The sequence below is a fragment of the Antrihabitans spumae genome (assembly GCF_043944905.1).
In the GTDB taxonomy this organism is placed as follows: Bacteria; Actinomycetota; Actinomycetes; order Mycobacteriales; family Mycobacteriaceae; genus Antrihabitans; species Antrihabitans spumae.
The window spans coordinates 1-57,671 of record NZ_JBIMSN010000043.1; the positions used below are offsets into that span (position 1 = coordinate 1).

Genomic DNA, 57,671 nt, shown 5'->3' on the forward strand with positions numbered 1-57,671 from the left:
GTCTACGAAATCCACCTGACCAGCATAGGTCCACTTAAGCAGATAAGCAGTACATACATTCGACCACCGACAGGTTTTGAGTGCCGCCCCAACCGACCCGTGGGTCGCGCCGAAAGAAGGAGGATCGCGAGCAACCAAGTACACCGGCGCGATCGTCACCCAAAGGCGCTACGGTGCTGCGTCGACCAAATGCGGACTGGCATACGCGGCCGCAGGTGGGCACAGGTACTTGATGGAGGCACCAGCAACCACCTCCATCGTGCGGAAGTCGTCCGGTCGAGTGTTGGGAAGCATCGCGCTGCTGAGATCACCGCGATGCGAGTAGATCGCATCGCAAATCAGATGACCTTTGATTACCAGCGCATTGTCGTCGATACCACCTCGGTCGACACCGGATCTGTTGATCGAGTCTATAAATGCAGGCACGTTCTCTGTCAGAGAATCGATCTGACCTTGCACCCACGGGTCGACGTCTGGTGGTGACGCAGGCGCTGCGCTGCTCAACGCAACTGCACTGATTGCCACGGTGATTGAAATTCCAGCAGCAGCAACGAACCGAATCGGTATGCCCATCAGATCCCCCCTCAACCGATGTCCCCCGACATCACCGACCCGTACTGGGTCAGCCACCTAGAACGATAGCGGCCGCCCCGTTGCTGAGGAAGTATCGAAGCCGAACAGCTCCAGTGAACGCAACCCCGTGAACACAGCGGCGATCTGGGACTCCCCGACAACCTACTTCGGCAGAATCCCGGTGAGGTTGACGTTTTTGATCTGGGTTTCCTTGTCGGACTGCACCTGACAGAGCAGCGTGACGGCAACCATCGAGGCGTCGACCTGCGTACCGGCCGGCTCGTTGTCGCTGCCGGTGTATTCCTTCAGGAACTTGGTGATCGTCTGGCGCTGCTTGTTCTGGTCCTGCGTCGCCCATTCGTTGCAGGTGGTGTCACCGCCGTCGTTGAGTGCTACTTCGACGTCGGAACACCCGGAAAGGCATGCGGCAGCAATAGCAGCAACCGCAAAGCCCTGAGCCGAACGCTTCATCCCAGCCACCTATCTGTGCGTAGAAATCCAAACCTACTGCAGAGACTCGCCGAAACCTTCCGTTACGTCGGTCCACACGGTCCGACCTTCCGACCAGCGGTCGACGTGTTCCTGATCGGCATCGCCCTCGGTCAGGACGACGACGGTCAAGTCCTCCAATCCATCCGGATCGGCGGACGCGAGGGCGACCGGAGGCAAGAAGGCGTGCGTCACCCATTCGTCGGCAAGCAGGTCGGCAAGACCGTCGGCATCGTTCGGGTCACCGATCACGGCAACTGCTCCGGATGTGGACGCGAGCAGGAACTCGACCAATGCACCGGGTCCGGCAGGCGGACCGACCAGCAACGTTCGCGACTCGTAGGTCACCTCGTACTTTTCACGTGCCCGTGATGCGAGCGATGCCAGTTCACCATGGCTGACAACCGTTCCAGCAGCATCGGTTCCGTCGACCACTGCCGCGGGGTGGACCGCAAGCAATGGCCGCAAGCGGTCCGCGTAGGAGACCGGATGCCCGGCGGCAGCGGCAACCTGCTCAGCCACCGCCGCATCGTCGATGACGAACCACTCGACCGAATCCGGCAGACCCGACCGAAGCGAACTGTCCGTCAGTCCGACGAGAGCGCCGGACGCACCGAGAACGGTTGCGAGTGCGTCCGCCGGACGTTGCGGATCGATCTGCAAGAATGCCGCACCCGTCTTCGCGATAGCCCACAGCGCTGTCACCGAATCAACCGACCTCGGCAATGCAACCGCTGCAACCGTTTCCGGTCCGAAACCACGCTCGATCAAGACACGAGCCAACTTCGACGAATCCTCGTCCAGCTCCTGGTACGAGATCTCGCGACCGTCCACCGCGAGTGCAGGTGCTTCCGGATCCTCTTCCACGATCTCGGCAAGCAGATGCGGCAGCGTCTGCGACGACAACTGCGCGCTGACATCGGGTGCCTGCTGAGCAGCCGAACCCGTGTCGCCGAGGATCGCGTTGCGTTCTGCTTCGCCGATGATCTCGACGTCGCCGACCAACCCGCTCGGATCCGCAACGAGTTCGTCGAGCACGAGCACGAGGCGAGCAGAAAGCGCATCGCCATCAGCTCGCGTGAACCTGCTCCCCTGATACTTCAGGGTCAGCTCGATCGTCGTGTCAGCGGTGACCAGCAACGTCAACGGATAGTGCGTCGCATCGCTGACGCCGACTCCGGTGACCGTCATGCCGTCGATCGAACTTGCCTGTGTCAGAGCATCTTTGTCGATCGGGTACGACTCGAACACCATCAACGTGTCGAACAGGACGCCGACTCCGGCTGCCCGCTGAATATCCGGTAGCCCGATGTAGTGGTGATCGAGCAGATCCGCCTGCTCACCCTGAACCCGCTGCAGCAGATCGCTGATCGAGACGTTCTCGTCGAGTTGTACGCGGATCGGGATCGTGTTGATGAACAACCCGACCATCGATTCGACGCCCGTCAGTTCGGCCGGTCGACCCGACACCGTCGCACCGAAAACGATGTCTTCACGACCGGTCATCCGGCCGAGCAGGATCGCCCATGCCGTCTGCACCAACGTGTTGACGGTGACGCCGACCGATGCGCCGAGCGCAGCAAGTTTCGCCGTCTTCTCTTCCGACAGTTCGGTGATGACCTTGCCGATCTCGGCATAGGTCTCCGCGCCACGAGCCGGCGCGGCGAGCAGCGTCGGCTCCGAGACACCGGCGAGCGCCTGCGCCCACGCCTGCAGCGAATCGTCCTTGTTGCGCGCCTCGAGCCAGGCGAGGAAGTTGCGGTACGGCGCAACCCGCGGCAACGCCGACGGATCACCCTGCAGCGCATACAACATCAGCAGATCACGCATCAGCAGCGGCATCGACCAACCGTCGAGCACGATGTGGTGGCTTGTGATCGCAAGGTGGTACGTCTGCGCCTCGGTCTTGACCAACGTGAACCGCATCAGCGGTGCAGCTGCCATGTCAAAATGCGTTGCCTGGTCCTGTGCCAGCAAACGGCGCAGCTCAGGCATCCGATCCTCGTCCGACAGCTTCGTCAGATCCAGCTCGCGCCAAGGCAATTCGACCTTATCGAGGACGACCTGCATCGATTCGCCACTTGCGTCGGTGACGAACGCGCTACGCAGGTTCGGGTAGCGATCGACGATTGCCTGTGCGGCAGTACGCAATCGAACGTTGTCAACCGTCCCGTTGAGGTCCAGCACCGCCTGCATCGTGTAGACGTCGACTGTCGACGCCGTCATCATCGCGTGGAACAACAGACCCGACTGCAACGGCGAGAGCGGCCACACGTCGCCGAGAGACGGGTACTGCTGCTCCCAGACCTCGATATCGGTCTGCGCAACGTCGACCAAAGGCAGATCCGACGGAGTCAGTCCACCGGCCTCGGTCCGACCGGCGTGCGTCGAAAGCGCCTCCAGCGCAGCGGTCCACAGATCTGCGAACTCGTGCACGTCCGCGCGCGAGATCAGTCCAGCGGGGAACGCGAAGCCCGCACCCAACCGCGGACCGTCCGGCCCGTCGCTGACGATGGCGTTGATGTCGATGACGCCGTTCGCAGGCATGTCGGCATCCATGTCGACCGACAGCTCACCGAGATCACCCGATGGGGCCCACCCGATATCGCGCAGTTCGGCAGGCACTTCGCCTGCGGACACGCGACCGAGGTAGTTGAAGCTGATCTGCCCGCCTGCAAGCTCCTTCAGCTGATGCGAGGTCGACTCGTTCAGGTACCGCAGCAGGCCGTAGCCGATGCCCTTGTCCGGCACCGAAAGCAACTGCTCCTTGACTGCCTTGACGGCGGTTCCAGCGGCAACTCCGCCTGCGAAGGCATCGGTGATGTCGATACCGGCGAGATCGAGGCGAACCGGGTAGGCGCTGGTGAACCAGCCGACTGTCCGCGACAGATCAGCACCGGGCACGACGCCTTCTTCACGACCGTGCGCTTCGAGCTTGATCAGCGCGGAACCCGTTGCGACGCCACGCGTTGCGCGCCACTTCTCGACGGCCATCGCGAGTGCGGTGAGAAGTCCGTCGTTGACGCCACCGCGGTACAGCGTCGGCAGTTCGGTGAGCAGCGACTGGGTCGCCGCCGTCGACAGCTGCACCTGCACCCGCTCGACGGTCGAGAACGTGTCCACCGTCGGATCGAAGGCACGATCGCCGAACAGCGGATCGTCGACGCCACCGACCGAGCGCCAGAAGGCGAGCTCGGCAACACGTTTCGGCGTTTGTGCCTCGTCGTGCAGCGCATGCGCCCAGCGGCGCATCGAGGTGCCGTTGACCGGCAGCACAACATTCTGGCCGGCATTCAGCTGCGACCATGCCACGGCGAAGTCCGGGATCAGGATGCGCCACGACACACCGTCGACGACGAAGTGATGCGCGGCGATGACCAGAATGCCGCTGCGCTCGGACCCGAAGTCCAACCACACGAACCGCATCATCGAGCCGGCGACCGGATCGAGACGACGCATCGCAGCGTCGAGTTCGGTCGTCGCAAGTTCGGTCAGCACGGCCTCGTCGATATCTGCCGGGAAGCTGACCCGATGGATCAGTCCGTCGACGTCGACCGACCCACGTTCGAGGGCCTCGAACGTCCAGCCGTCGTTTTCGAGCGTCAGCTGCGACCGGAGCACGTCGTGGTGATCGAACACGGCCGCAATAGTTTTCACCAGGGTTGCGCGGTCGATGTCACGCGGCAATCCGAGCGCCATCGACTGGGAGAACCTGTCGAACGAGCCGGAGCCACCAAGGATCGACGCCATGATCGGCGTCAGCGGGATGTCGCCGACACCGCCGCCTTCGAGTTCGACCAACTGTGTGGGCGCATCGTTCGCGTCGTGGCGCTTTGCCACCTCCGCGAGACCGGCAACCGTGCGCTGCTCGAACACGTCGCGCGGCGAGAACACCACGCCACGGGCCTTCGCACGCGACACAAGCTGGATCGACAGAATCGAGTCGCCACCGAGTGCGAAGAACGAGTCGTCGACACCGATCTGATCGACACCGAGCACATTGGCGAACACCTCGGCGATGATCGCCTCGACGTCCGATACGGGCGCCCGGAAATCACGCGGTGCCAGTACAGGTTCCGGCAGCGCCTTGCGATCCAGCTTGCCGACCGGGGTCAGCGGAATCTCGTCGAGGACGACGATCGCCGACGGCACCATATGCGACGGCAGCGCCTGTGCGGCGAACTCGGTGAGTGCGTCGGTGTCGATCGAATGTCCTGGCACCGGCAGTACGTAGGCGACGAGAATCGTTGCACCGGCTGCGGTTTCGCGACCGATGGTGATCGCGAAGTCCACGTTCGGATCCGCCGCGAGCACTGCGTCGATCTCACCGAGTTCGATGCGGTAACCGCGGACCTTCACCTGGAAGTCGCTGCGGCCGACGTATTCGAGCTCGAACGGACGCTCCGCAGTGGCATCGACAGCCACGTTCGGCGCCCACCGCACGACATCGCCGGTGCGGTACATACGAGCGCCTGGTTCGCCGTACGGGTTCGGGATGAACCGGTCGGCGGTCAGGTCCGGACGGTTGTGGTAGCCACGAGCCAACGCTCCACCCGCGAGGTACAGCTCACCTGCGACACCCGGCGGCACGGGATTGAGCCTGCCGTCGAGAACAAGCGCGGACATGCCGTGCACCGGAGTACCGATGGTGACCGGACGGCCGACTTCGAGCTGCGCGAACGAGGAGATGATCGTCGTCTCGGTGGGTCCGTAGCCGTTGAAGTACTTACGCCCCGGCTGCCACCTTGCGAGCAGTTCCGGCGTGGTGACGTCACCACCGACGGAGACGACCTCGAAGTCGGACAACCCCGCCGGGTCGACCGTGCCGAGGACAGCTGGAGTGATGATCGCGTTGGTGACACGTTCGGTTCGCAGCAGTTCGGCGAGGTCCGGCCCACCGATGATGGACGCGGGCACGATCACCAGCGTCGCGCCGATGTAGAACGTCGCAAGCCATTCGAGCACCGACGGGTCGAAGCTCGGCGAGCAGATGTGCAGGAACCTCGACTCGGAGGTGAGGCCGTACAACTCGGTCGCGAACTCCACCACTCCACCGAGACCGGCGTGGGTGACGGTGACGCCCTTGGGCAGACCCGTCGATCCCGAGGTGTAGATGACGTAGGCGGGATGGTTGCTCCGCAAGGGGCGCAACCGATCCAGATCCGAGACTGGATCAGCGGATTGCGCGTCACACAGTGCCGTCGTCGCAGGATCGTCGAGAACCAGCCAGTCGAGAGCACTCGGCAGTCTGTCGACGAAACCGCTTCCGGTCAGGCCGGTCACCGCGCCCGAGTCGGTGATCATGTGCAGCACACGATCCTGCGGGTAACTAGGGTCGACAGGTACGTGTGCGCCGCCGGCCTTGGTGACCGCCCACACCGCAGCGACCATCTCGTAGGACCGTGGGAAGGCAAGAGCAACAAGCTCTTCCGGACCGACGCCACGATCGATCAGCACTCGAGCCAACCTCGACGAGTACTCGTCGAGTTCGCGATAGGTGATCGAGCGCCCCTCGTAGCGGATGGCGACACCGTTCGGATTCACCTGTGCGCCTCGCGCGAGTGCGTCCGGCACGAGGTCGCGCACCATTACGTCGTCGGCGTGCACATCGGTGAGTCGGTCGAACTCGTCCGGGTCGAGAATTGTGATGTCACCGACCGGCAAAGCGGGTGCGGTGGCGAAGGATTCGAGAATCCTTACCAGTCGCTGCATCAGTGTGTCAGCAGCGTCGGAGGTGAACAGATCCTCGAAGTACTCGAGCCACATGTGGACCGTCGCGCCGGAGGTGATGCCGAGAGTGAGTGGGTAGTGGGTGTTGTCGTTGGAGCTGACACCGGTCACCGACATGTCGTCGATCGACTGTGCCTGTTGCGCCAGACCGGCCTCGTCGACCGGGTAGGACTCGAACACCGTCAAGGTGTCGAACAGTGCCCCGACACCGGCGATGCGCTGAATGTCGTTGAGGCCGAGGTAATGATGGGCGAGCAGATCTGCCTGCTCTCCCTGCAGCCGCGACAGGAACTGCTCGGTCGTCTCTTCCTCGATCAACTGCACGCGGATCGGCAGTGTGTTGATGAACAGCCCGACCATCGATTCGACGCCCGCAAGGTCGGCAGGCCTGCCGGACACGGTCGCACCGAACACGACGTCGTCGCGAGCGGTCATGCGGCCGAGCAGAATTCCCCACGCCGCTTGAATCAGCGTGTTCATCGTGACGCCCAACCGCGCGCCGAGTGCGGTCAATGTCGCGGTCGTCTCTTCGCTGAGATCGGCGACGACCTCGGCGGAGCGCGTGGAGATCTCTTGGCCCGGGTCGGCAGCAGCAAGGAGTGTCGGCTCCTCGAAGCCTGCCAACGCCTTTCGCCACTGTTCGCGCGACGCATCGGCATCCTGATCGCCGAGCCAGGCGAGGAAGCTGCGGTACGGCCGGACCCGCGGCAACACCGAGGCGTCGCCCCGAGTTGCATAGAGCACCAGCAGGTCCTTCATCAGCAGCGGTAGGGACCAACCGTCGAGCAGTACGTGGTGGTTGGTCAGCACCAACTTGTACGACGTGCCACCCGTACGGACCAGCGTGAACCGCACCAGCGGTGCAGTCGAGAGGTCGAAGTGCTTGGCCTGGTCGTCGGCCAGCATCCGGGCAAGGCGGTCCTGCACCTCGGCATGGCGACCACCGCGGACGTCGGTTTCACGCCACGCCACGTCGACGTGATCGAGAACGATCTGGACCGAATTGCCATCGTCGCCCTGCACGAAGACGGTGCGCAGGTTGTCGTAGCGATCCAGCACGCCCTGTGCGGCCGACCCCAGGCGTGCCGAGTCGACATCACCTTCGAGGCTCAGCACAACCTGCATCGTGTAGATGTCGAGCGATGCGTCGGCAAGCATGGCGTGGAACAGCAGGCCGTTCTGCAGCGGCGACAGCGACCAGATGTCCGAGACCGCGTGGTAACGCGATTCCCAGGCATCGATGTCGTGCTGTCCGACGTGCACGAGTGGCACGTCGGACGGAGTGAGTCCGCCTGCTGCCGGATCGTCGACGTGAGTCGCGAGCGCGGTCAGCGCCGTGATCCACAGGTCCGCCAGCTCCTGCACGGCTTCACGAGACACGGCGCCTGTCGGGAAGGCGAAGGACGCGTTGAGCGTCGCACCCGCCGCACCATCGGCGACGATCGCATTGATGTCGACCGTCTTGTTCGCGGGTTGGTCCGCATCACCGGGTGCTTCGATGTCGGCCAGGTCGGCGGCAGGCAGCCAGCCGAGGGCGCCGAGACCTTCAGGCACCTCGCCGGTGGACATACGGCCGAGATAGTTGAAGCTGAACTGCCCGGTTTCGGCCGAAAGCTGCTGTGCAGTGTCGGCATTCAGGTACCGCAGCATGCCGTAGCCCATGCCCTTGTCAGGCACGGCGAGCAACTGCTCCTTGACTGCCTTGATGGCAGCACCGGCGGCGGGGCCGCCTGCGAGCGCGCCGTCGAGATCGATTCCGGCAACGTCGAGGCGGACGGGGAAGACACTGGTGAACCAGCCGACCGTGCGCGACAGATCTGCGCCGGGCACAAGTTCTTCTTCGCGGCCGTGGCCTTCCAACTGCAGCAGCGTCGACGATTCGAACACGCCACGCTCGCGACGCCATTTCGCGACTGCAAGTGCGAGGGCAGTGAGCAGCCCGTCGTTCACGCCGCCGTGGAAACGCTCGGGGACCGAGGTCAGCAGCTTGGCGGTCACGTCGGCGGGCACCGAGATCTCGAGCCGTTCAACGGTCGCCAGCACGTCGACCGCGGGGTCGAACGCGCGCTCACCCAGCGTGGGATCGGGACCGTCGAGGATCGAATGCCATACGGGCAGTTCGTCGATCCGTGCGGCCGAACGCGCTTCGTCGGCAAGCGCATGTGCCCAGCGCCGCACCGAGGTCACCGGTGCGGTCAGTTCCGCGGTTGCACCCGCGGCGAGCTGACTCCACACAGTGACGAAGTCCGGCACCAGGATCCGCCACGACACACCGTCGACGACGACGTGGTGGGCAACGATCAGCAAACGCGAACCGGCCTCTGGCGTGACGAGCCAGACGAACTGCAACATCACACCGTTGTCGGGATCGAGTCGTCCAAGTGCCGAATCGAGAGCAGCAGACGCTTCGGCGACGACCGCAGGATCGTCTGTTGCGCCGGACAATTCGACGCGGGTAAGCAAGCTCCCGACGTCGACGCTGCCCGCCGGCAGGATCTCGAGACCTCTCCCCTGCTCGTCGTCGATCAAACGCGAACGCAGCACGTCGTGACGATCCACAACCGCGCTGATCGTCGCTTCGATGCCCGCGCGATCGATGTCCTCGGGCAGGTCGAGCAGCATCGTCTGCGCGAAACGTGAGTAACCACCGCCACGTTCGACCATCAGGTGACCGAACGGCAGCAACGGCGAGCGACCGATACCGCCACCTGGCAGCTCGGCGAGAACGGCAGCCGTCTCGGCACCGCCTGCGACAGCAACCTCGGCAAGCCCGGCAACGGTCTTGTGCTCGAACACGTCTCGCGGGGAGAACACAACCCCACGAGCACGCGCACGCGATACCAGCTGGATCGACAGAATCGAGTCGCCACCGAGTGCGAAGAACGAGTCGTCGACGCCGACCTGCGCCACACCGAGAACCTCGGCGAACACTGCGGCAATGACCTCTTCGGTCGCGTTGTCGGCGGCACGGAACTGCTGATCGCTTTCGAACACCGGCGCGGGCAACGCTTTCCGGTCGAGCTTGCCGCTGATGTTCAACGGGAATTCGTCGAGCACCAGGATCGCCGACGGCACCATGTATTCCGGCAACCTCGCACCGAGCGACGTTGTCAGCGCGTCGATGTCGACCGCTGCTCCCGGAGCAGGAACGACGTAGCCGACGAGCACTTCACCCGCGGCAGAATCGTTGCGCACCAACACGACCGACTGCGCGATGCGGTCGTCGGCAAGCAACGCTGCCTCGATTTCGCCGAGCTCGATACGGAGACCGCGCAACTTCACCTGGAAGTCGGTGCGCCCGACGTACTCGAGCTCGCCTCTGCGGTTCCACCACACGAGGTCGCCGGTGCGGTACATCCGCTCACCGGCAGCGCTCAGTGGGTTCGCGACGAAGCGGTCTGCGGTCAGGTCAGGACGGGCGACGTAGCCGCGCGCCAACTGCGTTCCGGCAAGGTACAACTCGCCTGCAACGCCGACCGGCACCGGACGTAGCCGCGAATCCAGCACGAGCACCTTGGTGTTCCACACCGGCACACCGATCGGGACGGTGCTCGAATCGGCTTCCGTCACTTCGTGATAGGTGACGTCGACGGCGGCTTCGGTCGGGCCGTACAGGTTGTGCAGTCGAGTCGACGGAAGTGCCGCGCGCATTCGCGCGGCGGTCTGCACGGGCAGGGCTTCACCCGAGGCGAACACCTGCCGCAGCGTGATCGAGTGCGACGCACCTGGGTACGCGACGAACACGGCAAGCATCGACGGCACGAAGTGCGCGGTGGTGACCGCGTTGGCCGCGATTACCTCGACCAGGTATTCGGGATCACGATGTCCGTCCGGTCGGGCCACAACCAGGGTGGCGCCGATCTGCAACGGCCAGAACAGCTCCCACACGGACACGTCGAACGTGACCGGTGTCTTCTGCAGGACGACGTCGGCCTTGCTCAGCTCGTAGGTGTCCTGCATCCACAGCAGTCGGTTCACGATCGAACCGTGCGAAACGGCGACACCCTTCGGCCTACCGGTCGAGCCGGAGGTGAAGATGACGTAGGCCGTGTTGTTCGGCTGCACCGGTGCGCGACGATCGGCGTCGGTGACCGCATCGGTCGAGTGCGAGCTCAGATCGACGGTGTCGAGTTCCAGCACAGCATCCGCAAAAGCGACATCGGGAATCGCAATATCGTCGCGTGCGGTTGTGAGCACCCTTACAGCCGATGCGGTCTCGAGGATGTGCGCGATTCGATCCGCAGGATGATCCGGGTCGACGGGCACGTACGCACCGCCTGCGGTCAGCACCGCGTAGATACCGACCATCATGTCGATCGATCGGCGCATCGCAACGGCAACAAGTGCTTCCGGTCCGACACCCTCGGCGATCAGCAGTCGGGCAACCTGATTCACGCGTGCAGCGAACTCTGCGTAGGTGAGTTTCTCGTCCTCGAACACGAGCGCAGTCGCCTTCGGGGTCGCGGCGACCTGCGCTTCGAACAGCGAGACCAGGTTCGCTGTCGGGTCGACGAAGTGATCGGTTGCGTTCCACCGCTCGACGACGCGTGCCCGCTCGACCTCGTCGATGATCGGCGCATCGCCGACCGCGAGGCCCGGTTCGCGAGCCATCGTCTCGAGGATTCGGACGAACCGCCGACCGAACACTGCGATTGTGTTCGCGTCGAACAAGTCCGTCGCGTAGGCCAACTCGACTGCCATGCCTGCAGGTGCGCCGTCGGCGTCGAGTTTCTCGGCGAGGGTCACCTGAATGTCGAACTTCGCTGTCCGAACATCGAAGTCGACCGCGGCGACCTCGAGGTCCGGCAGTTCGAAGGTCGTCGGCCCCAGGTTCTGGAAGGTGAGCATGACCTGGAACAGCGGGTGGCGCGCCTGCGACCGCTCGGGATTGAGTGCCTCGACCAACCGCTCGAACGGAACGTCCGCGTGACCGAAGGCCGACAGGTCGATCTCCCGAACGCGCCGCAACAGCGTGTCGAACGATTCGCCCGCCTCGATCTCGGTCCGCAGCACGAGAGAATTGACGAACATGCCGATCAGATCGTCGAGTGCCGCTTCACCGCGACCGGCCACAGGTGTGCCGATAGCGATGTCGGAGGTGCCGGACAGTCGTGCAAGCAGCACGGCGAGACCGGTGTGGACGACCATGAACAGGGTCGAATTCTGTGTGCGCGCAAGCTCGTTGAGCGAGGCGGTGAGCGTGGCGTCGACCTCGAACGTGTGCGCAGCACCGTCGTACGACGCGATCGCCGGACGTGGGCGGTCGCTCGGCAGGTCGAGCTGAGCCGGCAGCGCATCCAATGCCGTACGCCAGTAGGCGAACTGCTGGGCAATCACCGATTCCGGATCGTCCTCGGAGCCGAGCACGTCTCGCTGCCACAGTGCGAAGTCCGCGTACTGCACCTCTAGCGGTGCCCAGCCCGGCGCATCTCCCGCTGTGCGGGCCGAGTAGGCAATCATGACGTCCCGTGTCAGCGGACCCATCGAGAATCCGTCGGACGCGATGTGATGGACGACGACGACGAGCACGTGGTCGCGCTCCGAGATCTGCAGCAGCGCCGCGCGCAGTGGAACCTCGACCGTGGTGTCGAAACCGGTCGCGATGATTGCCGCGACTCGTTCGGCGATGGCCGTCTCGGTCACGGGTTCCGGAATGAGCTGCGGAACAGCCCCGGCCACAGGCACACTCACCTGATAGCCGGTGCCGTCGACCTCGGGGTAGATCGTGTGCAGCACCTCGTGACGACCCACAACGTCGCCGACAGCTGCCTGCAACGCTTCGAGATTCAGCGCACCGGTCAAACGAATCACGGCAGGGATGTTGTTGACACCCGACTCCGTATCGAAGCGGTTGAGGAACCACATCCGTTGCTGCGCAAGGGACAGCGGGACCCGCTCGGGCCGCGGCTGTGCGGTGAGCGCCTTGCGGCCGCCGACACCTGCATGTTGCTCGACCCGTGCAGCCAGCGCTTCGACGGTCGGCGCCTCGAAAAGCGACCGAACCGAAACCCGGGTGTCAAGTGCGTTGCCCAGCCGCGCGGCGACCTGAGTCGCCAGCAGCGAGTTGCCACCGAGTTCGAAGAAGTTGTCGTCCAAACCGACCCGAGCAGCACCCAGCAGTTCGGCGAAGATGCCGGCGACGATTTCCTCGATCGGCGTTGCCGTTGCGCGGAACGCCTTCGCCTCGAAGACCGGAGCAGGCAACGCCTTTCGATCCAACTTGCCGTTCGCGTTGAGCGGCAGTGAGTCGAGCACCATGATCGCAGCGGGCACCATGTACGAGGGCAACTCGGAGGCGACGGTCGTGCGCAGTGCTGCCGCGTCGACGTCCGTGTTTCCAGCCGGTACGACGTAGCCGACGAGCTGGGTTCCCGTGCGTGCATCCTCGTGTGCGACGACGACAGCCTGCGCAACCGAGACCTGTGCGGCGAGAACGGATTCGATCTCACCGAGCTCGATGCGGAAGCCGCGGACCTTCACCTGGAAGTCGGTACGGCCGACGTATTCGAGGGTGCCGTCGGCTCGCCACGACACGAGGTCGCCGGTGCGGTACATCCGCGATCCGCTGTGGCCGAACGGATTCGACACGAAACGGTCGGCGGTCAGATCGGCCCGGCCGTGGTAGCCGGTCGCCAACTGATCGCCCGCGAGATAGAGCTCACCCGCAACGCCCGCCGGAACCGGATGCAACCTGGCGTCGAGCACGTACACCTGGACGTTCCATTCGGGAACACCGATCGGCACGGCAGCGGCGACTACCTCGGTCACCAAGTGCGATGTGACGGACACAGCGGCTTCGGTCGGGCCGTACAGGTTGTACAGATCGCCGGCATTTGTTGCCTTGTAGCGCTTGGCAGTTGCGGCTGGCAACGCTTCACCGATGGCGAGCACACGTCGCAACGACGTCGTCAGGTGTCCGTCGGATTCCACCAGCAACGCTTCGAGCATCGACGGCACCGAATGCAGTGTCGTCACAGCTTCGTCGCGCATCAGCTGGTTGAGGTACGCCGGATCGCGATGACCGTCCGCGCTCGCGATAACGAGTCGCGAACCGGAAACCAACGCGGACCAGAACTCCCACACCGATAGGTCGAACGTCGCGGCCGTTTTGAGCAGCACCGCGTCGTCGGCGCCGAGCTCGAATTCCGCACGTTTCCAGACCAACTGGTTGACGATCGCGCCATGGCTCACCGAGACGCCCTTGGGGCGACCGGTGGAGCCCGACGTGAAGATCACGTAGGCGGTATTGGCGGGCAGCAGAGCACCGAGGCGTTCACTGTCGCGAATAGGAGCGTCATCGAGATCGGACAGGTCGACGACGTCGATCCGGACGATAGCTGCGACTCGGTCGGTGGTGAATTCGTCACGCGCCGTGGTGAGTACACAGATCGGTGCGGCAGTCTCGAGGATGTAGTCGGTGCGGTCGGCAGGCTGGTCGGGATCGACCGGTACGTAGGCGCCGCCCGCCTTCGCGACGGCATACATACCGACGACCAGATCGACCGATCGGCGCATCGCAAGTGCAACACGGTCCTCGGGTGTGACACCGGAGTCGATCAGGTATCGCGCGAGCCGGTTGACCCGAGAGTCGAACTGCGCGTAGGTAAGACGCTCGCCCTCGAAGACGACCGCTGTCGCGTCGGGCGTCGCCGCGACCTGGGCGTCGAACAACGACACCAACGTCGCCGGATCGACGTCGTGCTCGGTTGCGTTGCGAGCATCGAGCAGTGCAGCGCGCTCGGTGCTGTCGAGCAGATCGATGTCACCGATCACCGAGGTCGGGTCGGTCGTGATCGCGGTCAGGATGCGCACGAACCGATCGGCAAAACTTTGAACCGTCGACTCGTCGAAAAGATCGACAGCGTAGGTGATTTCGGCTGCGATCTCGCCGGGCGTGCCGTCTGCCGCTCGCTGGTCGGCGAGGGTGAACTGCACGTCGGTCTTGGCGAGTTGGGTGTCGAAGTCGACGACGCTGACATCGAGGCCGGGTAGGCGCAGCGCCGAGTCTGCGAGGTTCTGGAACGACAGTCCGACCTGGAAGAGCGGATTGCGGGCCGTCGATCGGACCGGGTTGAGCACCTCCACGAGCCGCTCGAACGGCACGTCGGCGTTGGCGAATGCTTCGAGGTCGTGTTCGCGAACGCGGGCCAGCAGGTCGGCGAACGTGTGGGAGCCCTCCACACGTGTGCGGAACACCAAGGTGTTGACGAACATGCCGATCAGGTCGTCGAGCGCCTGTTCGCCGCGTCCCGCGATCGGCGTACCGACCGCGATGTCGTCGGTGCCCGACAGACGAGCCAGCAGTACGGACAGTGCCGAGTGCATCACCATAAACAGCGATGCGTTGTTCCCGCGAGCAAGCGCGAGCAACTGCTGGTGGACGTCGGCGTCGATGGTGAACCGAAGAGCTCCACCGCGGAACGACTGCACAGCAGGCCGCGGCCGGTCTGTCGGCAGCTCCAGCTGATCCGGCATACCGGACAACGCGTCGACCCAGTACGCAACCTGCTCGGCAGCAAGCGAATCCGGGTCACCTTCGACACCGAGCACGTCGCGCTGCCACAGCGCGTAGTCGGCGTACTGCACCGGCAGCGGCGCCCAGTTCGGTACGTCACCGTTGGTCCGCGCGGCGTAGGCAACCATGATGTCGCGGGTCAGCGGTCCCATCGATGCACCGTCGGCGCAGACGTGGTGAACGACCATCGTCAGTACGTAGTCGCGCGTCGGTGAGCCTTCGATCTCCAGCAGCGCAACATGCAGCGGAACCTCGGCGGTCACGTCGAACGTCGTCGACGCGATCTCGAATACCCGAGTGGGTAGCTGCGCTTCGGTGACAGCTTCCGGCACCAGCGAACGAACTACCTCGGCCGCGGGGAGGATCCGCTGGTAAGGACCGTCGAGAGAGTCGGGGTAGACCGTCCGCAGCGATTCGTGGCGTTCGATCAGGTCGCGCACGGCAGCTTCGAGTGCAGCGATGTCGAGGTCGCCGGTCATTCGAACGGCAACAGGAATGTTGTCGACGGCAGACTCGGTGTCGAACTGGTTCAGGAACCAATACCGTTGCTGCGCAGGCGACAACGGCAGGCGCTCGGGACGTGCGCCTGCAATCAGCGCAGGGCGGCGACGACCGCTGCCGGTGTGCTGCGCTATGCGAGCAACGAGACCTGCGACGGTGGAGGCTTCGAACATTTCACGAACACCGACAGGTGTATCGAGCGCTGCGCTGAGGCGGGACACAACCTGCGTCGCGATGAGCGAGTTGCCACCGAGTTCGAAGAAGTCGTCGTCCAGACCGACTCGGTCAGCTCCGAGTACCTCCGCGAACGTGTTCGCGACGATTTCCTCGATCGGGGTTGTCGGAGCACGGAACACCTTCGCCGCGAAGGTCGGCGCGGGCAACAGCTTTCGATCGAGCTTGCCACTGGCGTTGAGCGGAAGGTCGTCGAGTACGACGAACGCCGACGGCACCATGTACGCGGGCAGGACCGTGGTCAGTTCGGTCCGCAGGACTTCCGTATTCACAGCGGAGGTGTTCGTGGCAGCTCCGACGACGTAGGCCACCAACTGGTCGCCAAGGTGCGCGTCGCCGCGCACCACGACGACGGCCTGCGCGACGGATTCCTGTGCCGTCAAAGCAGCTTCGATTTCGCCGAGTTCGATGCGCAGACCACGCAACTTCACCTGGAAATCGGTACGACCGATGTATTCCAACTCACCATCGGCACGCCACGTGACAAGGTCACCCGTCCGATACATCCGCTCACCCGGACCACCGAACGGATTGGCAACAAACCGATCCGCCGACAAATCCGGACGACCGACATACCCACGAGCCAACTGCACACCCGCCAGATACAACTCACCCGCAACACCCACCGGCACCGGACGCAACCGCGAATCCAACACCAACACAGCCGTGTTGAACACCGGCGCACCGATCGGCACCGCCACCGTGTCCGCGTCCAAGACCTCGTGGAACGTCACGTCCACCGCAGCCTCGGTCGGACCGTACAGATTGTGCAACCGAGCACCGGTCAACGCACGCAACCGATGAGCAGTCTTCGCAGGCAACGCCTCACCCGACGCGAACACCTGCTGCAGCGAGGTGCAGTTGTCGACGCCTGGCGCTGCGACGAATACCGCAAGCATCGAGGGCACGAAGTGTGCCGTCGTCACCGAATGTTCGACGATCACATCGCGCAGGTACGCGGGATCGCGGTGACCGTCAGGACGCGCAACCACCAACCGCGCACCAACCTGCAACGGCCAGAAGAACTCCCACACCGACACATCGAACGTCGCAGGCGTCTTCTGCAACACCACATCCGCCGAACCCAACCCATACGCAGACTGCATCCACACCAAACGGTTCACGATCGCGCCATGCGAAACCGCAACACCCTTCGGCCGACCCGTCGAACCCGACGTAAAGATCACATACGCCGTATTCGACGCCACCAACGCCGCCGACCGCTCCCCAGCACCAACCGGCGCCGCCGAGAAACCATCGAGATCCAGGTCGTCTATCCGCACCGCGCCGGCAACGTCGATCTCGTCACCCGAGGTCGTCAACACACAGACCGGTCGCGCAGTCTCGAGAATGTACTGCGTGCGCTCCGCAGGATGATCCGGATCCAACGGCACATACGCACCACCGGCAACCGTCACCGCGTACATACCGACAACCAGATCCACCGACCGCCGCATACCCAACGCAACGAACGACTCCGGACCCACACCCACCGAGATCAAATACCGCGCAAGCCTATTGACCCGCGCAGCGAACTCCGCGTAGGTCAGATCCACACCCTCGAACGACAACGCCACAGCCGACGCGTGCTCGACAACAGCAGCCTCGAACATCGACACCAACGTCGCCGACGAATCAACCTCGTACGCAGTCGAATTCCACTCTTCGACAACCAGCTTGCGCTCGGTATCGGAGAGGATGTCCAGTTCGCCGACCGCAGTGTTCTGGTCAGCGAGCGCGCCTTCGAGGAGCCGCACGAACCGATCCGCGAAACTTGCCACTGTCGACGCGTCGAAAAGATCCGTGGCGTACACGAAGTTCGTTGTGGCGCCGACCGGTTCGCCGTTGTCGTCGAACTTCTCGACGACCTCGACCGCTAGGTCGAACTTTGCGACCTGTGCGTCGAATTCGACGCCACTGACCCGCAGGCCAGGCAACTCGAGCTCTGTCTGGCCGGTGTTCTGGAAGGTGAGCATGACCTGGAACAGCGGATGCCGCGCCTGGGAGCGGGCAGGATTGAGTATCTCGACGAGACGCTCGAAGGGCAGGTCGGCGTGACCGAAGGCGCCGATGTCCGTTTCGCGAACGGCGGCAAGCAGTTCCGCGAAGGTGCGACCGCCGTCGACGGCGGTCCGCAGCACGAGTGTGTTGACGAACATGCCGATCACATCGTCGAGCGCTTGCTCGCCACGGCCCGCAACAGGTGTACCGATCGCGATGTCGTCCTGTCCCGACAGTCGGGCGAGAACAACTGCGAGCGCACCGTGGACGACCATAAACGGCGTCACACCGCGTTCGCGCGCAACTCGACGTAGCCGGGTGTGCAACTCTTCGCCGATCTCGAACGTATGCGTCGCACCGACGTAGCTCGCGGCGACAGGTCGCGGTCGATCGGACGGCAGTTCGAGTTGATCGGGCAGGCCTGCCAGACCGTCGGTCCAGTACTGCGCCTGTTGCGAGATCAGGGAACTCGGGTCCGACTCGGAACCGAGCACGTCGCGCTGCCACAGCGCGAAGTCCGCGTACTGCACCGGAAGCGGTGTCCACGTGGGCATTTCACCGGACACACGCGAGGCGTACGCAACCATGACGTCGCGAGCCAGTGGTCCCATCGACCAGGCGTCGCCCGAGATGTGGTGCACGACAACGACAAGGACGTGCTCGGCGGTGGGCACCGTCGAACCGTTGGACGCCGTTGTCTCGACGCGGAATACCCGCGCGCGAACCGGCACCTCTGCGGCAACGTCGAATCCGGTGCCGATGATCGACGTGACTGCGCCGAGCAGGTCGGCTTGCGCCACTGTGATCGGAGTCAGGTCGGGTACTACCTGGACGGCCGGCAGCACAACCTGGGCAGGCATGCCGTCGTAGTCGGGGTAGACGGTGCGCAGCGACTCGTGCCGATCGATGACGTCGGCGACAGCTGCCTGTAGCGCGACCACATCCAGAGCACCGGTCAGGCGGATCGCCACCGGGATGTTGTTGACTGCGGACTCGGGCTCGAACCGGTTGAGGAACCACATCCGTTGCTGTGCAAGCGACAGCGGGATTCGGTCGGGCCGGACCCGCGGCGCGAGTTCGGCTCTGGCACCGACACCCGCGTGTGATTCGACCCGCGCGGCGAGCCCTGCGACGGTCGTTGCCTCGAACAGCGTGCGCACTGCGACACGGGCGTCGAGTGCGGCGCCGAGTCGTGCGACAACCTGCGTCGCAATCAGCGAGTTGCCGCCGAGAGCGAAGAAGTCGTCGTCGCGACCGACCTGTGCGATGCCGAGCACGTCGGCGAACACCGCTGCCACGATTTCTTCGACGGGCGTGGTCGGAGCGCGGAACGAGCGTGCTTCGAAGACCGGTTCCGGCAACGCCTTTCGATCGAGCTTGCCGGAGGTGTTCAGCGGGAACTCGTCGAGGACGACGATCGCCGACGGCACCATGTACGACGGCAGGAGTTGGGTCAGCTCGGCCGTCAACTGGCCAGGCTCTGGCGCGGAGCCTGGTGTCGGCACGATGTAGCCGACGAGCTGATCACCCGTCGCGGTCGACATGACAACAGCTGCAGACTGATTCACCTGCGACGACGTCAGCAGAGCCGTCTCGATCTCGCCGAGTTCGATGCGCTGGCCACGGAACTTCACCTGGAAGTCGGTGCGACCGATGTATTCGAGCACGCCGTCCGCACGCCACGTGACGAGGTCACCGGTGCGGTACATACGAGCGGTTCCACTCACGCCCGCGAACGGGTTGGCAACGAACCGGTCGGCAGTCAGATCCGGCCGCGACACGTAGCCGCGGGCGAGCTGCGCACCACTGAGGTAGAGCTCGCCGGGAACTCCGTCCGGCACCGGATGCAGTCGGGAGTCGAGTACGAAGACCTGCGAGTTCCACTCGGGAACACCGATGGGCACCGATTGCCCGGTCTCCCCCGCGGCGGGCCAGTAGGTGATCGACACGGCGGCCTCGGTCGGGCCGTACAGGTTGTGCAGCCCGGCAGAGCTCACGCGGGCAAACGACGCAACCGTCTCCGGCGGCAGTGCCTCGCCGATGACGAACACGTGCCGAAGGGTGGTCAGCGACTCCGCGGACACATGTGCGGCGAAGACGGACAGCATCGACGGAACGAAGTCGGTGATCGTAATACGCTGCGCAGCAATCGTATCTGCGACATAGGCGGGATCGCGGTGACCGTCGTTCGTCGCGACAACCAGCGTCGCGCCGACACGCAGCGGCATGAAGTAGCCCCACAGCGAGACGTCGAACGTCGTCGCGGTCTTTTGCAGGTACGCGTCCGTTGCGTCGAGTTGGTACTCGGACTGCATCCATTCGAGCTGGTTCACGATTGCGGCATGGCTGACCGCGACGCCCTTCGGCCGACCGGTCGAACCCGACGTGAAGATGGCGTATGCGGGATGGTCCGCCCGCACGGTGCCGACACGCTCGTCGTCGGTGACGGGCTCGGTCGAAACACCCTCGGTGGCAACGGTATCGATTGCGATGAGCGGCACCGATCCGGCGCCGTCGAACGCGTCACGTGAGGTCGTCAGGACACACACCGGCTGTGCGGTATCGAGGATGTGAGCGATGCGCTCCGCCGGATGATCCGGATCCAACGGCACCCACGCTCCGCCTGCACGCACGATGGCGTACATACCTGCGACCAGGTCGATCGAGCGCCGAATCGCCAGTCCTACCAACGACTCCGGGCCGACACCCTGCGCGATCAAGATACGGGCGAGCTGGGAAACACGGGCGTCGAATTCGGCGTAGGTCACCGATTCGCCCTCGAAGACAACCGCAGGAGCATCCGGTGTCGCGCGTACCTGCGCGTCGAAACCGTCGAGCAGAAGCACGTTCTCGACTGCGTGCGCTGTCGCGTTGCGCTCGCGCAACAGGACTCCGTGCTCCACCTGGTCGAGCACGGCGATGTCGCCGACTCGAACTGCGGGATCGGAAACCACACCGTCGAGCACCCGCACGAACCGCTCGGCGATGCCCGCAACCGACGACTCGTCGAACAGGTCCAGGGCATAGATGATTTCGGTGATCATCCCGGCAGGCTCGCCGTTGGCGTCGACCGTCTCTGTGAGAATCACCTGCAGATCGAAGTTCGACACCTTGCTGGTCAGTTCGATACCACTGACACTGAGACCCGGCAGCTCGAGCGCCCGCTGGCCCGCGTTCTGGAACGACAGCAGCACCTGGAACAACGGGTGCCGAGCCTGCGAACGAGCCGGATTGAGTACCTCGACAAGTCGTTCGAACGGCACGTCCGCGTGACCGAACGCCGCGAGATCGGTTTCGCGTACGGACGTGAGCACGTCGGTGAACGGTGCCGCGGAGTCGATCTGCGACCGCAAGACCAGTGTGTTGACGAACATGCCGATCAGATCGTCGAGCGCACGTTCGCCACGACCCGCGACCGGCGTTCCGATGGCGATGTCACCGGTACCCGACAGCCGCGCCAACAACACCGCGAGCGCGGCGTGCGTCACCATGAACAACGTCGCGTTGCGTTCCCGCGCAAGTTCGGCCAGGTGCCGGTGGGTCTCGGCGGGAATGTCGAAGGTGTAGGTCTCACCTCGACCGGTTGCCACGGCGGGCCGGGCACGATCGGCAGGTAGATCGAGTTGATCCGGGACGCCGCGCAATGCCTGCGTCCAGTACTCGACCTGACGGGCGATCAACGACTCCGGGTCGTCTTCGAAGCCGAGGACGTCGCGCTGCCACAGCGTGCAGTCCGCGTATTGCACTGCCAGCGGTGTCCAGGCAGGCTCGCCGCCGTCGACACGAGCGGAGTAGGCGGTCATGACATCGCGGGTGAGCGGTCCCATGGAGAAGCCGTCTGCCGAGATGTGATGCACGACAAGGGCAAGCACATGTTCGGTCGGACTGATCTCGAACAGCCTGGCACGGAAGGGGACCTCTGCCGATACGTCGAATCCGGTGAGGACCAACTCTGCGATTCGGCTGGGCAGCTCGGCTTCCGACGCCTCGATCGGGGACAGATCCGGGATGACCCGAGCCGTCGGAACGGTGACCTGATAAGGCGTTCCGTCGACCTCCGGGTACAGCGTCCGCAACGACTCGTGGCGAGCAAGCACATCGGCGACCGCGATCTGCAGCGCCTGTCGATCCAGCAGTCCCGACAGTCGAACCGCGACCGGAATGTTGTTGACTGCCGATGCGGCATCGAAACGGTTGAGGAACCACATCCGTTGCTGCGCAAGCGATAGCGGGATTCGCTCCGGACGTTCCTGCGGTACCAGGGCGGCACGTGCGCCCGCGCCCGCGTGCGACTCGGCGCGGGCGGCGAGCGCCACGACGGTCGGTGCTTCGAACAGCTCACGAACGCCGATCTGCGCGTCGAGCGCGGCGGACAGTCGAGCGACAACGCGGGTTGCCACAAGCGAGTTGCCGCCGAGGGCAAAGAAGTCGTCGTCGAGTCCGACGCGCGGGGTGCCGAGCACCTCGGCGAACGTGTTGGCGACGATTTCCTCGATCGGGGTCGTCGGAGCGCGGAAGACCTTCGCCTCGAATACCGGAGCAGGCAACGCTTTTCGATCGAGCTTGCCGCTGGCATTGAGCGGCAGTTCGTCGAGCACGACGAACGCCGACGGCACCATGTAGGACGGAAGACCGTTGCCGAGTTCGTCGCGAACAGCATCGACGTCGGGTGCGGTGCCGGATTCAGCAACGATGTAGCCGACGAGTTGATCGCCGGTCCGAGGATCGGAACGGACGACGACGACTGCGTCCCGAACGGGGTCCTGTGCCGTCAAAGCAGCTTCGATTTCGCCGAGCTCGATGCGCAGACCACGCAACTTCACCTGGAAATCGGTACGACCGATGTAGGACAACTCACCATCGCCACGCCACGTGACAAGGTCACCCGTCCGATACATCCGCTCACCAGCACCACCGAACGGATTGGCAACAAACCGATCCGCCGACAGATCCGGCCGACCCACATACCCACGAGCCAACTGCACACCCGCCAGATACAACTCACCCGCAACACCCACCGGCACCGGACGCAACCGCGAATCCAACACCAACACAGCCGTGTTGAACACCGGCGCACCAATAGGCACCGCCACCGTGTCCGCATCCACAACCTCGTGGAACGTCACATCCACCGCAGCCTCGGTCGGACCGTACAGATTGTGCAACCGCGCACCCGTCAACGCACGCAACCGATGAGCAGTCTTCGCAGGCAACGCCTCACCCGAAGCGAACACCTGCCGCAGCGGACTGCCCTGCTCGATGTCGTTGTCGACGAGGTAGGACACGAACACCGACATCATCGACGGCACGAAGTGGGCCGTCGTGACGCCTTCGGCTCGAACGATGTCGTCCAGGTAGGCCGGATCGCGATGACCGTCAGGACGCGCAACCACCAACCGCGCACCCACCTGCAACGGCCAGAAGAACTCCCACACCGACACATCGAACGTCGCAGGCGTCTTCTGCAACACCACATCCGCGGAACCCAACCCGTACGCCGACTGCATCCACACCAGACGGTTCACGATCGCGCCATGCGAAACCGCAACACCCTTCGGCCGCCCCGTCGAACCCGACGTAAAGATCACATACGCCGTATTCGACGCCACCAACGCCGCCGACCGCTCCCCAGCAGCAACCGGCGCCGCCGAGAAACCATCGAGATCCAGGTCGGCTATCCGCACCGCGCCGGCAACGTCGATCTCGTCACCCGAGGTCGTCAACACACAGACCGGTCGCGCAGTCTCGAGAATGTACTGCGTGCGCTCCGCAGGATGATCCGGATCCAACGGCACATACGCACCACCGGCAACCGTCACCGCGTACATACCGACAACCAGATCCACCGATCGCCGCATGCCCAAGGCAACGAACGACTCCGGACCCACACCCACCGAGATCAAATACCGCGCAAGCTTGTTGACCCGCGCAGCGAACTCCGCGTAGGTCAGATCCATACCCTCGAACGACAACGCCACAGCCGACGCATGCTCGACAACAGCAGCCTCGAACATCGACACCAACGTCGCCGACGAATCAACCTCGTACGCAGTCGAATTCCACTCTTCGACAACCAGCTTGCGCTCGGCGGCGTCGAGTAGCTCGATATCGCCGACTGCGGCAGCCGGTGTCGCGGTGATCGAATCGATAACGCGGACAAGACGATCCGCGATTGCACGAACGGCATTGTCGTCGAACAGATCTCGCAGGTAGCCGGCCCGAATACGCAACTTCGTATCGAGTTGCGCAATCAGGGTCAGCGGGTAATGCGTCGCATCGTTCGCGTCGATGCCATCGACCGACATGCCATCGATCGCTGCGGCCTGCGCACTGATGCCCGCCGCGTCGACGGGGTAGGACTCGAAGACGACCAGGGTGTCGAACAACCCGCCGACGCCGGCAGCAGCCTGGATATCGGCGAGACCGACGTAGTGGTGATCCAGCAGATCCGCCTGCTCACCCTGAATCCTGGTGAGCACGGCGCTTGCCGTCTCGGCTGCATCGAAGCGGACTCGAACCGGGACCGTGTTGATGAACAGTCCGACCATCGACTCGACGCCGGAGAGATCAGCGGGTCGGCCCGACACCGTCGTACCGAACACGACGTCGTCGCGACCGGTGATGCGCGCCAACAGAATTCCCCATGCCGTCTGCAGGACGGTATTGGCGGTGACGCCGAGCTCAGCGGCGAACCCCGACAGCTTGGCAGTCTGCTGCTCGTCGAGTTCGAACAGGTACTCACCGGCAAGCGCGGTGATCTGCCTGCTGGAATCCATGGGCGCCAACAGAGTTGGTTCGGACACGCCGGCAAGCGCCTGTTGCCACGCCTGCTCCGATGCCGCCTTGTCCTGGACCGACACCCATTCGAGGAACGTGCGGTAGGCCCGGACGGGCGGCAGCATCGAACTGTCGCCTCGGACGGCGTACAGCACGAGCAGGTCCTTCATCAGCAACGGCATCGACCAGCCGTCGAGCAGGATGTGGTGGTTGGTGACGATCAGCTGCCACTTGTCGGACTCGACGCGTACCAGGGTGAACCTGATCAATGGCGGTTGTGTGAGATCGAAACGTGCAGCCCGATCGTCGGCAAGTATCCGTTCGAATTCGACTGCCCTGTCGGCGTCGTCGAGACGAACGAGATCGAAGTCCGTCCACGGTGTCTCGACCGTTTCGAGGACGACCTGCACCGCGTTGCCTGCGACGTCGGTGACGAAGGCGGTCCGCAGGTTGGCGTAGCGGTCGAGCATCGCTTCGGCTGCCGAGCGCAGGCGACGACCGTCGACCGAACCACTCAGCGACAGGACGATCTGCGACGTGTAGACGTCGACCGAGGTCACCGCAAGAAGGGCATGGAACATCAGGCCCGCCTGCAGCGGCGACAGCGGCCACGCGTCGGTCAGTGCGGGATAACGATGCTCCCACTTCTCGATGTCGCCCTGGGTGACGTCGACAAGGGTGAGGTCGGACGGCGTCCGGCCACCCGCCTCGGCACTACCGGCATGGCGCGCAACGGCTTCCAGCGCCTCGACCCACAGGTGTGCGAGTTCGTCGACATCGGCACGATCGAGCAAGGTCTCCGGGTAGCCGAAGTTGGCCGATAACGTGCCACCGACGACGATCGCGTTGATGTCGAGCGGCGCCATCGCAGGCATGTCCGCATCGGGCTGCGCGACGAGGTCACCGAGGTCGGCTGCCGGGATCCAGCCGAATCCGGCCAACTGCTCCGGAATGTCGGACGCCGAGATCTGTCCGAGGTAGTTGAAACTCACCTGGCCGGGCAGGCGCACCGGTAGCTCGGCGGCCGCATCGTTGTTGAGGTAGCGGAGCAATCCGTAGCCGATGCCCTTGTCCGGCACCGAGAGCAACGCTTCCTTGGCCGCCTTGATGGCCGACCCCATGGCAGGACCGCCCGCGAACGCGTCGTCGACGTCCACGCCGCCGATATCGAATCTGACGGGGAAGATCGCGGTGAACCAGCCGACCGTGCGCGACAGATCTGCGCCGGGAACGACCTCTTCCTCGCGACCGTGTCCTTCGAGACGGATCAGTGCGGAGTTTTCGTGCACCCCACGACGGGCGCGCCATTTCGTGACAGCCAGTGCCAATGCTGCGAGCAGCGCGTCGTTGACACCACCGTGATAGAGCGCGGGAACTGTTGTGAGCAAGGACTTGGTGACCTGCGCCGACACCTCGACCCGAACCTTGCGAACGACCGAGGCAAGGTCGATGTCGGGATCGAGCGCACGCGGACCGACCAGCGGATCGGGTCCGTCGACGATGTGTCGCCACATCGGCAATTCGGCAACCCGGGCCTCGTCGACCGCACGCTCGCCGAGCGCATGGGCCCACCGGCGCATGGACGTTCCTGGTTCGGCAAGTTCAGGACTCTGACCCGAAGACAGTTGTGCCCACGCGGTCACGAAGTCCGGCACCAAGATTCGCCAGGAGACGCCGTCGACGGCGAGGTGGTGCGCGGCAACGATCAGTCGTCCCGATCGTGGTGCGGCGCCGTCATGAGCCGACGGATCGAGCCAACCGAACTGCACGACAACGCCATTGGCGGGGTCGAGACTCCCGAGCGCGGAATCCAAGGCGTCCGTGGCGAGGTCGGTGAACGCATCGGCATCGATCGACGGATCGAATTCCGTGCGAGTCACCAATGAATCTGCGTCGACGGCACCGGCCGGTAGGACCTCGAGCTGCCATTCGCCTGCATCGTCACGGTGCAGCTTCGACCGCAACATGTCGTGACGGTCGATCACAGCCGCGACAGTTGCCACGACATTGGCGCGGTCGATGCCTATCGGCAGTTCCAGGACCAGCGTCTGGTTGAAGCGGTCGAAACTGCCACCGCGCTCGGCCATAAACCGGACGACGGGAGGCAGCGGCATTGTGCCGACGCCGCCACCCGGGAGTTCGGCAAGCGTGACAGGTGCAGCGCTCGACGGATCGGCGACCTCCGCGACCGACGCGAGACCAGCGACGGTCCGCTGCTCGAACACGTGCCGCGGGCTGAAGATGACACCCCGCGCCTTGGCTCGCGAGACCAACTGAATCGACACGATGCTGTCACCGCCGAGGGCGAAGAACGAATCGTCGACGCCGACACGGTCGAGGCCGAGCACCTCGGCGAAGATGTCGGCGATCGTCTGCTCGACCGGTGTGCGAGGCGCACGAAACGCGACATCTGCCGCGAACACGGGCTCGGGAAGCGCGGCTCGGTCGAGCTTGCCGACGGGAGTCAGCGGAATGCGGTCCAACACCATGATCGAGGCAGGGACCATGTAGGAAGGCAGCCGCTCCCCCACCGCGGCGGACAACGCTGCGACATCGATCGAATTGCCAGGCGTTGCAACGACATAGGACACCAGCGACACTGCGCCGGTCGAACTCTTGTGACCGACCGTCGTCGCGAAGTCGACAGTCTCGTCGGCGGCGAGGGCCGCATCGATCTCGCCGAGTTCGATGCGGAAACCACGGACTTTGACCTGGAAGTCGCTGCGGCCGACGTACTCGACGGTGCGGTCCGAGGTCCACCGCACGACGTCGCCGGTGCGGTACATCCTGGCACCGGCATCGTCGGTCGCATCGCCGTACGGATTCGCGACGAACCGCTCGGCACTCAGGCCCGGGCGCGCGTGATAGCCGCGAGCGAGTTGGACGCCCGACAGATAGAGCTCACCTGCGACGCCCACCGGAACGGGACGCAACCGCGAGTCGAGAACGAGTGACCGCATGCCACGGATCGGTCCGCCGATGGTGACCGTCTCGCCGACCAGCAACGGTGCGCTGATGTTGGTCATGATGGTGGTCTCGGTAGGACCGTAGCCGTTGAAGAACTCGCGTTTTCCTGCGGCATCCGTTGCTGCCCAGCGTGATACGAGTTCAGGCGGGCAGGCCTCGCCGCCGGCGACCACAACACGGAGGTCGTCGATACCGGTCGGATCGACCGATGCGAGGGCGGCGGGTGTGATGAACGCGTGGGTTACGTGCGTGCGCCGCAACAGGTCCGCTAGTTCGTCGCCACCGTAGATGGTCGGCGGTGCGACAACCAGGGTCGCGCCTGCGCCGACTGCCAGCAGCAACTCGAGCATCGACGCGTCGAAACTCGGCGATGCGAAGTGCAAGGCTCGTGATTCGGGCGTGATCGAGTAACGCTCGACCTGCTCGGCGCTGAAGTTCGCCAGGCCGGAATGCGTGACGACGACGCCCTTCGGCTTACCGGTCGAGCCCGAGGTGTAGATGACGAAGGCCGGATGATCGGTACGCAACGTACGAACCCGGTCTACTGCGGTGACGGGCTCTGCCGATGTGGCACTTGCCTGTTCGAGCAAGGCTGGATCGTCGAGCAGCAACCACTCGACCGACTCCGAGAGGTCACCGCGCGCGGACGCGACAGTCAGACCGACCTTTGCCCCCGAATCGGTAACCATGTGCTCGATGCGGTCGGCAGGGTAATTCGGATCGATCGGGACGAACGCCGCCCCGGTCTTGGCAACGGCCCAGCTCGCGAGCACCGACTCGGTGGACCGCTTGATGCCGAGCGCAACAAGATCCTCGGGACCGACACCTCGATCGATCAGCAAGCGCGCCAATCGATTCGAGCGCTCATCGAGCTCGCGATACGTCGTCTCTTCGCCTTCGAAGACCACTGCGGTCCGAGCAGGATCCAAGGCCGCGGCAGCGGCCAGCAGATCGGCAAGCGTGCGCGGTTCGACCGTGGCGCCACCGGCGCGGGTGACCAGATCGGCACGTTCGGCTTCGTCGAGCACATCGATCTGCGCGACCGATACCGCCGGATCGGCCGCGACCGCACCGAGCACCCGAAGCCACCGCTGCGCGAACAGGGCTATGGTCGACTCGTCGAACAGGTCGGTCGCATAGGTGATCGCGCCGGCCATACCGTCTGCGCCGCCGCCGATTTCGGACAGCGTGAGCTGCAGGTCGAAGCGTGCAACCTGATCTTCGATATCGAGTGCGTCGACCCGCAAGCCCGGCAATTCGAGCGCCGCGCGATCGAGGTTCTGGAACGCGAGCGCGACCTGGAACAGCGGATGGCGTGCCTGGGAGCGCTCCGGGTCGAGCACGTCGACGAGCCGCTCGAACGGCACGTCGGCATGACCGAAGGCGTCGAGGTCGACCTGCCGGACCCTGGCGATCAAGTCGGCGAACGACTCCGTTGCGTCGATCGGTGTCCGCAGCACGAGAGTGTTGACGAACATGCCGACGAGATCGTCGAGCGCGGCATCGCCTCGGCCTGCGACCGGTGTGCCGATGACGATGTCGTCGGTACCGCTCAACCTGGCCAGCAACACGGCGAGCGCACCGTGCACCACCATGAACAGCGACGAGTTCTGTTCGCGGGCAACCCTGTTGAGACCGGCGAGCAGGTCTGCGTCGATCGTGAACGTCGACGTCCTACCTGCATTGGTCGCGATCGACGGGCGTGGGCGGTCGGCGGGCAGATCGAGCTGATCGGGGATGCCTGCGAGCGCCGAGTCCCAGTACGCGATCTGCTTGGAGATCAGGGACTGCGCGTCGTCCTCGGAGCCGAGCACCTCGCGTTGCCAGATGGCGTAGTCCGCGTACTGCACCTCGAGCGGCGACCAGGACGGAGCTTCGCCTTCGGTGCGTGCCACATACGCTGTCATCACGTCGCGCGTCAGCGGGCCCATCGAGAAGCCGTCCGCGCTGATGTGGTGCACGACGACGGCGAGTACGTGTTCGACGGGGCTCGTGCGGAAGATACGTGCGCGGATCGGGGCATGCTCGCTGACATCGAAGCCGTCGGACATGAAGTCCATGACTGCGCCGAGCAATCCGTCTGCGGTGACGTCGATCGGCGCCAGCTCCGGAATAGCTTGCTCCGCAGCAACAATCACCTGGTACGGCGTACCACCGTGCTCCGGGTAGCGAGTGCGAAGCGACTCGTGGCGACGGATGACATCGGCGATGGCGATGCGCAATGCATCGACATCGAGTTCGCCTTCCAGCCGTATCGCGATCGGGACGTTGTAGGCCGCCGACGTCGTGTCGTACTTGTTCAGGAACCACATCCGCTGCTGAGCGAACGACAGCGGGATCAGGTCCGGACGAGGTCCGGCAGTCAAGGCACGGCGTGCTTCGCCCGAGTGCGACTCGACGCGGGCGGCCATCGCCGCGACCGTCGACGCTTCGAACAGCGTCCGTACCGGTACGACGGTGCCCAGTGCGGCACCGATCCTGGAGACGACCCGAGTTGCGATCAGCGAGTTGCCGCCGAGATCGAAGAAGTCGTCGTCGCGACCGACCCTGTCGATTCCGATGACGTCGGCGAACACACCGGCGACGACTTCTTCGACTGGCGTAGTCGGGGCCCGGAACGCCCGGCCTTCCGCTGCCGGAGCCGGCAGCGACTTGCGATCCAGCTTTCCGTTGGCGGTCAGCGGAATCGAGTCGAGTACGACGATCGCCGACGGCACCATGTAGGCGGGTAGCAGATCGGCGACGTCGTCGCGCACGGTCTCGACGTCGATCGCAACGCTCGGCGCTGCGACGGCGTAGGCAACCAGACGCTGATCACCCGGCGCATCCTCACGCACGATCACCGCGACCTGCGCGACCGAATCCTGGGCAAGGAGAGCTGCTTCGATCTCGCCGAGCTCGATGCGGAAGCCGCGGACCTTAACCTGATCGTCGGCGCGACCTAGGTATTCGAGTTCACCCGACCGGTTCCAGCGAGCAAGGTCACCGGTTCGGTAGAGCGCGGTGCCTGCCTCCCCGAACGGGCTGGCGACGAAACGTCCCGCAGTCAGCGCCGGCTGGCCGAGGTAGCCGCGAGCGAGTTGAACACCCGCCACGTACATTTCGCCGGGAACACCGACGGGAACCGGACGCAGCCGCGTGTCGAGAACGAACACTTCGAGACCGGCGATCGCCCGACCGACGATGCTGCTCGTTGCCGCCGACGCTGTCGCGGCATCCAGTTCGCGATGGCTGACGTGGACCGTCGTCTCGGTGATGCCGTACATGTTCACCAAGCGCGGAGCATTGTCGGCGTGCCTGCCGTACCAGTCGGTCAGGCGTCGCAGTTCGAGTGCCTCGCCACCGAAAACCACGTAGCGCAAGGACAACTCGGCTGTAGACCGTCGATCTACCTCGGCGAGCTGATAGAACGCCGAGGGTGTCTGGTTGAGGACGGTGACGCGTTCGCGCTCCAGCAGTTCGTGGAACTGCTCGGGCGACCGCGAGGTGTAGTAGTCGACAACGACGAGCGTGCCGCCGTACAGCAACGGGCCCCAGAGTTCCCACACCGAGAAGTCGAACGCGTACGAGTGGAACATCGTCCACACGTCGTTGTGGTCGAAACCGAAGGCCGACTGGGTGTTCGCGAACAGCTTCACCACGTTGCGGTGCGGTACGAGCACACCCTTCGGCCGTCCGGTCGAACCGGACGTGTAGATGACGTAGGCGATGTGCGACGACAGCAGCGGTGCGGTCCGCTCTGCGTCGGTTATCGGTGTTGTCGAAACGCCCGAGACATCGAGGGTGTCGATCTCCAGCACCGGAAGCGCTGCAGGCAAAGCGATCTCGCGATCGGAGGCGGCAACGACACAGACCGGTGCCGCGTCGAGAAGCATGTACTCGATGCGATCTGCCGGGTACGTCGGATCGACAGGTAGGTAGCCGCCACCGGCTTTCACCACGGCAAGCAGCGCGACGACGAGATCAAGTGAACGTGGCAACGACACTGCGACAAGCGATTCCGGGCCGACACCAGCGTCGATCAGGACGCGCGCGAGCTGATTCGCGCGGGCGTCGAGTTCACGGTAGGTCAACGCGGAGTTCTCGTACCGCACCGCGACCGAATCGGGATGTGCCGCTGCGGCATTGTCGAACAGAGCCACGAGAGTGGTGTCGGCACCGGTGTCCGGTCCGGACGAATTCCACAGGTGCAGCACTTGATCGCGCTCGATGGCATCGAGGGTGTCGATGTCACCGACGGCATGGGTAGGTTCGGCGACGACACCGCGCAGGAGACGGACGAAACGCTCCGCGAACCCTGCGACCGTCGAGTCGTCGAACAGATCCGTCGCGTAAGTGAAGTGACCGGACAGTTCCGTGCGGCCCGCGACCGTGGCGGCCTCGCCGATGGTCAGCTGCAGATCGAACTTCGCTGTACCGGTGTCGAATTCGACGATCTCAGCATCGATACCCGCCAGTGCGAACGTGCCTTCGAAGGCATTCTGGTAGGTGAACATCAGCTGGAACAGCGGGTGATGCGCTTGTGATCGGGCCGGGTCGAGCACCTCGACGAGACGTTCGAACGGCACATCCGCGTGGCCGAAGGCACCGAGATCCGTGTCCCGGCTCGTCGCCAGCAGGTCGACGAAGCCCGCACTGCCGTCGACTTCGGTGCGCAGCACGAGGGTGTTGACGAACATGCCGATGATGTCGTCGAGCGCTTGCTCGCCACGACCTGCGACAGGTGTGCCGATCGCGATGTCGGTGGTGCCGGACATCCGGGCAGCCCACAGCGCCAACGCAGAGTGCAGCACCATGAACAGCGAGGCGCCGTGTGTGCGTGCGAGCTCCGACAATGCATCGGCCAGTTCCGCATCGATCGTGAAGCCGAGCGTGCGACCACGGTTGGTTGCCACTTCCGGACGAACTCGATCGGCGGGTAGTTCCAGTAGCTCGGGCAGATCGGCCAATGTTGTGGACCAGTAGTCGATCTGCTTGCTGATCAACGACTTCGGATCGTCCTCGGTACCGAGAACCTCGCGCTGCCACAGCGTGTAGTCGACGTACTGAACGTCGAGTGCCTTCCAGCCGGGCGCCTCACCCTGGGTCCGTGCGGCGTACGCGCCCATGACGTCGCGCATCATCGGCCCGACCGAGAACCCGTCGGAACTGATGTGGTGCAACACGAGGGTGACCACGTACTCGGTGTCGTCGAGTTGCAGCAGTCGCGCACGGAACGGCAGTTCTGTTGTGACGTCGAAACTTTCGTTCGCCAAAGCTGCGACGCGGTCGACCAGTTCGTCCGCGTGCACCTCCTCGATCACCAGATCGAACTCGATCTCACGATGCGGTCGCACCACCTGGTAGCCGACACCGTCGATCTCTGGGTAGACGGTGCGCAGCGACTCGTGGCGTCCGATCACGTCGTTGATAGCCGCGCTGAACGCGACGACGTCGAGTTCGCCCGACAGCCGGACCGCGAACGGAATGTTGTTGGCACCGGACTGGGTGTCGAAGCGGTTGAGGAACCACATCCGCTGCTGCGCGAGCGACAACGGGATCAGCGCCGGTCGCTCGCGAGCGACCAGCGGAGCTCGACGGCCTTCTCCCGCATGCGATTCCGTGCGTGCCGCGAGTGCTGCGACGGTGGATGCTTCGAAAAGAACGCGGACGGGCACCTGCGTGTCCAGCGCGGCACCGATGCGCGAGGCGACCTGGGTCGCGATGAGCGAGTTGCCACCGAGTTCGAAGAAGTCGTCGTCGCGGCCGACCCGAACGAGCCCGAGCACCTCGGCGAACACCTCGGCGACGATTTCCTCGACCGGGTTGGCCGGTGCGCGGAACGCCTTGGCTACGAAGAGCGGCGCAGGTAGTGCGCGGCGGTCGAGCTTGCCGGATGCGTTCAGTGGGAGCGCATCGAGGGTGACGAACGCGGCGGGCACCATGTACGACGGAAGCTGCTGTGCGACAACACTCCTGAGGTCGGCAGCATCCGGCGCGGACCCCGGCGCAGGCACCACGTAGGCGACGAGTTGCTCGCCGGTGTGCGGATCGCTGTGCAGCAGTGCGACAGCCTGGGTCACCGACGAATGCGACAGCAGTGCCGACTCGATCTCGCCGAGTTCGATACGCAGACCACGCAGCTTGACCTGGAAGTCGGTGCGTCCGAGGTATTCGATGACGCCGTCGGCATTCCAGCGCACCAGGTCGCCGGTGCGATACATCCGCGCGCCGGGATCGCCGAAGGGGTTGGCAACGAAACGATCCGACGTCAGATCCGCGCGTTGGGCGTAGCCACGCGCCAACTGCGTGCCTGCCAGGTACAACTCACCCGGCACACCTGCCGGCGACAACTGCAGTCGCGCATCCAGGATCAGCGCCTGAGCGTTCCAGACCGGCGAGCCGATCGGGACGTTCGTCGGAAGTTCGCCTTCGAGCACACATTCGGTCGCGTGCACGGTGAACTCGGTCGGCCCGTAGAGGTTGTGCAGTGCGGCGTCGGTGAGCTGCCGTGTCGCGGCGACAGTCTCACGCGGCAATGCCTCGCCGGCGACGAGCAGCGCACGCAGCGACGGCAAGCTACCTGCCTCGACCGTTCCGGCGAACACCGACAGCATCGACGGCACGAACGACGTCAGGGTCACGCCATGAGCAGCGATGGTCTCGGCGAGGTATTCGGGATCGCGATGACCATTGGCCGTCGCGATCACCATCGTCGCGCCGGTCACCAACGGTCCGTACAGTTCCCATACCGAAACGTCGAACGTCGCCGGAGTCTTGAACAACACAACGTCGGCGGCGCCGATGGCGAACCTGTCCACGATCCACTGGACCTGATTGGCCACCGCTGCTCGCGAGACCGTCACACCCTTCGGTCGACCGGTCGATCCCGAGGTGAAGAGGACGTAGGCAGCGTTGTCGGGCCGCGGTTGCGCGAGCCGTTCCCCCGCGGCGATCGGCGTATCCGCGAAAGTCGTGAGGTCGACCGTGGTCAGATCGATGACATAGGCGGGTAGCGGTGCAACGAAATCGTCTGCGCCAGTAGTCAACACGCAGATCGGGTCGGCGGTGTCGAGGATGTGCGCGACGCGCTCGGCCGGATGATCCGGATCGAGTGGAACGTACGCGCCACCCGCTTCGAGCACCGCGTACATCGCGACGACGAGCTCGACGGAGCGCCGCATTCCGAGCCCGACCAGCGTCTCCGGTCCGACACCCTGCGAGATCAACAGGCGCGCAACCCGATGCACGCGAGCCGCGAACTCCGCGTACGTCAGTTCGCCGCCATCGAACGACACAGCGACAGCGTCCGGTGTTGCCGCGACCTGCGCAGCGAACAATTCGACGACGGTCGTGGAGGGATCCAGATCCTGCGCGGTGTCGTTCCATTCGACGAGCACCAGATCGCGTTCGGCCGGATCGAGGAGATCGATACTGCCGACGGCGACGTCGGGCGCCGACGTGATCGCTTCGAGCAGACCAACGAATCGGTCGGCGAAACTTGCGACCGTCGACTCGTCGAAAAGGTCTGTCGCATAACCAAACAGCGCCGTGATCTCGCCTGGTTTGCCGTCCTCGTCGTACTGGTCGAGCAGGGTGAGCTGCAAGTCGAACTTCGCAAGTTCGTCGCCCGCAGGCAGTCCGCTGACGGTCAATCCGTCGAGTTCGAGATGCGGGCGATGCTGGTTCTGGAAGGCGAGCATCACCTGGAACAACGGATGCCGCGCCTGCGATCGAGCAGGGTTGAGTACCTCGACAAGACGCTCGAACGGCACGTCTGCGTGACCGAACGCCGCGAGATCGACTTCGCGAACCGCTGCGAGCAGATCCGTGAACGATGCAGCCGGATCGTATTCGGCACGCAACACCAGTGTGTTGACGAACATGCCGATCAGATCGTCGAGAGCAGCGTCACCGCGACCGGCAACCGGAGTGCCGATCGCGATGTCGTCCGTGCCCGACAGCCGGGCAAGCAGCACCGTGAACACCGAGTGCACAGCCATGAACACCGTCGAATGCTGTTCGCGCGCAATCGTCGACAATGCCTGGTGCAGTCTCGGCGAGATCGTGAACTCGTACACAGCGCCGCGGTCGGATGCGGTCGCCGGACGAGGGCGATCGGTGGGCAGATCCAACTGATCCGGAATACCAGCCAAAGCGTCGCGCCAATAGCCGAGCTGACTCGAGATCAGCGAAGTCGGATTGTCCTCGGAGCCGAGCACCTTGCGCTGCCACAGCGCGAAGTCCGCGTACTGCACCGGATGCGGTTCCCACACCGGCGGCTCGCCTTGCGAACGCGATGCGTAGGCCACCATGAGGTCCCGCGTGAACGGGCCGACGGAGAATCCGTCCGCACTGATGTGGTGCACGACGATGGCGAGCACGTACTCGTCGGCGGCGGTCTGCAGTAGCTGCGCGCGAACCGGCACGTCCACGGTGACGTCGAAACCTCGCATCACAAAAGCCAGTACAGCACTGTGCAATTCGGTGGCGTCGGTAGCAACAGGCGTGAGGTCCGGCACGGCCGAGGCCACGGGTACCAGGACCTGATGCGGACCGTCGGCGGAATCCGGGTAGACGGTGTGCAGGGTCTCGTGACGAGCGATGACGTCGCCGACCGCGGCCTGCAGCGCATCGACATCCAAGCTGCCCGACAACTTCAATGCGACAGGGATGTTGTTCACCGCAGAAGCGGTGTCGAACCTGTTGAGGAACCACATCCGTTGCTGCGCAAGGGACAGCGGAATCTTCGCCGGACGCTCCTGCGGCACCAAGGCGGCACGCGCACCGTGTCCGGCATGAGACTCGGCACGAGCGGCCAAACTTGCGACCGTCGGCGCTTCGAACAGCTCACGGACGCCGATCTGGGCGTCGAGTGCGGCGCTCAAGCGTGCGACGACCTGGGTCGCGACGAGCGAGTTGCCACCCAATTCGAAGAAGTCGTCGTCGAGACCGACCCGCTCGGATCCGAGCACCTCGGCGAACGTATTGGCGACGATCTCCTCGATCGGGGTCGTCGGTGCGCGGAACACCTTTGCCTCGAACACCGGCGCTGGCAACGCCTTTCGGTCCAACTTGCCGGAGGCGTTGAGTGGTAGCGCATCGAGTACGACGAACGCGGACGGCACCATGTACGACGGCAGGGCATGCGCGAGCGCACTCCGGACCGTGTCGAGGTCGATACCGCCGTTGGTCGCGACCAGGTAGGCAACCAACTGGTCGCCCATCCGCGCGTCGCCGCGGACCATCGCAACGGCTTGGCCGATCGAATCGAGCGCCGTCAGTGCGGCTTCGATCTCGCCGAGTTCGATACGCAGACCACGCAACTTGACCTGGAAGTCGGTGCGTCCGATGTATTCGAGTTCGCCTGCATCCGTCCAGGCGACGAGGTCGCCGGTGCGGTACATCCGCGCGCCCGGCGTCGCTGCGTACGGATTCGCGACGAACCGATCGGCCGTCAGATCTGGACGAGCGACGTAACCGCGGGCCAACTGCACACCGGCGAGATACAGCTCGCCCGCAACACCGACCGGAACCGGCCGCAGGCGCGAATCGAGCACGTAGACAGCGGTGTTGAAGACGGGCGCACCGATGGGGACACTGAGGTCGTCGGTATCGACGACCTCGTGATAGGTGACGTCGACCGCAGCTTCGGTCGGACCGTAGAGGTTGTGCAACGCGGCACCGGTCAGCTCGCGAAGGCTCTGCGCTGTGCTCGCGGGCAGGGCTTCACCCGACGCGAACACCAATCGCAGCGAGCTCTCGCCGTGGCCTTCGTGCGCGACGAACACAGCCATCATCGACGGCACGAAGTGCGCGGTGGTGACGGATTCCTCGGCGATGACGTCGACGAGGTAGGCGGGATCGCGATGGCCGTCGGGGCGCGCGACGACGAGCTTGGCACCGATCTGCAACGGCCAGAAGAACTCCCAGACGCTCACGTCGAACGTTGCCGGCGTCTTTTGCAGCACGACGTCGGCGGCGGTGAGTTGGTAGGCGGCCTGCATCCACACGAGGCGGTTGACGATCGCCGCGTGCGACACGGCGACGCCCTTGGGGCGACCGGTAGAACCGGACGTGAAGATCACATACGCGGTGTTCGTCGGTGCCAGCGCCGCAGTACGTTCCGAGGCAGCAATCGGCTCGGCAGCGTAGTCGGACAGGTCGAGTTCGTCGATTCGGATCGCGCCTGCGACGGCGAAGTCGTCACTCGCCGTTGTCAGCACGCAGACCGGCTGCGCGGTCTCGAGGATGTAGGTCTTGCGTTCGATCGGATGATCGGGATCCAGCGGCACGTAGCCGCCGCCCGCCACCGTCACCGCGTACATGCCGACGACCAGATCGAGTGATCGCCGCATGCCGAGTGCGACGAGGGATTCCGGTCCGACGCCGATCGAGATCAGGTGTCGCGCAAGCGTGTTGACGCGCTCGGCGAACTCGGCGTAGGTCAGAGTTGCGCCTTCGAAGGACAATGCGGTCGCGGTCGCGTGCTCTCCCAATGCTGCGTCGAACATGCTCGCGAGCGTCGCGGCCGGGTCCACCTCGTGCGCCGTCGAATTCCATTCCGACAGCACGAGGTGTCGCTCGGCCGCGTCCAGCAGCTCGATGTCGCCTGCGGCCACCGTGGCGTCGAGGAGCACCTCGTCGAGCACACGAACGAAGCGATCGGCAAACGACGCGACCGTCGATTCGTCGAACAGATCTGTGGCGTAGGAGAATTCGGCGGCCAAACCTGCTGGCTGACCGTTCTGTCCTGCGATCTCGGACAGGGTCAGCTGCAGGTCGAACTTGGCGAGATGCGCATCGAACTCGACTCCGGCAACGCTCAGGCCTGGCAGTTCGAGCGACACCTGTCCCGTGTTCTGGAACGTGAGCATGACCTGGAACAGCGGATGTCGCGCGCGTGACCGCGCCGGGTTGAGCACATCCACCAGCCGCTCGAACGGCACGTCGGCATGACCGAACGCCGCGAGGTCGGTTTCCCGTGCCTGTGCGAGCAGTTCGACGAACGACGCATCGGGTTCGACCTGGGTCCGCAACACGAGAGTGTTGACGAACATGCCGATCAATTCGTCGAGCGCTTGCTCGCCACGGCCTGCGACCGGTGTACCGATGGCGATGTCCGACGTTCCGGACAGGCGTGACAGCAGCACCCCGAGCGCGGCGTGCATAACCATGAACAGCGACGCGTTGTGCGCGTGCGCGAGATCCATGAGATCGCGCTGCATCGTGTCCGAGATCGAGAACTCGAACACCCCACCCTGATAGGTGGCGATGACCGGGCGCGGACGGTCCGACGGCAGGTCGAGTTGATCGGGAACACCGGCGAGCTTGTCGGACCAGAACTGAACCTGCTGTGAGATGAGGGACGTCGGGTCGTCTTCGGATCCGAGAACCTCACGTTGCCACAGCGCATAATCGGCGTACTGCACGGGCAGCACCGACCAGGCAGGGGCCTCCCACGTGGTGCGCGCCGCGTAGGCAACCATCACATCGCGAGCGAGCGGGCCCATCGACCAACCGTCGGCGGAGATGTGGTGCACGACCATGCCGAGCACGTACTCGGTCTCATCGATCTCGAAAAGACTTGCGTGCAAGGGCACTTCGTCCGTCACATCGAAGGCGACCGAGGCCAACGCGATGAGATGCTGAACGAGATTCTCGTTGGTCGTCGCGATCGGAGTGAGGTCGGGAACGATCTGCGCCGCATCGAGGACAACCTGCTGCGGACCGTCCGTCGAGTCGGGGAACACCGTTCGCAGCGACTCGTGCCGGTCGATCACATCGATCACGGCGACCTGCAGCGCGGCAACATCCAGTTCACCGGTGAGGCGGATCGCGATCGGGATGTTGTTGACCGCCGACTCGGTATCGAAGCGGTTGAGGAACCACATCCGTTGCTGCGCAAGCGACAACGGGATGCGCTCGGGACGATCACGCGGCACAAGGGCCGCACGCCCGCCGTCACCGGCATGGGACTCGACGCGTGCTGCCAGCGCACCGACAGTCGGAGCTTCGAACAGCATCCGAACCGGCACGCGGGCATCGAGCGCCGTACCGAGTCGCGATACGACCTGTGTCGCGATCAGAGAGTTGCCACCGAGCTCGAAGAAGTCGTCGTCGACGCCGACCCGCGCAACACCGAGCACGTCACCGATGATCTCGGCGACGATCTCTTCGATCGGAGTCGTCGGCGCGCGGAATTCCCGAACCTCGAACACCGGCGCAGGCAACGCTTTTCGATCGAGCTTGCCGACCGGCGTCAACGGGATCTCGTCGATCACCATGATCGAGGACGGCACCATGTGGCTCGGCAACGTGCGGCCGACGAAGTCGGACAGCTCGTCGATGTCGAGTTCGGCGCCGGACGCCTGGGTGACATAGGAGACCAGAACGGTCGAGCCCGCAGCCGAATCGCGTGCGACGGTCGTCGCGAAATCGACGTCGGGATACGCCGAGAGCGCCGCGTCGATCTCGCCGAGTTCGATGCGGAAACCGCGCACCTTGACCTGGAAGTCACTGCGGCCCACGTACTCGACCGAACCATCCGCCGTCCAGCGAACGACGTCACCCGTGCGGTAGAGACGTCCACCCGTCCCGGTGAAGGGGTCGGCGACGAAACGCTCAGCGGTCAGCCCCGGCCGACGGTGATAACCGCGGGCCAACTGCAGACCGGAGAGGTACAACTCGCCCGCGACGCCGACCGGCACCGGCTTGAGGCGCGTATCGAGCACGAACGCCGACATGCCGCGGATCGGTCCGCCGATGGTGACCAGCGCACCGCGTTCCAGCGGCTCGCTGATGTTGGTCATGATCGTGGTTTCGGTCGGTCCGTAACCGTTGAAGAATTCGCGGCCGGGTGCCCAGCGCGAGACCAGGTCCGCAGGTACAGCCTCGCCACCTGCGACCACGGCGCGGAAGTCGTCGAGCCCGCTCGGATCGACCGACGCCAGCGCCGCAGGCGTCACGAATCCGTGTGTAACCCGCTCGCGCCGGAGCAGCGTCGCCAGTTCCGCACCACCGTAGATCGACGGCGGAACGATGACCATCGTCGCGCCCGCACCGATCGCCAGCAGTAGCTCGAGCACCGACGCGTCGAAACTCGGCGACGCGAAATGCAGCGTCCGCGACTGCGCGGTCGTCGCATAACGCTCACGCTGCTCTGCGCTGAAGTTCGCCAAACCCCTGTGGGTGACGACTACGCCCTTCGGCACACCCGTCGACCCGGAGGTGTAGATCATGTACGCCGGTTGCTCGACGTGCAGCGGCCGCAACCGATCTGCATCCCACACCGGTTCTGCCGATTGCGCGTCGACGGTCCGCCCGAAGTCCGGCGAGTCGATGACCAACCATTCGACTGCATCGGGCAGGTCGGGGCGCAGCTCGCTGACGGTCAGGCCGATCGTCGCGCCGGAGTCGACGAGCATGTGCGTGATCCGGTCCATCGGATAGTTCGGGTCGACCGGCACGAAGGCCGCACCCGACTTGGTGATCGCCCACGCAGCAAGGACTGACTCGATGGAACGGGTGATACCCGCGGCGACAAGCGATTCCGGTCCCGCGCCACGCTCGATCAGCACACGAGCGAGCTGCGAGCTGCGTTCGTCGAGCTCGCGGTAGGTGATCGTCCGGTCGTCGAACGCGACTGCGACACCGTCGGGCGACAGTGCAACGGCGTCGGCGAGCAACTCGGGAAGCGGTCGGGCGGACTCGGCCGGTGCCCCGGTCCGAGCGACGAGACTCGCGCGTTCGTCGGCTCCGAGAATGTCGATGTCGCGAACGGACAGGGACGGGTCCGCAGCAACGACGGCGAGAATTCGGAGGAAACGCTGACCGAAAACGGCAACGGTCGCGGCGTCGAACAGGTCGGTCGCGAAGCTCACGCCGCCTTCGATACCGTCGGGTTCCCCTGCAGCCGTATGGATCTCGGACAGGCTCCACTGCATGTCGAACTTGGCGAGGTCGACCTCGACCTCGCTGGCAACGACCGAGAGATCGGGCAGCTCGAGGGAGTTCGGCGCCTCCTCCTGGAAGGAGAGGACAACCTGGAACAGTGGGTGGCGGCTGCGCGAGCGAACCGGGTTGAGGGCTTCGACGAGACGCTCGAACGGCACCGCGGAGTGCGCGAACCCGTTGAGGTCGATGTCGCGGACTCGAACGAGGAGGTCTGCGAAGGCCTCGTCGCTGTCGATCTCGGTGCGCAACACGAGTGTGTTGACGAACATGCCGATGAGGTCATCCAGTGCTTGCTCGCCGCGGCCTGCGATCGGTGTGCCGAGTGCGATGTCCGTCGTCCCCGACAGCCGCGACATCAGCACGGCAAGCGCGCTGTGCATGACCATGAACAGGCTGACGCCGTGCGCGCGGGCGAGATCGGTGAGCCGACGATGCAGGTCGGCGCTGATCATAAATGCGGTGCGGCCGCCTTCGAAGGTCTGCACACTGGGACGCGGACGGTCCGACGGCAGATCGAGCTGATCCGGAAGCCCGGCCAACTGCTGCTTCCAGTATGCGATCTGGCGCGACGCGATCGAATCGGCATCGTCCTCGGATCCGAGCAGATCTCGTTGCCACAGTGTGTAATCCGCGTACTGCACCGGCAGTCGTTGCCACGTCGGTGCTACGCCGAGCGCATGTGCCGTGTAGGCGGTGGCGACGTCACGCGCGAACGGTCCGAACGAAAAGCCGTCCGCCGCAATGTGATGCAACACGATGGCGATCGCATAGTCGTCGGATGCCAACTCGTAGATACGGATTCGGATCGGCAGTTCTTGCGACACGTCGAACCCGACAGCGCCGAACTCGGCAAGGCGCTGCTGCAACTGCTGCTCTGGGATGGACACGACGGCAATGCCGAGGTCGATCTCCGACATCGGCAGGACCTGCTGGTACCCACCGTCGCTGGACTCGGGGAACAGGGTCCGCAACGACTCTTGCCGCTCGATCACGTCGACGAGCGCGGTCTGCAGCGCGTCGACGTTCACCGCGCCGCGAAGGCGAACCACGAACGGCAGGTTGTAGGTGGGGACCGTCGGGTCGAACTGGTTGAGGAACCACATCCGCTGCTGTGCAGGGGAAAGCGGAATCCGATCGGGCCGGGGACGGGCGATCAGCGCCGGACGGTCGGCGTCCAGCTTGTCTGCCGCCTGCGCGCGGATGGCAAGCCCTGCGACAGTTGGCGTTTCGAACAGTGCACGCACGCCGAGCGAGATACCGAACGCTGCGCCGATCCGCGAGACCACCTGCGTTGCGACAAGCGAGTTACCACCGAGATCGAAGAAGCTGTCGTCGATACCGATCCGCGACACACCGAGAACATCGGCGAACACGCCGGCGACGATCTGCTCGGCCTGGGTCCGCGGCGCCCGGAAACGATCGGCGTCGCCACCGAACACAGGTTCCGGCAACGCCTTTCGATCCAGCTTGCCGCTGGTGTTGAGCGGAAGTGCGTCGAGCACCATGACCGATGCAGGCACCATGTAGCTGGGCAGCCGCACGGCAACGGAGCGCGACAGTTCGGTCGGATCGATGCTCTGACCTTGGCGCGCAACGACATAGCTGACCAACTGCTGGCCGGTCGCGGTGTCGGCGACGAGGACGACCGCCTGGCTGACCGTCTGATGCGCGAGCAACGCCGTCTCGATCTCGCCGAGTTCGATGCGCTGACCGCGGAACTTGACCTGGAAGTCGGTGCGCCCGATGTACTCGAGCATGCCGTCGGCACGCCACCTGACGAGGTCGCCGGTGCGGTACATCCGGGTTCCAGGCTCACCGAGCGGATCGGCGACGAATCGATCTGACGTCAGATCGGGTCGGCCGAGGTAGCCACGCGCCAACTGCCTGCCCGCGAGATAAAGCTCGCCCGCTGCTCCGACCGCTGCCGGGCGAAGTCGCGAATCGAGCACGTAGGCCCGAACGTTCCACTCCTGCATACCGATCGGAACAGTGACGGTGTCGGCCTCGGTGCACTGCCAGTAGGTGACGCTGACCGCGGCCTCGGTGGGGCCGTACAGGTTCTGGAGTCCGGCAGGTGAGATCGCGCGGAACGCTGCCGCGGTCTCCGGCGGCAATGCCTCACCGATGACGAACACGTGTCGCAGCGTCGCGCACTGCTCGACAGTCGCCTCGAGTGCGAACACCGTGAGCATCGACGGGACGAAGTCGGTGAGGGTCGCGCCGTGCTTCTCGATCTCGGCAGCAACATAGGCAGCATCACGATGACCGTCGGGTGTCGCGACGATCAGCTTCGCTCCGACGAGCAGCGGCAGGAAGTAACCCCACAACGAGACGTCGAAGGTGGTCGCTGTCTTCTGGAAGTAGACGTCGGCCGCGGTGATGTCGTACTCGGCGAGCATCCACGCCATCTGATTGACGATCGCGTGATGGGTGACTGCGACACCCTTGGGGCGACCGGTCGACCCCGATGTGTAGATGACGTATGCCGTATTGCCGGGAGCCAGCGGCGACAGTCGGTCGGCCGCAGTGATCGGAGCAGGATCGACGTCGTCGAGTGCGAGCGTGTCGATATGCAGGATCGCGACACCTGCTGGCAGGTCGACGTCGTCGTAGGACGTCGTCAGGACACACACCGGCTTCGAGCTGTCCAGGATGTAGGACGTCCGCTCGGCGGGGTGGTCGGGATCGATCGGAACGTAGGCACCGCCTGCGGCGAGCACGGCATGCATACCGACCACGAGATCGAGTGATCGCCGCATGCCGAGTGCAACGAGCGATTCCGGGCCTACCCCGGCGGCAATGAGGTGTCGGGCCAGCCGGTTGACCCTCGCGTCGAATTCGGCGTACGTCAGCCCTGCGCCTTCGAACTCGACCGCCTCGTTGTCGGGGGTGAGCGTGCGCTGCTCGCCGAGCAACTCGGTGAGCGTCGTGTCGGGGACGTCGCGGAAGGTGTCGTTCCAGCCTTCGACCGACAGCGTTCGTTCGTGCTCGCTTGTGACATCGAGCGACCAGACCGCATCGGACGGCTCGGCAGCGAGGAATCGTTCGAAGAAGTCGAGGAACCTGGCGTGGTGCAGCTTTGCTTCGTCTTCGGTGTACAGGTTCGGGTTGGTCTCGAAGTCGATGTGGGCGCGCGCGCCGGCTACCGACTGATAGAGGTTCACGCCGAGGTCTTCGATTGCACCCGTCGAGAGCACGTGCAGCTGCCCGGTCATCGGACCGAAGGCGAGCTCGCTGTGGAACAACATGATGTTGACCCAGGGGCCGAAGAATTCCTTGGTGCTGTTCTGAGTCGGTGAATCCCGTCGGATGTCTTCGTGGCGGTAGCGCTGATGGCGGAGTGCGCCGGACACTTCGACGGCGATCGACTTGAGCAGATCGGTGACCGTCGTCGAATAGTCGACGCGCAGTCGCAGCGGAACTACATTCGACACCATGCCGCCGGAGCGACGCATCACGGCGGTGGTGCGCGCGGTGACCGGAAGGCTGAGGATGACGTCGGTCGTTCCGTTGATCTGCGCCAAGTACGCACCGACCGCAGCAATCAGCAACGTTGCCTGCGAGGAGTCGTGCTTTGCGACCGATCTTGCCAGCAGCGAGCCTTCTTCGGCGGACATGGCTGCGCTGACGATGCCGTTGACGGGGGCAGGCGCCGCGGTACGCCCGGTAAGGCTCGTTCCTTCTTCGAGGCCGGCAACTCGTTCGGCCCAGTACACCTTGTCGTTCTGGAATCTGGTGCTGTCGCGGTATGCGAGCTCCTGCTCGTACAGAGCGCGTAGGTCGCCTGCCTTGGACGGCTCGGCCTCGACGCCCGCTGCTTCTGCCGAATAGTGCTCGGCGATGCGATTCATGAACGTGGTCGCGCCGTAGCCATCGAGCGCGACGTGGTGGACACGTGAGTACCAGAACCACCGATGATCTTCGACGTGAATTGCCGCCTGCACGATCAGTCGACCCTCGACGAGATCGATGGGTGCGCTGTACTCCGCACGCATCCACTCGACGGCTGCGGCGACGGGATCTGCTTCGCCACGTACGTCGACCTGCTTGAGCCGCGTATCGAGGGAGTAGTCGATGGTCTGAACCGGTTCGGCGCCCTGTTCGATGATTCGCAGGTAGCCGGAACCGAACTCGCGTGCGGCAGCAGCGCTGGCGCGGTCTAGCGCAGCGGTATCGAGGTCCCCCACAAGGTCGACGTACTGCGCGATGTTGATCGGCACCTCGGGATCGAGGTGCTGTGCGTACCACATCCCCAGCTGAGCAGGCGAAAGTGGAAACACATCCAGCGCGTTCCGATCAGCTTCTCGAGCAGATTTGTCGATTCCGTCGAAATCCTGCTGGTCCAACCGTTACCTCGTTTCCGGAAACACTCGAAGCGCTCCCCAACCGCACCGTTGACGCTCGACCGCAACATATCCAACCGCTACGACAAGCTCTTCCGGGCCAAAGTTCAAATATCGATATCGTTAAAAGTCCATTGTGTATATCTGCTGGTCGGATGCGACCTGTTACACGAAATCGTTCGCTCTGCGCGAACCTTCGGACAAACCTTCTACCGAGTCCGCTGCTTGGCGCTCGGTCTGCAGCCGATGACCGTCATCCGACGCCCGGGAGTGCTTGCCCAGCGCCGGGGTCCGGCTGCAAGATTGATGACTGCGCGGTCGGATGGATGATCACCCAACCAATCTACCGCCCAGTTGGACGTGCGAACCAATACTGCGGATTCACCCGTGTCTCGTGGGGCCGACAAGAGTGACTGTCCGAAATGTTCAATCGTCGGCCGCGCTTCGGTAGCTAATCTCGAGCTATGCCGAACGATACGATCACTGCCCACTTCGACGTCACCGGATGGGTTCCGACCATGCTGCGGGAACCACTCGGAGCAACATCTTTCGATCGCGTCGTAGTCACCAAAACGTTCACCGGCGCGGTGTCCGGAGAGAGCACAGCCGAGTTGCTGACAGCCGCGAACGAAGTGGGGGCGAGTTACGTCGCCAACGAAGTGTTCACCGGAACCATCGGCGGCCGAACCGGCAGCATCGTCATCGCACACGGCGGCGTCGTCGCAGGGACGGCGAGTGAAAGCTTCGGCGCGATAGTGCCCGGTTCCGGCACAGCCGACCTCGCCGGGTGCACGGGCCGGGTCCGCTACAACCGCGACGCCGAGGGTGTGCACACCGTCGACTTCGATTTCGACTGACGCTCACCCAAAATTCTGTGTGCGGCGGAAATGATCACGGTCCTTTCGGACGCGATCGCTTCGGGTCGTACAGGTGCGATTGCGTAACATGCTCAGGAGCCAACGCTCGCCCGACGATGACGACGGCGGCCAGTCGCAGATCAGCTGCCTCGACTTGATCTGCGATATCGGCAAGAGTTCCCCGTAGGACGAGTTCGGTCGGCTGACTTGCCCGATAGACAACAGCGACCGGACAGTCGCAGCCGTATTCGAGAGTCAGTTCGTCGGCGAGTGCCCGGATCTGCGTAATGGCTAGATGCAGAACGAGAGTCGCGTGGGTGCGAGCGAAGTTGGCCAACGCCTCGGTGGCGGGCATCGCGGTCGACCTCGCCTGCGCCCTTGTCAATACGACCGACTGAGCCAGTTCGGGAACCGTGAGTTCGGTTCCCAACGCAGCCGCAGCCGCGGAGTACGCCGCGACCCCGGGGGTCACGTCCCATGGAACTCCGGCGGCGTCGAGTCGCTTCGTTTGCTCCGCGAGAGCCGAATAGATCGACGGGTCACCGGAACACAGGCGGGCGACATCGTGGCCGGATTCGTGAGCGCGGACCAGCAACTCGGTGATCTGGTCCAAGTCGAGATTCGCCGTATCGATCAACTCGACGCCGTCGGGGCAGTGCCCGAGCACTGTCTGGTCGAGATAGGTTCCGGCGTAAAGGCATACGCGGCTGCTTGCAAGTAGCCGTACGGCTCGCAATGTGAGCAGGTCGGCCGCGCCTGGTCCGGCTCCGATGAAGTGAACGGTCATGTCACGCGGTGACGTCGAGGTTGGCGATCACCTTCGTCGGGCGCAGGCGCACAACCGCTTCACCCGGCGTGGAGTTGCGTCTACCGAAATCCTCTGCACGGTCGCTGCCTACGTATCTGGCCGCGATCGCCGTCGCAAGTCGCAGAAGTTCGGTCGGTTCCTCGCTCAATTCCGCGAGACCCTGCACCTGAACGAACCCGAACGGCGCTTCCTCCAGGTCGACGCACACGACGATCCTGTTGTCGCGCGCGATGGCTCGGCCTTTCGCTGACGTCACGCCGGTATTGAAGACGAGGTCGTCACCGTCGACGACGAACCACACCGGCGCGACCAACGGTCGGCCGTCACGTGCCGTGAAACCCACCTTGGCCGTGCGTGTTCCGCTGGTGAGAAATTCCCGGACCGCAGGATCGGACAGATCAGCCATGGGGGCGACGCTACGCGGTCCCATTTCGGCGACCTGCAGTATGTCCAGAAACATGTGGGACAGCTTCGATCGTCGATGTGTCGGCGGTCGCTGGAACCTCGCATTACTCCCTCGACGATGAGACGTCACCGCCCGCGCGCCAGAAACCGGCGTGCAGTTTCTCTTTTTGGCCCGTCGCGTACCCATGGACGTGATCAATCTCCTATATTGAACTTCAAGTCGCCTACATCACACGGCGGCGGCCACACCTCGCCAGATTGGTACCGACCGATGAGCCTCCGAACCAGCGATCGCAAGCACCGCATCCGCCGTGCCACGACTGCGTTGCGTGCGAGTTTCGTTGCGCGGCGCCACAGCGGTCCAGCACTCGCTCCACCCGCGCAACTCACCGCTGACCCGACTGCAACCGATCCCGACGCATCGAGCGAAGAGCAGCAGCTAGAGGCTCGACTCGACACCCAAGTCAGCGAGCTCGGCAGCGGGCACACCGACACCTTGACAACCCGTAAGGCCGTCGCCCTGCGCCTCGCCAACAGCGGGCAGATCGGAGCCGCAGTCAAGCAATACGAACAGTTGCATGTCGACCAGGTCCGCTCGCTCGGCTCCGACCATCCCGAAACACTCGCAACACGAGGCGCTCTCGCATTCTGGCGCGGCAATATGGGCGACGTCGGCCCGGCCATCGCAGCCTACGAGCAGCTTCGGCGCGATCAGGTTCGAGTCCTCGGCGCAGCACACCCGCAGACTCGCAGAACGCGTGGCAATCTCGCAGAGTCCCGAGCGAAGAGCGGCGACATCGCCGGTGCGGTGGCCGAATACGAAGAACTACTCGACGAACTGACTACCGACCTCGGTCCTGAGCATCCGCACACCAGCATGACTCGGATCAACCTGGCGCATTGGCGTGCGGCGCTGGGCTGAGCGCTAGTCCTTCTTCCCCATCCGGTCGGTGCCGTACGCGGCGTACCACTCGATCAACTCCGGCGCATCGACCGCACTTCGGTCGACCGCACGCGCTGCGTCGCCACCCTGGAAGATGCGCTTGATCGGGACTTCGAGCTTCTTACCTGTTCGTGTGTGCGGGATCCCCGGCGCGAGCACGATGTCGTCTGGCACATGCCGTGGTGACGCTTCGTCCCTGATCGCTGTCTTGATCCGTGCGCGCAGTGCGTCGTCGAGTTCGACATCGTCTGCCAGCACGACAAACAACGGCATCCAGTAGTCGCCGTCGGGCTGCTCGGCCCCGATCACGAGAGCTTCGGAGATCTCGGGCAAATTCTCGACAGCCTGGTAGATGTCGGCGCTACCCATTCGAATGCCGTTGCGGTTCAACGTCGAATCCGAACGACCGTGCACTTCGATGCTGCCGCGTTCGGTGATCGTGATCCAGTCACCGTGCCGCCACACGCCCGGGTAGGTGTCGAAGTAGGCGTCGCGATAACGCTTTCCATCGGGATCGTTCCAAAATTCGATCGGCATCGACGGCATCGGTGCTGTGATCACCAGCTCACCGACCTCGCCTCGCACCGACTGCCCGTTCACGTCGAAGGCATCCAACGCGACACCGAGGAACGGTACCGACAACTCCCCTGGCCAGACCGGGACCGTCCGCACACCACCGATGAACGCCGAAACCACATCGGTACCGCCGCTGATGGAGCCGACCTGCACACCTACATTGTCACGCAACCAGAGCGACGACGACGGCGGCAGCGCGGAGCCGGTGATGCCGACCGAACGCAGAGCACTCAAGTCGTGATCGGTGCGCGGCACCGCACCCGCTTTGGCGCACGCAAGGACGTACCCGGGACTGGTCCCGAGCACGGTCACCTGTTCCCGCGCAGCGACGTTCCACAGGGCATCCGTCGTCGGATACGACGGGCTGCCGTCGTAGCAGACGATGGTCGAACCGACCAGCAGACCCGCGACCTGGAAATTCCACATCATCCAACTCGGACTCGTGTACCAGAAGAAGTTGTCGTCACGCCCGATATCGGTCTGCAGCGCAACGGCTTTCAGATGTTCGAGCAGTACTCCCCCGTGCCCGTGCACTATCCCCTTCGGCAACCCCGTCGTTCCCGACGAGAACACCACCCACAGCGGATGGCCGAAAGGTACTGCGACGGCGGCTGGTTCACTCTCACCGGCGGTTGCTTCGGCCCAGTCGATCGTGCCGTCGACCGACGCTTCGACACGGGAAACAAGGACGATCGCCTGCAAGGTCGGCAGGCCAGCGCGCAACTCCTCGACCTCACCTCGCCGATCATGCGTCTTACCACCGAAGTGGTACCCGTCAGCAGCGATGAGCACCGTTGGATCGAGCTGGCCGAGCCGCGTCAAAGCTGCGGGAGCCGAATAGTCCTGGCCGCATGCACTCCACACAGCGCCGAGGCTTGCGGTCGCGAGGAACGCGACAACTGTCTCGGGAATGTTCGGCAGATATCCGACGACGCGATCACCAGTCCCGACGCCCAGACCCCGCAATGTCCCGGCGAGCGCGTCGACCTGCCGGAGCAACTCGAGCCACGAAGTCTCGGTCCTTTCGCCACCCTCGCCGACGTACACAATCGCCGGACGATCATCGCGTGCCTGTCGGCGGACCTGGTCGACGTAGTTGAGCTCGGCACCGGCAAACCACGTCGCGCCTGGCATCGCCGACGAGACGAGAGCAACACCCGGTTCGGGCGAGATGATCTCGAAGTAGTCCCAGACCGCACGCCAAAAGTCGTCGAGATTGTCGACGGACCAGCGCCACAGCGAGTGGTAATCGGGATAGGCTGTGCCCGTTCTCGTTTCGACGAACCGCGCAAAATCTGTGACAACAGCAGAGTCGATATCCGCAGGGCTCGGGACCCACTGTGGCTCTACTGTCGTCATCGACTGCCTTTCTATCGCGCGCTCGGCGCCCGCCGAACAATCTGTTCCGCGTGCCGCAGCACTGGTGAATCGACCATCTTTCCTTCGAACGCAAACACACCGCGTTCCGAGGCAGCTGCGGCCAAAACCCGCTGCGCCCAATCGAGCTCAGCCGCCTCAGGTGCGTAAGCCTGCCTGATCACCGCGACCTGGGTCGGGTGAATTGCAACTTTCACGTCGAACCCGACCGCGACGGCATCGAGCGTCTCGGTGCGCAGCCCGTCGAGATCCCTGATGTCGAGGTACACCGAATCGAGAGCCAGGCGACCGTGCGCCTTTGCGGCGAGCAACGAGGTCGATCGGACGTGCTGCGCGACAGCGCGGTAGCGACCATCCTCACCCCGGCTCGCGTTACCGCCGAGACCCGCAACCAGATCCTCCGCGCCCCACATGACGCCGATCGCGTTGTCGATACGGCTGGCCTCGACGACCGTGAGCGCACCGAGCGGCGACTCGATCAGCACGATCACCTGCCGCGGTGCAAGCGACCGGACATGTTCCGCCGATTCGCATTTCGCAAGCATCATCCGCGGATAGTCGGTCTTCGACAGTGCCGCGATATCGAGAGCATGGTCATCGGTACCGACAGCATTGATTCTGACGATCGTCGAATTCGGATCGAGCGGGGTGTCGACGAGAGCAGCCCTCGCGGCCGCCTTGTCGGCAGGTGCGACGCCATCCTCCAAATCCAAGATCACCACGTCGGCGATCGCAGCCGCCTTCGCAAAACGCTCCGGACGGTCGGCCGGGCAGAACAGCCACGCCGGACCCGGTGACACCCAGGTGGCAACGTCGGTCATGACACGTCCTCCTCGGGACGCTTCCGGACCAGGGTCTTGCGAGTCGCCGTTGCGACAACATCGCCGTGCTGGTTACGAGCAGTATGCGCGAGCGTGATGATGCCCTCCCCAGGGCGGCTCGTCGACTCGCGCTTGTCCGTGATCACAGTCTCCGCATACATCGTGTCACCGTGAAACAGCGGCTTCGGAAACGCAATATCCGAGAACCCGAGATTCGCGACGATCGTCCCCTGCGTCAACTGCGCCACCGACAAGCCGACAAGCGTCGACAACGTGAACATCGAATTCACCAACCGCTGATTGAACGGCGGCAGCTGCTCACTGAACGCAGCATCCAGGTGCAGAGCCTGAGTATTCATTGTCAACGTCGTGAACAGAACGTTGTCCGCCTCTGTGATTGTCCGACCGGGACGATGTTCGTACACGACATCGGTGTCGAACTCCTCGAACCAGAGTCCGCGCTGTGTCACACGGCGCTGTGTCATTTGCCCTCCGCTTCGCTCCGGGCGGGTTCGGGGCCCCTTTCGACACCGCTTTCCCTCCTCGACTGTGTCATTTGCCCTCCGCTTCGCTCCGGGCGCGTTTGCGGCCCTTTACGCCACACCTTTCCCTCCTCGACTCGGTCGCTGCGCTCCACTCGCTCGTCAGTCCAAGCGGTGCCGGGCCCCTCACAGTCACAGGCCGGCTTCTCTTGCTATCAGCATCAACTGCACCTCTGTTGTGCCCTCACCGATTTCGAGGATCTTGCTGTCACGGTAGTGCCGCGCCACCGAGTACTCGTTCATAAATCCGTAGCCACCGAAGATCTGCGTCGCATCACGGGCATTGTCCATCGCCGCCTCGCTGCCGACCAGCTTCGCAATCGACGCCTGCTTCTTGAACGGCTTGCCCGCCAACATGCGTGCCGCCGCGTCGTAATACGCGGTCCGCGCAACATGGGCCCGAACCTCCATACGAGCGATCTTGAAGGCGATCGCCTGATTGCGCCCGATCGCCTGGCCGAACGCCTCACGCTCCTTGGCGTACTTCACGCTTTCGTCCACACACCCCTGCGCAGCACCGACGCTCAACGCGGCGAGTGCAATTCGGCCCTCGTCGAGAATGCGGAGGAAGTTTGCGTAGCCGCGGCCACGCTCACCGAGCAGGTTCTCCTCCGGCACGCGGACATCCTGGAACGTCAGCGGGTGGGTGTCCGAGGCATTCCAGCCGACCTTGTTGTACGCAGGCTCGGCCGTGAACCCTGGCGTATCGGTCGGCACGATGATCGTCGAGATCTCCTTCGCACCGTTGTCACGCTGACCCGTCACCGCAGTGACCGTCACCAGTCGGGTGATGTCGGTGCCGGAGTTGGTGATGAACTGCTTGTTGCCGTTGATGATCCACTCGCCGCTGTCGGCCTTTGCGGTCGTCCGCGTTCCGCCCGCGTCGCTACCTGCACCGGGCTCGGTCAGACCGAAGGCCCCCAACGCTTTTCCGCTGGTGAGCATCGGCAGCCACTCTTCACGTTGCGCGTCTGTGCCGAACCGGAAGATCGGCATCGCACCGAGCGAGACGCCTGCTTCCAAGGTCACCGCAACACTCTGGTCGACCTTGCCGAGTTCTTCGAGGGCGAGGCAGAGTGCGAAGTAGTCACCACCCATGCCGCCGACCTCCTCGGGAAACGGCAGCCCGAACAGGCCCATGTCGGCCATCCCGGCAATCACTTCGTACGGGAACGTGTGGTTCGCATCGTGTTCGGCCGCAACAGGGGCCACGACCGACTGCGCGAAATCGCGGACCGTCTTCGCAAGCTGCAGGTATTCGTCGGGCAGTTCGCCTGTGGAAAGAGTGTCGGTCATGATGCATCCCTGGTTTCGTTTGTTTCGGATTCGGTGTCTTTAGAGGGCGTTATCCGGAGGAGCAACTGGTCGACCTTCACCTGATCGCCCTGTGCCACAAGTAGTTCGACCACGCCGTCGATCGGTGACGTCAGCGCGTGTTCCATCTTCATGGCCTCGACGACGACGACCGCGGTACCGGCCGTGACAGTTGCACCGTTCTCCACGTTGACGGCGATCACGGCACCCGGCATCGGACTGGTGATCTCGGCATCGCCGGTGTGGGCGTCACCCGCACGGATGCTGACCTCGCGTACTTCCCGCACGACTGTGGTTCCGTCGATGCCCGCGAGCCAGATGAGGCCGTCGTGCGACGCGACGAGGTAGTCCGCACGCAGTCCGTCGATTGTGACGGCCAACCGATCGTCGTGCAGTTCCGCACTCAGGACCCGAGAATCGTTGTCCTCGATCGCAACTCGGGCATCGGTCGGCGTACCGGTGATGCGTACGTGATCGGTGCGCGCAGGCGTCGACAGTCGGAAACTGGTCGGTGCCGCCGTCCCGATGCGCCAGCCGGACGGCGTCGACCACGGATCCGATCCGGCGCTCTGCCAGCCCTGGATCCAGCGATACACACCAGCCGCGATGAAGACGTCGTCCGTCGGTTCCGCAGCAACGAAGTCCTCGACACGGCGGTCGAGCAATCCGGTATCCAGCCGACCCGCGACGACGTCGGGATCGGTGAGTAGGAACCGCGCGAACTCGATATTGGTCACAACGCCGAGCACCGCGGTCTGGGCCAGTGCACTGTCGAGTTTGCGCAGCGCGGCCGCACGGTCCGCGGCGTGGACGATCACCTTCGACAGCATCGGGTCGTAGTCGGAGCCGACGACCGTACCGCGCCGAAGTCCCGAATCCACTCGCACACCAACACCACTCGGCTCGACGAGGTCTACGACGGTGCCACCGGTCGGCAGGAAACCCCGCGACGGGTCCTCGGCGTAGACACGGGTTTCGATGGCGTGGCCGGTCATCGTGATGTCGTCCTGGCTGATCGACAGTTCTTCACCCGCCGCGATCCGCACCTGCCACTCGACCAAGTCCTGTCCGGTGACCAGCTCGGTCACGGGGTGTTCGACTTGAAGTCGGGTGTTCATCTCCATGAAGTAGAACTCGTCCGGGCTGTCGGCAGAGACGATGAATTCGACTGTGCCCGCGCCGATGTAGTCGACACTGCGCGCAGTGTTGCACGCTGCTGCGCCGATGCGGGCACGCGTCGCTTCGTCGAGCAGCGGAGACGGTGCTTCTTCGATCACCTTCTGGTGGCGACGTTGCAGGCTGCATTCACGTTCGCCGAGGTGAATGATATTGCCGTGTTTGTCAGCAAGGACTTGCACCTCGATGTGCCTGGGCCGCAACACGAACCGTTCGAGGAACAGCGTGTCGTCGCCGAAAGCCGACGCAGCCTCGCGGCGCGCACTCGCCAGTGCTGCAGGCAGATCCGCGGGATCCTCGACCATCCGCATACCTTTGCCGCCACCGCCGGCCGACGGTTTAACGAGGACCGGATAGCCGATATCGACTGCGGCGTCGATCAATTCGGCGTCGGTCAGTCCTGGCCTGGCGATACCTGGGACGACAGGGACGTCGAATTTTGCGACCGCATTCTTGGCCGTGATCTTGTCGCCCATCACCTCGATGGCATGCGTCGACGGACCGACGAATTCGATACCGGCTTCGTCGAGCGCGGAGGCAAACTTCGCGTTCTCCGAAAGGAACCCGTATCCGGGGTGCACGGCCTGCGCGCCGGTCCGCTGAGCAGCTGCAACGACCTTGCCGATGTCGAGATAGCTCTCGCGCGCAGCTGCAGGTCCGAGCAGTACTGCGACGTCGGCTTCGCGCACATGGCGGGCATCAGCGTCGGCTTCGCTGTAGACCGCGACCGAGCGAATGCCCATGGCACGCAGTGTCCGAATCACGCGGACTGCGATCTCGCCGCGGTTCGCAACGAGGATGGTGTCGATCCGTTTCACCCGTCTCACATCCTGAATACGCCGTAGGAAACCGGCTCGATCGGTGCTTGCGCGCACACCGAAAGTGCCAGTCCGAGAATGGTTCTGGTGTCGGCCGGATCGATGACCCCATCGTCCCACAGCCGCGCCGTCGAATAGTAGGGATTGCCCTGATGCTCGTACTGGTCGCGAATCGGGGCCTTGAACGTCTCCTCGTCGTCGGCGGACCACGGCTTGCCAGACGAGTCGAGTTGATCGCTTCGCACCGTCGCCAACACAGATGCCGCCTGCTCGCCGCCCATGACCGAGATACGCGCGTTCGGCCACATCCAGAGGAACCTGGGCGAGTATGCGCGGCCGCACATCGAATAGTTACCTGCGCCGTACGATCCGCCGATCACGACCGTGAGCTTGGGGACCCGTGCACACGCGACCGCGGTGACCATCTTCGCGCCGTGCTTGGCGATGCCTGCTGCCTCGTAGTCGCGACCGACCATAAATCCGGAGATGTTCTGCAGGAACAGCAACGGTATCGAGCGCTTGTCGCACAACTCGATGAAATGTGCACCCTTCATGGCGGATTCGCCGAAGAGGACGCCGTTGTTGGCGATGATCCCGACGGGGTGGCCGTGGATGTGGGCGAACCCGGTCACCAAGGTTTTGCCGTACTCGGCTTTGAACTCCTGAAATTCGCCGGCGTCGACAACACGGGTGATCACTTCGTGGACGTCGTACGGCGTGCGTGGATCGGTCGGCACGACGTCGTAGAGGTCGGTCTGCGGCGCGATCGCATCTCTCGGCAGCAGCCTGTCCCACGGCAGAGCATTGCGTGGACCGAATGTAGCAACGATGCGACGCACGATGCGCAGCGCGTCCTGATCGTCTTCGGCGAGGTGGTCGGTGACGCCGGAGACCTTCGAGTGCAGATCGCCGCCGCCGAGGTCTTCGGCCGTGACAACTTCACCCGTCGCGGCTTTCACCAACGGTGGTCCACCGAGGAAGATCGTGCCCTGATTGCGAACGATCACGGCCTCGTCGCTCATCGCGGGCACGTACGCACCGCCAGCGGTGCACGACCCCATCACCGACGCGATCTGCGGGATCCCCTTGGCGCTCATATTGGCCTGGTTGAAGAAGATGCGCCCGAAGTGTTCGCGGTCGGGAAACACTTCGTCCTGGCGCGGGAGGAAGGCACCGCCGGAGTCGACGAGGTAGATGCACGGCAGGTGATTCTGCAGCGCGATCTCCTGGGCTCGCAGATGCTTCTTGACCGACATCGGGTAATACGTGCCGCCCTTGACGGTGGCGTCGTTGGCGATGATCAGGCATTCGCGACCCGATACCCGTCCGATGCCCGCGATAACGCCCGCGCCTGGACACTCGTCGTCGTAGAGCCCGTTTGCCGCGAGCGGAGCGATCTCCAGAAACGGACTTCCAGCGTCGAGCAGGGTGTTCACCCGATCCCGTGGCAGCAGTTTGCCGCGGCTCACATGGCGCTCTCGCGACCGTTCGGGTCCGCCGAGTGCGGCCTTCGCAAGCCTGCCTTTCAGATCGTCGACCAACGCGATGTGCTCGGCCCGGTAACCGGTGCCGACGTCTGCAGTGACTGTCATCCGCCATCCTCGAGAGTTCGTAGTCGATCCTGAAAATGTTCAATCGGGTTAATCGCCAATAACTGAAATCTAAGATAACCTTCATTAACTGGGTTGTCCAGACAGCAGGGAGGTGAGCAGTGAGCGCCATGCCGGATCGCGATACGAACGTCGCAGACGACGCCACGCCTCCCCTCACCCGCCGCGAGCAGATGAAAGCCGATCGCCGCAGCCAACTACTCACCGCCGCAGCACGATTGATTGCAGAGCGCGGCTTCCCCGGCCTCCGACTCGAAGACCTCGGCGCCGCAGCAGGAATCAGCGGCCCCGCGGTCTACCGCCACTTCCCCAACAAGGAAGCAGTGCTTGTCGAACTGCTCGGTGGCATCAGTCAGCGC

General features: G+C 64.2%; 14 protein-coding genes (1 of these 14 running past the window's edge). 3 read left to right on the plus strand and 11 right to left on the minus strand.

Going from position 1 to position 57,671, the window contains the following annotated elements; genetic code table 11:
- Positions 1 to 168: 168 nt before the first annotated feature.
- The 3 genes from ACHIRB_RS10725 to ACHIRB_RS10735 form a co-directional block, all read right to left on the minus strand.
- The gene (locus ACHIRB_RS10725; protein ID WP_395112739.1) at positions 169 to 573 is read right to left on the minus strand and encodes a DUF732 domain-containing protein; all 405 of its coding nucleotides are present in this window, start codon (positions 571 to 573) and stop codon (positions 169 to 171) included.
- Between the two features lie 162 nt (positions 574 to 735).
- On the minus strand, positions 736 to 1,044 hold the full coding sequence (locus ACHIRB_RS10730; protein WP_395126382.1) for a hypothetical protein: 309 nt from the start codon (positions 1,042 to 1,044) through the stop codon (positions 736 to 738).
- Positions 1,045 to 1,077: 33 nt separating this feature from the next.
- Positions 1,078 to 46,068: a non-ribosomal peptide synthase/polyketide synthase gene (locus ACHIRB_RS10735; protein ID WP_395127686.1), complete on the minus strand. Its 44,991-nt coding sequence runs from the start codon at positions 46,066 to 46,068 to the stop codon at positions 1,078 to 1,080.
- 461 nt (positions 46,069 to 46,529) lie between these two features.
- Here ACHIRB_RS10735 and ACHIRB_RS10740 point away from each other — a divergent pair, with 461 nt between their 5' ends.
- On the plus strand, positions 46,530 to 46,922 hold the full coding sequence (locus ACHIRB_RS10740) for a DUF3224 domain-containing protein (RefSeq protein ID WP_395113195.1): 393 nt from the start codon (positions 46,530 to 46,532) through the stop codon (positions 46,920 to 46,922).
- 34 nt (positions 46,923 to 46,956) lie between these two features.
- Here the strand turns inward: ACHIRB_RS10740 and cobM are convergent, their stop codons facing one another.
- Both cobM and ACHIRB_RS10750 read right to left on the minus strand, forming a co-directional pair.
- Positions 46,957 to 47,709 carry a precorrin-4 C(11)-methyltransferase gene (gene cobM / locus ACHIRB_RS10745; RefSeq protein ID WP_395113194.1) on the minus strand — a complete coding sequence of 251 codons (753 nt, stop codon included), beginning with the start codon at positions 47,707 to 47,709 and terminating at the stop codon, positions 46,957 to 46,959.
- A gap of 1 nt (position 47,710) precedes the next feature.
- Entirely contained in the window at positions 47,711 to 48,136 is a 426-nt protein-coding gene (locus ACHIRB_RS10750) for a PPOX class F420-dependent oxidoreductase (RefSeq protein WP_395113193.1), read from the minus strand.
- Between the two features lie 270 nt (positions 48,137 to 48,406).
- Here ACHIRB_RS10750 and ACHIRB_RS10755 point away from each other — a divergent pair, with 270 nt between their 5' ends.
- Positions 48,407 to 49,057 carry a tetratricopeptide repeat protein gene (locus tag ACHIRB_RS10755; RefSeq protein ID WP_395113192.1) on the plus strand — a complete coding sequence of 217 codons (651 nt, stop codon included), beginning with the start codon at positions 48,407 to 48,409 and terminating at the stop codon, positions 49,055 to 49,057.
- A 3-nt stretch (positions 49,058 to 49,060) separates the two neighbouring features.
- Here the strand turns inward: ACHIRB_RS10755 and ACHIRB_RS10760 are convergent, their stop codons facing one another.
- The 6 genes from ACHIRB_RS10760 to ACHIRB_RS10785 all read right to left on the minus strand — a co-directional run bounded on the left by ACHIRB_RS10760 (position 49,061) and on the right by ACHIRB_RS10785 (position 57,294).
- A complete protein-coding gene (locus ACHIRB_RS10760; protein WP_395125959.1) occupies positions 49,061 to 51,013 on the minus strand; it encodes an acetoacetate--CoA ligase in 1,953 nt (650 codons plus the stop codon).
- Between the two features lie 11 nt (positions 51,014 to 51,024).
- A complete protein-coding gene (locus ACHIRB_RS10765; RefSeq protein WP_395125960.1) occupies positions 51,025 to 51,852 on the minus strand; it encodes an HpcH/HpaI aldolase/citrate lyase family protein in 828 nt (275 codons plus the stop codon).
- Positions 51,849 to 52,337, minus strand: a complete 489-nt coding sequence (locus tag ACHIRB_RS10770) for a MaoC family dehydratase (protein WP_395113189.1) — start codon at positions 52,335 to 52,337, stop codon at positions 51,849 to 51,851. The genes ACHIRB_RS10765 and ACHIRB_RS10770 overlap by 4 nt, the downstream gene beginning before the upstream one ends.
- A 189-nt stretch (positions 52,338 to 52,526) precedes the next feature.
- Positions 52,527 to 53,690, minus strand: coding sequence for an acyl-CoA dehydrogenase family protein (locus tag ACHIRB_RS10775; RefSeq protein ID WP_199703406.1), 1,164 nt, complete (start codon positions 53,688 to 53,690; stop codon positions 52,527 to 52,529).
- A complete protein-coding gene (locus tag ACHIRB_RS10780; RefSeq protein ID WP_395125961.1) occupies positions 53,687 to 55,702 on the minus strand; it encodes an acetyl/propionyl/methylcrotonyl-CoA carboxylase subunit alpha in 2,016 nt (671 codons plus the stop codon). Before ACHIRB_RS10780 ends, ACHIRB_RS10775 begins: the two co-directional genes overlap by 4 nt.
- A gap of 5 nt (positions 55,703 to 55,707) precedes the next feature.
- Positions 55,708 to 57,294, minus strand: a complete 1,587-nt coding sequence (locus ACHIRB_RS10785; RefSeq protein ID WP_395113187.1) for a carboxyl transferase domain-containing protein — start codon at positions 57,292 to 57,294, stop codon at positions 55,708 to 55,710.
- Positions 57,295 to 57,422: 128 nt separating this feature from the next.
- Here ACHIRB_RS10785 and ACHIRB_RS10790 point away from each other — a divergent pair, with 128 nt between their 5' ends.
- Positions 57,423 to 57,671: the 5' portion of an SACE_7040 family transcriptional regulator gene (locus ACHIRB_RS10790; protein WP_395113202.1), read on the plus strand. It continues 372 nt past the right edge of the window; only the first 249 of its 621 coding nucleotides appear in the window; its start codon is at positions 57,423 to 57,425; its stop codon lies off the right edge, out of view.

What these genes read in the sequence shown, in the direction of transcription:
- ACHIRB_RS10725 (WP_395112739.1), bottom strand. Translation starts at nt 573, where the DNA reads ATGGGCATACCGATTCGGTTCGTTGCTGCTGCTGGAATTTCAATCACC.
- ACHIRB_RS10730 (WP_395126382.1), bottom strand. Translation starts at nt 1,044, where the DNA reads ATGAAGCGTTCGGCTCAGGGCTTTGCGGTTGCTGCTATTGCTGCCGCA.
- ACHIRB_RS10740 (WP_395113195.1), top strand. Translation starts at nt 46,530, where the DNA reads ATGCCGAACGATACGATCACTGCCCACTTCGACGTCACCGGATGGGTT.
- cobM (WP_395113194.1), bottom strand. Translation starts at nt 47,709, where the DNA reads ATGACCGTTCACTTCATCGGAGCCGGACCAGGCGCGGCCGACCTGCTC.
- ACHIRB_RS10750 (WP_395113193.1), bottom strand. Translation starts at nt 48,136, where the DNA reads ATGGCTGATCTGTCCGATCCTGCGGTCCGGGAATTTCTCACCAGCGGA.
- ACHIRB_RS10755 (WP_395113192.1), top strand. Translation starts at nt 48,407, where the DNA reads ATGAGCCTCCGAACCAGCGATCGCAAGCACCGCATCCGCCGTGCCACG.
- ACHIRB_RS10760 (WP_395125959.1), bottom strand. Translation starts at nt 51,013, where the DNA reads ATGACGACAGTAGAGCCACAGTGGGTCCCGAGCCCTGCGGATATCGAC.
- ACHIRB_RS10765 (WP_395125960.1), bottom strand. Translation starts at nt 51,852, where the DNA reads ATGACCGACGTTGCCACCTGGGTGTCACCGGGTCCGGCGTGGCTGTTC.
- ACHIRB_RS10770 (WP_395113189.1), bottom strand. Translation starts at nt 52,337, where the DNA reads ATGACACAGCGCCGTGTGACACAGCGCGGACTCTGGTTCGAGGAGTTC.
- ACHIRB_RS10775 (WP_199703406.1), bottom strand. Translation starts at nt 53,690, where the DNA reads ATGACCGACACTCTTTCCACAGGCGAACTGCCCGACGAATACCTGCAG.
- ACHIRB_RS10785 (WP_395113187.1), bottom strand. Translation starts at nt 57,294, where the DNA reads ATGACAGTCACTGCAGACGTCGGCACCGGTTACCGGGCCGAGCACATC.